The sequence below is a fragment of the Campylobacter sp. BCW_6877 genome, assembly GCF_001762445.1.
Taxonomy (GTDB): Bacteria; Campylobacterota; Campylobacteria; order Campylobacterales; family Campylobacteraceae; genus Campylobacter_D; species Campylobacter_D jejuni.
Map to the genome: position 1 here is coordinate 1 of NZ_MJWW01000037.1, position 42,347 is coordinate 42,347.

Consider the following 42,347-nt stretch of genomic DNA (forward strand, 5'->3'; position numbering starts at 1 on the left):
ACCTTTTTTAGTAGCAAGGATGTTTTCGTTGATAGCACTTGAGATTTGTCCAAATTCATCATTACTTTTTACTTCTATAGTAGAAACATTTTTTGTTTTATGATTGATGAAGTCAAAGAATGAAGTTAAACCTGTTTGGATAGCTGCAAGTGGAGAGAGGTATTTTGATACGATGAAATAAAGGAGGATGACGCTAAATACTACCACAATAATGACAACAATAGCTTGAATAAATGCAGCTTTATGAATAGGTCCGTTTATAATATCAGCACTTTCAGTAATACAAGCTGTATAAGCAAGAACTTTAGTACAAGTTCCAAGTCTTTCTTTTCCATCAAGTTTATAAGTAAAAAAATTATTATCTCCATTAGCCTTATATGCATTTAAAACAGGAGAATGATCAATAGATGGATTTAATAATTCTTTATTGGTTGCAGCAAATATTTTATTTTTTTGATCAAATAAAAAAGTATTTCCAGGAGTTTTTGCAACTAAATTTTGTAAATTCTCTGATGGTATATCAACACCTAGCACTCCTATGATTTTACCATCTTTATAAATAGCTTTAGAATATGTTATTACATATTGTTTTAAATTTGTATCTAAATATGCTGGCGTAACAAAAATATCATTTGTTTTTAAAGCTTCTTTATACCAATCTTTTGTCTTTATATCTAAATCATCACGCAACTCAGGCATTTTTATGTCATTGGATCTTTGACTGAGTAGAACTTTTCCATTTGTTAAACCTAAATAAATATTTAATGCGTTTATGCTATGACGATAGTGTTTTAATATAGGACCGACATTGTTAATAATATTTTCTTCAGTATTTAAAGATTGATAAGGTAAACTTGTGATATCTTTTTCTAAGTTTTTAGTAAAAAATTGGTTTGTAGAACGGAAATTTTCAACTACAGATTGCGTGGCTTGAAGCAAGTCAGTTTGATTTTTAAGAGTGGTTTCATGTAATGAGGTTTTTGTGAAATAAAAACTTACAATACCTAGAACAATTAAGGCAAAAATTGCAATTAAATTTGCAATGAGAGAAAGTTTGATTTTTATACTATTCATTTTTTTCCTTTTTTTGTATTTATTTTTAAATTTAAAATTAAATCTAGTATTATTTTATCAAAAAATATAAAATATTTTTTGACTTTTATCTTGAAAATTTAAAAATTTAATTATATTAATTGAAAATTATATGTATTTTTCTAAAAAGTAGCATTAATATAAAATAATAAAATATTTAGTTAAAAATTGAATTGTATGAAATTTATATTTATAAAGGATTAGAATGGCTTATACGATCATAGAGGTAGAAAGAAAAACAGGAGTTTCTAGTAGAACACTTAGATTTTGGCTAGATAAAGGTTTATTTCCCTTTGTGGAAAAAGATAAAATGGAGTGCGTTATTTTAGTGAAAAAGATTTAGAATGGGTGATTTGGGTGGATTGTTATAGACAAATTGGCATGAGTATCGAGGATCTTAAAAGATATATTTTTTTATGTGCTAAGGGTAAAGATACGGCAAAAGAGAGATTAGAGATTATTTTAAAATTAAAAGAAAAAACACTAAAGGATATGAAAAAATTGGAGAATATTATAAAAAAACTTGATTTTAAAATAGATTATTATGAAAAAATGGTTATGGAAAATAAAGATGAGCTAAATCCTTTAAGTAAAGATTATATTAAACGAAAAAAACGAGTAAAAATTTAAAAATATTTAATTTTATTCTTGACTTACACCAGATGTTAGATTTTATACTTTTAATTAACATGATAGAAAAATGTTTTTAATAGTTAAGAACTATTAGTTTTTAATAAAAAATAAAAAAGGATAAAAATGCAAAAAGAAAATTAAGAAATTTGGAAGTAAGTGTCTTAGGACTTGGTTGTATGGGAATGAGCTTTAGTTATGGAGAAGCTAAAGATGAAAAAGAGATGATAACACTCATTCATGGGGCAAAGGATCTTGGTATTGATTTTTTTAATACAGCCGAAGTTTATGGTCCTTTTATTAATGAAGAATTAGTAGGTAAAGCAATAAAACCTTTTAGAAATGAAGTGGTATTAGCAACAAAATTTGGTGTCAGGATTGAGGGTGCTAAGCAAATTGTCGATAGTACACTTAGTAAAATCAGACAAAGTCTAGAAGGTAGTTTGAAGCGTTTGCAAACTGATTGTATAGATCTTTATTATCAACACAGAGTTGATACAAATGTTCCAGTTGAAGAAGTTGCTAACTTAATGAGCGAGTTTTATAAGGAAGGAAAAATTAAAGCTTGGGGTATGAGTGAAGCAGGGGTGCAAAGTATTAAAAAAGCTCACGCAGTATTTCCGCTTAGTGCGGTTCAAAGTGAGTATTCTTTATGGTGGAGAGAACCAGAAAAAGAACTTTTAAAAGTTTTGGAAGAATTAAATATAGGTTTTGTTCCTTTTTCTCCTTTAGGAAAAGGATTTTTAGCAGGTAAATTTGATGCAAATTCTACTTTTGAAAATAATGACTTTAGATCACAAGTTCCACGTTTTAAAAGCGAGAATTTAAAAGCTAATTTGGATTTAGTTTATGCATTAGAAGATATAGCAAAAGCTAAAAATGCTACTTTAGCACAAATTGCTCTTGCTTGGGTTTTGGTGCAAAAAACATTTATTGTGCCTATTTTTGGAACAACAAATTTACGAAGGTTAGAAGAAAATATTAATGCTGTTAATATTGATTTTACTCAAGAAGAATTAAATCATTTAAAGAGTATTTTAGAAAAAATAATAATCAAAGGGGATCGGTATGCCGGTGAAGCAGCTCTTAGAGTTGGGAAATAAAAAGTTTGGTTTATTTCTTATTGTAATGGTTTTATGTAGTTTTGTTAAAGGAGTGTAAATGCAAGAACTTGAAAGTAAAGGAATTCATGGAAGTTTTAAAGGCGATAGTAAATTTTTTAGCAAAAATGTAAAAGTTTCTATGATGTTTAAATCAAATGAGTGGAGAAATTTTAGTGGAGCTTTGGTTGAATTTGAAGCCAGTGCTAGAAGTGCATGGCATACTCATCCTCAAGGACAAACCTTAATCGTAACAGAGGGTGAAATCATCACAAAAGTTCCAGGTCAAAAAGCCTTTATAGCCAAAAAAGGCGATGTGATAAGCTGTCCTATAGGAGTAAAGCATTTTCATGGTGCAACTAATACAAGTAGTGGAGCACACATAGCACTTACAGGTGAGAAAGAAGGTAAAAATGTAGAATGGCTTGAGCTTGTAAGCGATGAAGAATATGAAAATGCCTTAAAAGAAGCAAGAGAGTAAAGAAATTTGTAAATAAAACGCAAAAATTTTATAAAAACTTTTATGTTTTTGGAGTATTTTAAATGCTCTTTTTTCGCAAATTTTAAAAACCACAAAGGATAAAACCATGCAATTAAGACAAAAAGCAAGAGAAATTTTTGAAAAACTCTTAGGAGGAGCAAAAAAGGATCAACTTTTTGCAAGTGATAAAGAGTATTTTATCAATCACATAAATTTTACTTTTGGCGAGAGTTTTGTAAAAGCAAATTTGGATACACAAAAATATTTTTTAATCACCCTTGCTTCTACTTTAGCAGTAGGTGGAAAAATAGAGTTTAAAGCTTTACTTCAAGGTGCAATCAAGAACGATATAAGTCCTATTGTCATCAAAGAAGTGATTTATCAAGCTACGCCTTATGTGGGTTTTGCTAGAGTATGTGATTTTTTAAGTCTTTGTAATAAAGTATTTAAAAAACTAAATATCGCCTTATCTTTGACTTCACAAGACACTACTACGCAAGAAAATTGCACAATAAAAGGCAGGGAAATACAAAATGCTATTTTTGGTAAAGCCAATATCACTAAAATGATAGAAACTACCCCAGAAGATAAAGCTTTTATAAATGATTTTTTGAGTGCGAATTGTTTTGGAGATTATTATACACGCATGGGACTTGATCTAAAAACTAGGGAGCTTTTAACCCTTGTGTATCTTATCTCACTTGGTGGGCTAGATAATCAAGTAAAAGCCCATATACAAGGTAATCTTAACATGGGACAAAGTAGAAAAGATTTGCTAAATATCATTGCAGCTCTTATTCCTTATATTGGCTATCCAAGGGCTTTAAATGCAATTGCTGTGTTAGATAGCTTGACTTTATAATTTTTTATGTTAAAAATTTATGTTGCATTTTTATTGAATGAAAGGATTAAAAAATGGAATTTAAAACTTTATTAAATATAAAAGAAAAAAGATTACAAGAATGTCAAGAATTGATAAAAAAACTTGAAAAGGAAAGAAGCAATTATAAAATTACAAATTGTAAAAATATAAAAGAAATAAATATAAAATTAGAAAAATTGATAAAAAAAGAAATTTTATTTTTTGAAAATTTAGAATATGAAAAATTTAAAAATAATCCCCAAGAATTTGATGATTTAGAAGATGAAATTTATTTTTATTTTGATTTATATATGATAAATATTTCCAAACCAGAGTTAAAAGAGCTTGAGTTTAATTCTAAAGTTGAATTTAAAAAATATGAGGAACGTTATGAAATAAGAAAAGATAAAAAAGATTTTATTAAACTTTCAAAATCAATTTTGCAAACTTCAAAAGATTTATTTCAAGTTGCAATTTTGGCTGGATTTTCCATAATTATTTTTATACTCATTCTACATTTTTTGCAAACAAAAACCATTCCTTTTTTGGATAGCCAAAAGGCAACTGCTTTGGCGATTACAGGAGTTTTATTTGGAGGAATTTTTAGTTTTTTCTACATGGGAATATTTTCTTTTTCAAGAGAACTATATAAACAATATTTTAAAATACCAAAAAGAATCCTTTTTATAATTTATGTTGCTTCATCCATTATCACTTTTATCACATTACAGAAACCTAATATATTATTATTAATATCTATTGTTATTGTATTTATAGTTGCAAATGGTGCATTATATTTTTTTGGGAGAGAATATAGAATTTCATTAAATAAAATAGAAACTTTTATGCTACAAATCATATTAATATTTATTATGTATGTATCTATGTTCATTGTTAGTATTTTTATCATCATCAAATCTCAAGAAGTTAATTGTATTTATCTGGGTATTGGTCATTTAATTATTTTTATATTTTTTAGTCTTCAATTGTGTTTTAAAGACTTTAAAAGTTTTAAATTTTTTGTTTTGATTAACACTATTATCTTATTTTTATCTATTATGTTTTTAAATGAAAATATTACTTCTTATTTGAAAATAGGCAATTTTAAGGTAGAAGAAATGACACTAAGTAAAAATAAAATTGTAAAAAATAAATTATTAGATAATAATATCAGCTTTATTGAAAATGAAGAAGGTTTAAAAGTAAAAGATTTATATATTCTTTCAGATGCAAAAGATGTATATTATATACAAAGCAAAAAAGAAGAAAATAAGAAACTAAAAAAGTCATTTCTAATAGATAAAAAATATGTTTTAGATAAAGATTTTTGATAAAAAAGGAAAGTTAAAGTGCAAAGTATAAGTTAAAATATTTTACTTTAGTATAAATTGCACTTATTTTTAAATATATCAGTTTAAAAAAACTTAAAGACTATAAAAATGCGAAATAAAAGTAGTTTTTATTAAAGAAGAATAAAATAACTTTACAATTTTCTTAAAATTTTGCAATATTTTTTTACATTTTTTCGATAAGAAAAAAGCTTAAAGTCATTCTTTTTTGCTACAAATTTGGTGTTTTTGTGAAATAAATTTTCAAGCTTTTTTCTTGTTTTTTCAATTTGTTCAAGTGAAGTAGTATTAAAAGAATTTAAGATAATTTTTATTTCTTTTTGCTTTAAAAAATTTAGAATATCAGTATTTTGTTTACCTAGCCAAATTTCAAAACCAAATTTAAGTCCGACTTTAAAACTAAGCATATCAAAAAGTGTTTCACGCATAGAATTTAACAAATAATTTGACATTATAAATTGTTTTCTTAAAAGAGCTTTTTCTAATTTTGTAAAAGTAAAATAAAACTCATTGCATATTTCATCAAAATCTTTTTCTGTTGGTTTCTTAATGCAAAAAACATTCTCATTTTGAGTTTTCTTAAATCTTTGATCTTTATCTATAAGCGCTTTGCTTAAAGGTTCAAATTTATAATAATGTTTCAATGATTTTAAGGGGATAAATTTAAAGTCTATTCTCACTCCATTTTTAAAAATTACCAAAAAACTCACCCAATTTTTAGGCAAATCAGCTTTATAGAATTCAAAGCTTTCAGGCGCTTGATAAAATAAAATTTTTCCAAAATTTTTAATAAATTTAGGTAATTTTGCTTTTTTGATATCTTTGCTTTTGTTTAGGTTTAATAATTTTCTCAAATTTTTAGATTTTAGAAAAAATGAAATATCATAATCTTGATATTTATCCTTTTTAGCTTTCTTATTTACTCTTGAACCTTCAAGTGTTATAAGACGAATTTGTTTATAAATAAAAGCAATATTTTTAATTTTTTCTAAAATTCTTTTTTTGCTTTGCATCTAAAAATTCCTTTTTAAAAAATCTTAAAAGTTTTATATTTATATAATAATGATTTTTATCCATTTTGATATACTTTAAAAATATTAAATTTTCATAAATTTTTAATATTTTATTAAAAATTCTATCCTTGTTTAAGGATAAAAAAATAAAATCTCTAAGAAATCTTCGCTATAAAAATTTGTTTTATTTTATATATTCCATTCATTTAAATCGCCCCTTTATCACACAATTTCTTTATATTTAGAAGTAGCTTTGGTTGTATAAATTCTTTTATATTTTAAAATTTCTAAAGATTTTTAACATTATAAAAAAATACGTTAAAAAATCAAAAAATTTTAACACATCAAGTATTTTTCTAATTTTTAAAAAATTATTTTCTCTCTTGACTTATAGCTACTCTAATGTTTTATAATTATAAAAAATCAAAAAAGGAGCAAAAATGCAATACAAAATTTTAGAAAACAATCGCATTGCAAGTAAAGGTTATGCAATGCTTAGCAAGGATGCGAAATTTACACCCTTTGAATTTAGCCGCCACGCTATTGGTGATAATGATATTTTGATTAAAATCCTATATGCAGGTATTTGTCATAGCGATATTCACACTGCAAGAAGCGAGTGGGGAGAGGCTACTTATCCTTGTGTGCCTGGGCATGAGATAGCAGGAGAAGTGATTGCTGTGGGTAAAAATGTGAGTAAATTTAAAGTAGGAGATTACGCAGGGGTTGGTTGTATGGTAAATTCATGCGGTGAATGCGATGCTTGCAAACGCTCACAAGAGCAGTTTTGCGAAAATGGCAAAACCATCTTTACTTACAATAGTTGTGATGTATTTCACGGCAATGAAAACACTTATGGGGGCTACTCAAACAACATAGTTGTAAGTGAAAAATTTGCCATTTGTGTGCCAAAAAATGCACCGATGGATAAGGTTGCACCTTTGCTTTGTGCGGGCATTACCACTTACTCGCCTTTAAGATTTTCTAAGATAAAAGAAGGTTCAAGCGTTGCTATAGCAGGATTTGGCGGACTTGGTATGATGGCTGTAAAATACGCTGTTAAAATGGGTGCAAAGGTTAGCGTTTTTGCTAGAAATGAAAACAAAAAAGCCGATGCTTTGGCTATGGGTGTAAGCTCATTTTACACAAGCACTGATAAAAACGCCGTAAAAGAACGCTTTGATTTAATCATCTCAACCATTCCAACGCCTTATAATCCTGCAATTTATTTAGATTTGCTTAAATTTGGTGGCGAAATGGCTATAGTTGGCTTACCTCCTGTGGAAGATAAGGTAAATATAGGCATAAACGAGCTTGTGCATAAGGCAGGTAAGAAGGTTTATGGTTCGTTAATTGGCGGTATTGCTGAAACTCAAGAAATGCTTGATTTTTCTTTAAAACATGGAATTTATCCAGAAACCGAGCTTATTACCCCACAAGAAATCGATAAAGCTTATGAAAATCTAACCTCAGGAAAGGCTAAATTTCGCTATGTTATTGATATGACAAAAGAATAATTTAATACTTATTAAAAATCACATCGCTAATGTCAAATCCTCTTTGCTTAGCGATGTCTAAAAGCTCTTTTGTGCTTTTTTCATCTATTATATTTCTTGCTAAAATCCAAAGGTATTTTTTATCAGGGCTACCCACAATGGCAACTTTATACTCGCTATCAATAAAAATGATTTCATAATTTACCTTATTAAAAAGGTTCATAAAGATGTTAAATCTCACTGCTAATTGCCTATTTGAAACGATTTTTGCCTTGCCTTTTATACTTGAAATTTCATTTTCTTTACTGCAAAAATTCTCAATTTCTACATAAGGAACGCCATTTTTATATTTAAGCTCGTATTTTGCCTTTGAATTTAGGCAAGATTTTTGAAAAAAGGCGGGTTTTCTAGCCATTTCAAGCCATTCTCCCATATAATTTTGTAAAGAAAGTTCGCCAATTAATTCAAGCATTTTTTTCCCTTTTGTCTTTCTCGCCCCATTTGCACATAGCTTGTAAAATGGGAATTAAACTTTGTCCGCGTTTGGATAAGCTATATTCTACCTTGGGTGGAATTTGAGCGTATTCTTTTCTGATAATTAAACCATCATTTTCTAGTTCTCTTAAGGTATTGGTTAAAGTTTTAAAAGATATGGAGCTTAAAAAGCGTTTGAGTTCATTATAACGCACGATTTCATAGCGAAATAAGCAGTATAAAATACTCATTTTATATTTTCCATTAATTAATGCTAGAGTATAGTTAAATCCACATTCTTCGAAATTGCACTGAGAATTCTCTTTAGTCATTTAACATTCCTTTAGTATAGTATCTTACTTTATTTTCTGTATTGAAAATGACATCATGTTAAGTTATAATTGTATCATAAAATTTAAAAAAGGATAAAAATGAAAAATATACTCTTGCTTAATGGCGCTAAAGAATTTGGAAATTCAAAAGGACAGCTTAATTTAACATTGCATAATCATGCTTTAGAAATTTTAAAAATACTAGGATATGAAGTAGATCAAACTCACATAGATCAAGGATATGATCCTAAAGAAGAGATACAAAAATTTATAAAAGCTGATGTTGTGATCTATCAAATGCCAACTTGGTGGATGGGCGAGCCTTGGATAGTTAAAAAATATATCGATGAAGTGTTTGGTTTGGGTGCTGGAGTGCTTTTTAAAAATGATGGAAGAACTCATGAAAATCCTAGTAAAAACTACGGAAAAGGTGGTTTAGATCATGGCAAAAAATACATGTTTTCTCTCACTTGGAATGCACCTCTTGAAGCCTTTAATGATAAAAATGAATTTTTTGAAGGAAAGGGTGTAGATATGGTGTATTGGCATTTGCATAAGGCTCATGAATTTATAGGTATGAAAGCTTTACCAACTTTTATGTGTAATGATGTGGTAAAAAATCCTCAAGTGGAAAAATATCTAAACGAGTATGAACTACACTTGAAAAAAATTTTTTAAAAAATTTGACTTAAAAATTTCAAGGTGTAACATTGACTCGAACAAAGTATTTGTATATCTTGCTTGTTTTAGCTATGTTTTTATGGAGCTCATCTTGGTCTACTTCTAAGATTTTATCAGCTTATGCTGATACTTCTGTGATTACTTTTTGGCGTTTTTTCTTTGTTTTGCTAGGTTCTTTGATGGTATTAGGCTTTTTAAGAATTCCTTTAAGGCTTGAAAAATCTATTTTAAAATGGGTGCTGATAGCAGGAATTTTAAATGGGCTTTATACTTTTGTATTTTTTATTGCCATTAAGCATGGTTTAGCTGGAAAAGGCGGTGTTTTGGTTACAACTATGATTCCTATTTTTTCTTATTTGATATTTATGATAGCAATATTATTTCAAAAAGATAAAAAATCAACTCACAAGATCACAAAGAGTGAAATTCTAGGCTTATTTTTAGGTTTATTATCTGGATTTTGTTTGTTAAATTTAGGGAGTTTAGAAGATTTATTTGGTAAATTTAATATTTTATTTTTAACTTGTTCTTTTATTTGGGCTTTGATAGCAGTGTTTAATCATAAAGCCAAAGGAGCTCACCCTTTGGCGATTAACTTTTATATTAATCTCATTTCTGTTTTAATGTTTTCTTGGGTATTGTTTGATGTAAAAAGTTATGAAATTTTTCATTTTGAATTTAAATTTTGGATCAGTATGTTTGTTGTGGCTTTTTTATCAACTATTATAGGTACTAGTATTTATTATTATGGGATTCACATTTTAGGGAGTGTTAAGGCAAATTCTTTTGTTTTAATCACTCCTGCTAGTGCTTTAATTTGTAGTTATTTTATACTAGATGAGGTGCCAAATGCACTTACCTTGTTAGGTTGTGCCTTGGCTATAGGTGCTATATATTTTATCAATATTTATGGCAAAAAAGCTTAGATCATTTTCTATAACCGTGGCTATTTTTGTATAGTCTCCTGTGCTTTGTCCTACTGCCATTAAAATGATAGGAATACCACTTTTTGGTACCTGTATGCTTCCAAAAACTGCAGGATCTGAAATAATATCTGTTGAGTTTTTATGCTCTATACTTTTGCTAGATTCTGTATAAATCACCATTCTATCACACTTTATAACTAGTATTTAAAAAAGCATCTATGCCTTTTTGAGTAAAAACATCTTTATTTGTTCCTAAAATAACGCGTATAATAGGATCTTTTGAGCTTTTAAAAATAGGATTTTCACATTCTCTAGCTTCTAAATTAAAAGGTATAAAAGTATTATGAGTATTTAAAATATCATCTTTTTGCAAAGCTCTTCCTTTAAAAATTCCAATTCTCATTTTAGCATCGCTGGATTTAGAGTTTAAAAAACTTTTTACTTCAAAGCTACCTGCTACGCATAAATACCCACGAAAACCTATTTTTGCTAAACCAAGTTCTAAAATATCGCCTTTATTTGCTTTATATACCTTGCAAGTTTTTATTTTTTGATTATTAAGCTTTGCCTCAAATTCAGCCCCACTTAAAACAAAATAATTCTCATCTAAAAATTTATATTTTCCACCCTTTAAATAAAGCTCAATTCCTGCTTCATCTTGTTTGTTTCCAAGTAAGATATTTGTCATTCTTAAGGCATCTTCATCCATAGCCCCACTTCTTGCTATGCCAAATTTAGCAAATTTTTTTCTACCAAAGTCTTGCAAACTCGAATTTATAAATGCTTCAATGATTTTATACTCATAAATTTCCTTTTGATAGATTTTTTAGCAACTTGCTCTTGGAACTCAAAAAATTCATCTTTTGAAATGGCTTTAAATTTTAAAAACATACCCGCTTTTAAAAGAGTGGAATTTTTTCATCTTCTTTATCAAAAAATTCCAAAGATGTTCTAGCAATGATTTACCAATCCCCTGGACTTGAAATAAGATAAACTCCTGTTTGTTTATTGGCTATACCTACACTTCCAGCTTCTATTTTTGCTCTAGGGCTTGAAAGGCGTGGGGTAAAAAGTTTTTTGTCCAAACCTCCAAGATAAGGAAAACCTGCCAAACCTAGCATAAAAACAAGATAGTAAGGCTTAGTGTGAAGAGATATAAGTTCTTCTTTTTAAATTTGATTGAAATTCTAAATCCAGTCCAAATTCTTCATCATAACAAAGTGGAACTTCTATACAAAGACTTGAGTTTTGCTCCGTAAGTTTAATATCCTTTTTAATTTTTTTCAAAAAATCAAGCAAAGAATTTAAAGAAAGTATACAAGGATTAAAGTATATAAGCAAGCTTGCATAAGTACTTATCAACTCATCAATACCATAAAATTTCACCTTCTTTTAGGGCTTTTTGTATCCTTTGTTTCGTGCTTAAAACATAAGCATTGATTTGAGGTGAAATTTCTTGTTTAATAAAAAGCAAAAGCAAAGCCTTGCTTCCACTAAAATGCACACTAAACATTGTTAAAACCTATATAAAATTTTCCAAAGCACAAATTTGAATTTGTTCTTTTTCTAAATTTTCTTTGATTTTTTTAACAAATTCTAAAGCTTTTACATTATCCCTATGAACGCAAATACTATCCGCTTTTAAATCAATTTCTTTGCCATTTATGCTTGTAACTTTGCCTTCTTTTATCATTTTTACAACGCGTTTATCGCTAAATTTTTATCAATAGCTGCTATATTATAAAGTGTGCCATAAGCTTTAAAATGCTGTATTTTCATACCTTTTGTCTTAGTAAAGCCAAAGCTCCTAGTTGATACAAGGCATGGTTTTTGACTTCTTCAAAGCTTATTTGCATATTGCGTCTTCCAAAACCCAAAAGATCAGGATAAGATGGGTGTGCTCCTATGCAAACACCATTTTGCTTGGCTAAATTTAAGGTCTTATCCATTACACAAGGATCACCCGCATGAAAGCCACAGGCGACATTTGCTGAGCTTACAAATTTTAAAATTTTTTTCATCCATTCCCATTTTATAGGTGTCAAAACTTTCCTCTAAATCACTATTTAAATCTACTTTGAACATTATTTGACCTTGTATATTTAATTATTGATTTTATTGTATCTAAAGAAGAATTTTAAATAAGCTGAAAGTTTTGAAAAATAAATAAAAAAGTTACAATAAGTAAAAATAATATTTTAAGCAGGCTAAAACCTGCTTAATTTTAATCTTTCCTTGTTTTTGCATCAACTACGAATAAAGGTTTATAGAGCAGTTTAAATCCGCTAATAAAACTTAAAGTATCGTCACTTGTAAGCCAATTGATAAATTTTTTAGCTTCAGTATAATTAACATTTTTGCAATGTTTAGGATTTGTTGCTATAACAGAATAAAAATTTTTAAGGCTATCATTACCTTCATTTACAATGACTAAACTTGGATTTCCTTTTTCACTGGCTTCATATTTGATATAAGTGCCACGATCAGTTAAAATCACACCTTTTTTTTCTTCAGCGATTTTAATGCTTGCTAGCATACCTTGTCCACTTTGTTGATACCAGTTTTCTTTTTCAGGCACACCACCAAGATCTTTCCAAAGACTTTTTTCTTTATTATCAGTACCCGATTTATCGCCTCTTGAGATGAAAGTGAGTTTTTCATTTTTGATAAGTTCTAAACTTTCTTTTAAATTTTTGCCTTTAAATTTAGAAGCTATTGATTTATCCGCAATGATGATAAAATCATTATACATCACAGGGGTTCTATCCACGCCAAAACCTTTTTTTATAAATTCTTTTTCTGCTTTTGGAGAGTGTACAAAAAGTACATCAGCATTGCAATCTTCACCCATTTTTAAAGCCGCACCTGTTCCTACTGCAACCCATTTTAAGGTATTGCCGCTTTCTTGTTCATAAAGAGGCTTTAGAGCATCTAAAAGTCCTGTATTGTCAGTGCTTGTTGTGGTTGCCATTTTAAGTTCTGCTGCACTTGCACTTAAAGCTAAAGCAAGGGCTAAAGAAATGATTTTTTTCATTTTTTCTCCTTATAAATTTACATAAAAAAATATTTTAGCATAATTATGCTAAAATTACTTATTTTAAAAAGGATATTTTTGGATTATATTTTTGATGGTTTTAAACAAGCTTTATTTTTACTTTTTAATGCTGATGAAAGTGTAATTTCAGCTATAAAAACTACACTTTTAAGCTCAAGTATTTCTATAGTTTTAGCTTTGCTCATAGGTTTTCCTTTGGGATTTATTTTAGGCTTTTTTGATTTTAAATTTAAACGCTTTATAAAACTTATCATAGATACTAGCCTTTCTTTTCCAACAGTTGCGGTAGGACTTATACTTTATGCACTGATTTCAAGTCGAGGACCTTTGGGAGAATTTGGACTACTTTTTACTATAAAGGCTTTAATTTTAGGGCAGTTTATTTTAGCACTTCCTATAGTGATCGCACTTTTTTCAAATTTGATAGAAAATATGAATAAAAAACATTTTTTACTTATAAAATCTTTTCACCTAAGTCCTTTAAAACTTGTTTTAATGATGATTTATGAATTACGCTTTGCTTTGATTAGCGTCGTTGCACTAGCTTATGGACGCATTGTAGCAGAAGTAGGAGTAGCGATGATAGTGGGTGGAAATATTAAATACGACACTAGAACCATAACCACGGCTATTTCTCTTGAAACCAACAAAGGCGAATTTGCTAGTGGTATAGCTTTGGCTTTGGTTTTAATTCTCATTGCCTTTTGTTTAAATTTCATTACACACAAACTTAAAAGAACATAAAATGATAGAAATTTCTAATCTTTTTTTCAACTATCAAAACAAAGAAGTTTTAAAAATTAAAAATTTAAAACTTGATACAAGTAAAATTAGCATCTTAATGGGAACGAATGGAAGTGGAAAATCTACATTTTTAAGAATATTAAAATTTTTAGAAGGAGATTTTTCAAAAAATATTTCTTATTTTGGAAATTTTAAACTTAATAATAAACAAAAGCGTGAAATTTATTTGCTTTTTCCAGAGCCTATTTTGTTAAATCGTAGCGTAAGGGCAAATTTTTTATTTACTTTAAAAACTTATGGGATTAAAGAAGATATCGAAGAACGTATAAAAGAAAGTTTGATGTTTTTAAATTTAGATGAAAGTCTTTTAAGTAAATATCCTAATGAACTTTCATCAGGACAAAGTCAAAAAATAGCTTTTGCTATAGCTTTAAGCGTAAGAGCGAAGTATTATTTACTTGATGAACCGAGTGCTTTTTTGGATAAAAATACTACGCTTTTATTTAAAAAAGCTATTCTTAAAATGCACGAAAATTTCAATACAGGTTTTTTAATCGCAAGCCATGATAAACATTTTTTAGATTCTTTGGCTCAAAAAAAACTTTATTTACACAGTGGAGAAATTTTAGAATTTGAAAATACTAATGTTTTTGAGCTAGAAAATCAAGGTGTAAAATTTTGTAATTTTATAGATTTTAGTAATTGTAAAAAATATAAAGATTTTAAAAAACCTCCAAGTAAAATTGCGATTGATCCTTATAAAATTTCTTTTTTTAATTCTAAAAATATCCCAAAAAATAATTATGAGTTTATTTTAGAAAAATGTTATATTATAGCACTTAGAAGTAGGAAAAGTGATGTTTTTATAAGGGTAAGTTGTATGGATAAAATTTTAGAATTTGCTTTAGAAAAACAAGAATTTTTAAAATTCGATTTAAAATTATACAAAGAACTCAGTCTTTATTTTTATGAAGATGCAATATGTTTCTTAAATTAACATACATTATAAAATTTAAATAAAATATTACAAATATTCTCATTTTTTATAAAATTTATCTTAATTATTTTTTAAATTTGTATTTAATACAAATAAACTCTTATATAATGTTTAAAAATAATCATAAAGGAGTTTTTATGCTTAATCAAAATAATCAAGAGCTTTTTAAGCCAAGTAAAGAATTTTCTCGTAATGCTCGTATAAAAAATTTATGTGAATACTATGATTTATGCGATGAAGCCAAGGAAGATTTTGAAGGTTTTTGGAAAAGACAAGCACTTGAGAAGATCGAGTGGTTTTCGCCTTTTTCAAGAGTGCTAAATGAGGATAAAGCTCCATTTTATAAATGGTTTGAAGGTGGAACTTTAAATGTAAGCTATCAATGTCTTGATCGTCATATGAAAACAAGACGCAATAAAGCTGCTTTGATTTTTGAAGGTGAAATGGGGGATTATGAAGTTTATACTTATAGAAGATTATTGCATGAAACTTGCAAGGCAGCCAATTTGCTTAAAAAATTCGGAGTAAAAAAAGGCGATAGGGTTGTAATTTATATGCCTATGATTCCAGAAACAGCTATAGTAATGTTAGCTTGTGCAAGGATTGGGGCTATTCATAGTGTGGTATTTGGAGGGTTTTCTCCTGAAGCCTTAAGAGATAGAATTATAGATGCAGGAGCTAAACTTGTAGTAACGGCTGATGGTGCTTTTCGTCGTGGCAAACCTTATATGTTAAAACCTGCAGTAGATAAGGCTTTAAGTGAAGGGTGTGAAAGTGTAGAAAAAGTACTTATAGTTATACGCAATAATGAGCCTATAGAATATGTTAAAGGAAGGGACTATGTTTATAACGAACTTGTGAAAAATGAGTCTTATAAGTGTGAACCCGAAATCATGGATAGCGAGGATTTGTTGTTTTTGCTTTACACTTCAGGATCAACGGGCAAGCCAAAAGGAGTTATGCATGCAAGTGCAGGATATATACTTTGGGCACAAATGACTATGGAATGGGTTTTTGATATTAAAGATTATGATAATTATTGGTGTAGTGCTGATGTGGGTTGGATTACAGGACATACTTATGTAGTTTATGGGCCTTTAGCATGTGGAGCAACGACTATAATGCATGAAGGAACTCCTACTTATCCAAATTCTGGGCGTTGGTGGAGAATGATAGAAGAGTATCAAATAAGCAAATTCTACACTTCGCCAACTGCCATAAGAATGCTTCATGCTGATGCGCCTGATGAGCCAAGAAAATATGATTTAAGTACGCTTGAAGTGCTTGGAACGGTTGGAGAGCCTATAAATCCTAGTGCTTGGAAGTGGTTTTATGATGAAATAGGGGGAGCTAAAAGTCCTATAGTCGATACTTGGTGGCAAACAGAAACAGGTGGACATATGATCACGCCTTTACCAGGCGCTACTCCTTTAAAACCAAGTTGTGCTACCTTGCCTTTGCCAGGAATTTTTGCAGAAGTTATTGATGAAGAAGGCAATAAAAAAGATGAAGGTGAAGATGGATTGCTTTGTATAACCAAACCTTGGCCTTCGATGATTCGTGGAATTTGGGGTAATGATGAACGCTATATAGAAAGTTATTTTTCTCAAGCTAGAAAAGATGGAAAAGCTGTATATTTTAGTGGCGATGGTGCTTTTTATGATAAAAATGGTTATATTACCATCACAGGAAGAACAGATGATGTGGTTAATGTTGCAGGACATCGTATAGGAACGGCTGAAATTGAAAGTGCTATTGCTAAACATCCAAGTGTAGCAGAATCAGCTATAGTGAGTATTTTGGATGCGATTAAGGGCGAGTCACTGTTTGCTTTTGTGGTTTTAAGTCCTGCATCCAGTTGTGATCTTGGCGGAGCTATAGAAACTTTAAAGGAACTTAATGACATTTTAAGAGTAGAGATAGGACCTATAGCTAAAATAGAAAAAATTCTTTATACTCCAGGTTTGCCAAAAACTAGAAGTGGTAAAATAATGAGAAGAATTTTAAGAACTATAGCAAGAGGTGAAGAAATCAAACAAGATATTTCAACACTTGAAGATTCTGGAGTAGTAGAAACCATTGTTAAATTGGCTAAGGCCGAGTTTGAATAACCAAGGTAAAAAGAACTTTGCCTTGTTTTGTTGCATAAAAATTCATAAAAATAAGCTATAATGATAAAAAAATAAAAGGAAATTTTTATGCTTCAAACTTGTATTTTCCCTGCGGCAGGTTATGGGACGAGATTTTTACCTGCAACAAAAACTTTACCTAAAGAGATGTTGCCTATCTTAACTAAACCTTTGATTCATTATGGGGTTGATGAAGCTTTGGAAGCAGGAATGGAAAATATGGGCTTTGTCACAGGGCGTGGAAAAAGAGCTTTAGAAGATTATTTTGATATTTCTTATGAACTTGAGCATCAAATTTCAGGTACAAAAAAAGAATACTTACTTGATGAAATTCGTTCTTTAATCAATCGTTGTACCTTTACTTTTACAAGACAAAATCAAATGAAAGGTTTAGGTGATGCGGTTTTAAAAGGTAAACCTTTAGTTGGCGATGAAGCTTTTGGCGTAATTTTGGCTGATGATTTGTGTGTTAATGAAGAAGGCTTAAATGTTATGGCTCAAATGGTAAAAATTTATGAAAAATATCGCTGCACCATCATAGCTGTGATGGAGGTACCAAAAGAACAAGTTTCAAATTATGGAGTAATTTCTGGAAATTTTGTAGAAGAAAATCTTATTATGGTTAATTCTATGATAGAAAAACCAAGTCCTGATGAAGCTCCAAGTAATCTTGCTATCATAGGAAGATATATTTTAACTCCTGATATTTTTGGAATTTTAGAAAATACTAAAGCAGGAAAAAATGGCGAAATTCAACTTACCGACGCGCTTTTAACTCAAGCAACCAATGGTATGGTTTTAGCTTATAAATTTCAAGGGAAACGCTTTGATTGTGGAAGCGTAGAAGGCTTTGTAGAGGCGACAAATTATTTTTACGAGAAAAGTAAATGTTAAACAATACACTTTTTTTTAAGCAAAGTGAAATTCACACTATAAGTTCTTATGCAAATCGTATTAATGATGAGGTAAAAAGTGGAGATATAGGGTATTATCATCTTATTGACACAAGTTTGAATTTAATCGATAAGAGCTTGAAATTTATTCAAGATAAAGAATATGTAAAAAATGTCGTTTTAGTTGGAATGGGAGGTTCAAGTTGCGGTGTAAAAGCCTTGCGCGATATGCTTTTTAATGAAAAAAGTAACCAAAGAGAGCTTTTTATACTCGATAACACAAGCTCACATTCTTTTAATAAGACTTTAGAAAAAATCAAGCTTGAAGAAAGTTTGTTTTTAATCATCAGTAAAACAGGTAGCACTATAGAAGTCGTATCACTTTTTAAACTTCTTATTGAACATTTTAAACTTGATATGCAAGAATTAAAAAAATACTTTGTTTTTATTACTGATAAGGATTCAAAACTTCATAAAGAAGGTGAAAATTTAGGTATTAAATGCTTTTTTATCCCTGCAAATGTAGGAGGTCGTTTTAGCATACTTTCAGCTGTGGGTATAGTTCCACTTTGTTTTTGTGGCTATAATGCCAAAGCTCTTTTAGAAGGAGCTAAAGCTTGTTTTGAAGATTTTTTTACTCGCAAAAAAGATGAAATTTTACAAAAGGCTTATCATTATTGCACACACAAAAATGCCAATATCAATGTGCTTTTTTCATATAGTGATGCTTTTAAAGGCTTTAACGAATGGTATATCCAGCTTATTGCTGAAAGTTTAGGTAAAAAGCAAGGCTATAAACGCATAGGTTTAACTCCTGTTGCACTCATTGGAGCAAGAGATCAGCATAGTTTTTTACAACTCATCATGGATGGACCTAAAAATAAAACTGTAACTTTTTTAAAAATCAAAGACGCTCAAAAAGTACCTATTATCCCTGATATTCATTTTAAATTTTTAGATTCTTTAAGTAATAAAGTCAATCTTCACGAACTTTTAAACGCCCAATGTGATGCAACTATGCATGCTTTAATCGCCGAAAATTTGAGTGTTGATGTGATAGAACTTGAAAAACTTGACGCTTGGCATGCGGGATATTTGATGTATTATTATGAACTTTTTACTTCAACTTGCGGTGTTATGCTAGGGATTAACACTTATGATCAACCTGGTGTGGAAGTTGGAAAGTTGATCTTAAAAAATATATTAATTTCTTAATCAAAATTCATTAAAAAAAGAGTATAATAATTTTAAGTTAAAATTATAATAAAAATTTTTAATTAATAATAATTATTATTTAAGAATTTTATACTATAATTTTAAAAATCAAAAAAAGGAGTCAATCATGTCAGTTACAAAACAATTATTACAAATGCAAGCAGATGCTCATCATCTATGGGTTAAATTTCATAATTATCACTGGAATGTAAAAGGTTTGCAATTTTTTTCTATACACGAGTACACAGAAAAAGCTTATGAAGAAATGGCAGAACTTTTTGATAGTTGTGCTGAAAGAGTTTTACAACTTGGCGAAAAAGCTATCATTTGCCAAAAAGTTTTAATGGAAAATGCAAAAAGTCCAAAAGTTGCAAAAGATTGCTTTACTCCGCTTGAAGTCATAGAACTGATCAAACAAGATTATGAATATCTTTTAGCAGAATTTAAAAAACTCAATGAAGCAGCAGAAAAAGAAAGTGATACCACAACAGCTGCTTTTGCGCAAGAAAATATCGCAAAATATGAAAAAAGTCTTTGGATGATAGGCGCTACTTTACAAGGTGCTTGCAAAATGTAATTTAAGGGGCTTTATGCCCCAATTATACTAACTAGGTTATAATATCCTTTTTTTAAAGGATAAAATTGAAAGTACTTAATTTTTTTTATGAAAACCATCCTAAATTTGAAGTAAGTTATGAAAGAAAAATTCAAATTTCAAAACTAAATATTATCATAAAAGGCCCACGATTTTGTGGTAAAAAAACGCTTATTTTTAATTTTTTATCTCAATTTAAAGCAAGTGAAATTTTGTTTTTAGATTTATATGATACACGTTTTGAAAAACAAAGTTTAGAAAGACTTTCTGATTTTCTGAATGAAAATTTACAAATTAAAATTCTTTGCCTTTATAATTTGGATTTTATTCCTAATTTAGAAAAAATTAAAATTCCCATCATCTTAAGTACAAATATAAAAGATTTAAATGTAAATGGGTTTGAAGAACTTGAACTTGATTATTTTGATTTTGAAGAATTTATTAGTGTAAGTAAGAAAAATTTACCTATAAATAATTTAGTAGGTCTTTTTTTGCAAAGTGGACGGAGTAAATTTGGAGAAAAAAACATACTTTTAAGACAAAGCTTTACTCTTTTAGAATTAGAAATTTTAAAGTATTTAGCTTTAAATTTGGGTCAGCAAATCAGTATTTCTAAGATATTTATAGAACTCAAAAAAAGATTAAAAACTTCAAAAGATAGTGTTTATCAAGCTATAAAAAAATTAGAAAATACTTATGTGATTTATACTTTAAAACATGATGAAAAAAAACTTCAAAAGATTTATTTTAAAGATTTTGGCCTAAGAAATAATCTTTGTATTTCAAAGGATTTTTCACATTTATTTGAAAATTTAGTTTTAAGCGAGTTGTTTAAATTTAAAGAAGAATTTTTTTATAACAAATACTTTAACTTTTATAGCCAAATATCTAAAATTGCTTATATTTCAAGTCCAACTTTAGATATTGATTTGATCAAGCTACGTGCTAAGAAAATTTTACCAAAGGCTTTAGAACTTGGAATTTTTCATGTGATTTTTATCACTCTTTCAAGCGAGGATAGTTTTTTTGAGCAAGGGATTAAATTTGAAGTCATATCTTTTGATAAATTTTCACTTGGATTTTAGGCGTTGTTTGATTTTGTATCGTATTTTTCAAGGTTGTATCGTTTGATGATTTTTGTAATAAGATTGATATAATATCCCTTGCGTTCAGAATAAGAATCTAAAGTTTTAATAGCCTCTAGCCCTGTTATCTCTTTGTCTTCGCTTTCAAATTTAGCTCTTACATCGCGAAACTTTTCATAAGCAAAATGACGATTTAAATTTAAAACATAAGAGTCAACACTATCTTGCAGACTATCAAAAATTTTAATTTTGTGTTTTTTATCTGGATGTCTTAGATCAGGAATTAAACCTTTCTCACCCCAAGTCCATTCTCCAAAAAGATTGTTTGCTTCTCTTGCGAAGCGACTGGTACCTGTAGCACTTTCAACTAAAGCTTGGGCTATACCCATGGATTTTGGAATTTTTTGAATACGTTTTTTATATTCTGCAAAATCATAAAGATTTTCAATGCGATATTTGTTTTTTATCGTGATAAGTTTTTCAAGATTTATTTGGTTTGAAGTCCTAAAGCCTGTTTTGTAAGCATCTTTAAAAAAGGCTTCGATAAAGGCTCTTTCTTGTTCAATTTTTTTAAAGCTTTGATCAAACATTTCATTCATTTTTATAAAAAAAATTTGTCTTTTTTGATCTATATCAAGTTTGTAATATTCCTCTCCAAATCCACTCTTTAGATCATCAGCAAAAAGTGGGATTAGAAAAAGACTAAGAAAAATTATAATTGGCTTCAAAACAATACTTTACCTTTCCTTCAAAAAACAATTCTTCATTTTTATATGCAAACCCTACCTCTTCACCACTTTTAGGAGTTATTTTAACTTTATTTTGTACTTTTTTATTTAAAAATGCCAGATAAAAACAAGCCCCCATTCCTGTGCCACAAGCTAAGGTTTCATCTTCAACTCCGCGTTCATAAGTACGAACTTTTAAATGATTTTCATCTAAAATTTTTACAAAATTAACATTGGCATTATATTTTTGTCTCATTTTTTGACAAAGCATTGTATCAAATTCATCTAAATTTTGACAAAAATGTACTAGATGTGGAACTCCAGTGTTGCAAAGTTGCCAAGTTTTTCCTAATTCTTCAAAAGTATTTTGTACACTTTTTATTTTGCCTAAAGATACTTCAACTTTATCTTGATTTACCTTTGCTTTTATTACTCCTGCACCGGTTAAAAAACTCATGTTAGGATTTATTTTGTTAATATGATGTGCAAAATGTGCCGCAGCCCTTGAGCCATTGCCACACATAGCAGCCCTTGAGCCATCGTTATTATAAAATTCCCATTCAAAGTCGTATTTTTCATGAGGCAATATCACGATAAAGCCATCCGCACCTATGCCTTCATAACGATTACAAAGTTCTTTAGCTAAAGCACTTCTATCTTCTTTTCTATCAGCATTTGTTATGACAAAATCATTCCCACTTGCACAATATTTATAAAATTTCACATTTTTCCTTTAGAAATTTCTTGTATTACTTTAACACATTCTTGCCTAAAATCGGCATAAGAATTAGTATTTTTAATGATAAAATCTGCTTTTTTAAGTTTTTCTTCAATATCTATTTGAGAATCAAGTCTTGCTTTTGCAGCTTCTAAGCTGAGCTTATCTCTTTGCATGATTCTTTTAAGGCTTAATTCTTTAGGTGTGTAAATTACAATGACTTTGCCTAAATTTTCATAAGCACCGCTTTCAAAAAAAAGAGGAATTTCTACAAAAAAAGCTTTATTTTCCTTATCTAGAATTTGCATTTGTTCTAAAATTTTAGCTCGAATTTTAGGATGAGTGAAATTTTCTAAGATTTTTTTAGCTTCTTTATTGTTAAAAACAATTTCTCCAAGGATTTTTCTATCGATTTTCTTTTCTTTTGTGAGTAAATTTTTTAAACTAAAGGGAGAAAAAATCTTTTCAAGTTCTAAAGCATTTTCATCTAAAATTTTATGAGCGATTTTGTCTGCGCTAATGCTTTTAAAGCCTAAAGAATTCGCTATTTCTATAAAAGTGCTTTTACCGCAAGCAATTGAAGCGGTTACAAAAAAAGCATTTTTCATCTTATGCCTTATTAAAACTTTTTTCGTTAAAATACCTTTTTAGTTCTTAAAGGAAAATAAATGAAAATTTCATATAAAGATGCAGGCGTAAGTATAGATAATGGAAATGCCTTTGTAGAGGCTATAAAACCTTTGGTTAAAGAAACTTTTAATGATAATGTTGTAGGCGGAATTGGTTCTTTTGCTGGTGCTTTTAGAATGCCAAGTGGTTTTAAAAAGCCTGTGATTTTAGGTGCAACAGATGGGGTTGGTACCAAGCTTCGCTTGGCAATTGATGCTAAAAAATATGATACTATAGGGCAAGATTTAGTAGCAATGTGTGTGAATGATTTGATTTGTAATTTTGCTACGCCTTTGTTTTTCCTAGATTATTATGCTACAGCCAAGCTCGAAGTAGAAGTAGCAAAGGCTGTTGTATCAGGCATTGCCAAGGGATGTAAGATGGCAAATTGTGCATTAATTGGCGGAGAAACTGCTGAAATGCCTGGAATGTATGCAAAAGATGATTTTGATCTTGCGGGTTTTGCAGTGGGTATGGCTGAAGAAGATGAGATTGATAGAAGTAAATTTGTTAAAAATGGTGATATTTTATTGGCACTTCCTAGTTCAGGACTTCATTCAAATGGTTATTCTTTAGCTAGAAAAGTACTTTTTGAAAGTTTAAAATTAAAATTTGATGACAAGATAGAGGGTAAAAATTTAATTGATATTTTGTTAGAACCTACAAGGATTTATGTGCGTGATTTTCTTACACTAAAGCCTTATATCAGTGCTCTAGCACATATTACAGGGGGTGGTTTAGTAGAAAATTTACCACGCGTTTTACCTCGTGGTATGGGTGCAACTATACGCAAACATCATCTTAAAACTCCTGAAATTTTTTATACTATAGGACAGGCTGTAGAAGAAAGCGAAATGTATAGAAGCTTTAACATGGGAGCGGGTTTAGTAATGGTTGTAGATCCTTCTAATGTAAGTAAGGTTTTAGAAAATTCAGATGCCTTTATTATCGGCGAAATTTGCATTAATGAAGGTATTGTTTTAGAGTGAAAATAAAGCGTCAATACGCTTTATTTGTGTATTTTAAGTTCTATTTTTGTAGTGTTTTGTTCTTTTGGCAAAGGATTGGTTTGTGCTAGATAAAAGGCTACGAGTACATTTACAAGCATAGCGATAAGTAAAAGAGGAGTGGTTCGTTTTATAATATCCATTGGAGCTACTTTTGCAAATCCAGCTAAAGCTATGATTCCGCCTGCTATTGGTGAAGCTGCACGACCTAAACAAGATGCAATTTCTATAGGTAAAACTAGAGTAATAGGTGCAACGCCTAATTTTGTAGCTATATCAGGAGCTAGTTTTCCAAAAGCATTAAAAGCAGCAATTCCACTTCCCATAATCACTGTGGCAAAATAAACTAAAAAGCTTAAAATAGCTATACTCAAAAGAATTCCAAACCATGCAAAATTTCCTGTTCCAAGATTTGAAACCGCGTTAGCAAGGATATTAACTCCACCAAGTGCTTTAATGCCTTCAGCAAATACTCCAGCAGCGATGATTATGCTTACGACTGAGATAAAAATTTCAGCCATAGCTTTTAAAATCACCATCATATCTTCGCCTAATTTTCTAGCATTTCTGTGTCTTGCAAATTCAACAAGAAAAACTAAAGAAATACTTACAAAATTTGCTGTCACAACATCGAGCTTGATAGTAAAAAAATACGCTGTAAATAAAAATACAACAGGTAACCAAGGAAAGAGTATGTAAAAAGTGGGACATTTAGGATCAATGATTTGCGGAATTTCAACTTCATCATTTAAAACACCTTTTTCTTTATCTCTTTTATCAATCCAAGCAAAATAAAAAGGAATCAAGATGGCAATAACTACAACATAGGCAATCACACTATAAATTTGGTAATTTAAAAAAAGCCCTACGACATTATCGCTTTGTCCTACCATATCTGCCATATTGATTGAATTTCCATCTTTTGGACCATAATCAAGTGCAATTAAAGAAAGCACACATACAGCTATAATAGGACGGATTTTAAGTGAGATTAAAACAGGATAAATACATGCTAGCAAAAGTAAAAGCAATCCAGCATAGCTAAAAATGACGATTTTTAAGCTATTCCAACAACAAAAGTTCCACTTAAATCAAGTATTTATTTTTGATTTTCCTAAGGGTTTATTTGCTAAAAAAGCAAGTTTTGCCGAAGCATTGATATGTTTCATATAAGCAGCAAAACCTGCCACACTCATGATAATAAGCTCTACTCTAGAAAGCTGGCTTTTAAAAGTCGCTGTGATAAAAGCATAGCTATCAAGTAAAACATTTAAAAAGCTTGCATGTTCTCTGCTTGGGGCTTTTGGTATAGGTGTTCCTGTGATGTAAAAAGCAAAAATAAGCAAGATAATACCTGAAAGAAAAAATACAAAAATGGGATTGTATTTTTTGAGTATATAATAAGCAACGACAATTACCGCTAAAAGTGTAGAACATATCATAAAAATTGGCATGATTTCTCCTGAATTTACAGCTTATGAATTTAATTTTAGCTAAATTTTTAAATAAAAAATATTTTTTATTTAAAAATTACTTATTTTTTGTATTGCAAAATTAACATATGTATAGTTTGGTTACTGAAAAATTTATATTTACATAAAAAATGATTTTTGTATTATAATTATAAATAAATCATAAATGTCACAAAGGATTTAGTGTGGCAAGAATTTTGGCATTCGATATAGGAATAAGCTCTATTGGCTGGGCATTTAGCGAAAATGATGAGTTAAAAGATTGCGGAGTTAGGATTTTTACAAAGGCTGAAAATCCTAAAACAGGAGAATCCCTAGCCTTACCAAGACGCCTTGCAAGAAGTGCTAGAAAACGCCTTGCTAGACGCAAAGCAAGGCTAAATCACTTAAAACATTTAATTGCAAATGAATTTAAGTTAAATTACGAAGATTATCAAAGCTTTGATGAAAGTTTAGCTAAGGCTTATAAAGGCTCTTTAATTAGCCCTTATGAGTTAAGATTTAGAGCTTTAAACGAGCTTTTAAGTAAGCAAGATTTTGCAAGAGTGATTTTACATATTGCAAAAAGGCGTGGCTATGATGATATTAAAAATAATGGTGATGAAGAAAAAGGCGAGATTTTAAAAGCTATCAAGCAAAATGAAGAAAAATTAGTAAGTTATCAAAGTGTAGGCGAGTATCTTTATAAAGAGTATTTTCAAAAATTCAAAGAAAATTCCAAAGAATTTATAAATGTTAGAAATAAAAAAGAAAGTTATGAACGCTGCATAGCGCAAAGTTTTTTAAAAGACGAATTAAAGCTTATTTTTCAAAAACAAAGAAAATTTGGCTTTTCTTTCTCAAAGAAATTTGAAGAAGAAGTGCTTAGTGTAGCATTTTATAAAAGGGCTTTAAAAGATTTTTCTCATTTGGTGGGAAATTGTAGTTTTTTTACTGATGAAAAAAGAGCGCCAAAAAATTCGCCCTTAGCTTTTATGTTTGTAGCGCTTACAAGAATTATCAATCTTTTAAACAATCTTAAAAATACTGAAGGAATTTTATATACAAAAGATGATTTAAACACGCTTTTAAATGAAGTTTTAAAAAACGGCACTCTAACTTATAAACAAACAAAAAAGCTTTTGGGCTTAAGTAATGATTATGAGTTTAAAGGAGAAAAAGGAACTTATTTTATTGAGTTTCAAAAATACAAAGAATTTGTAAAAGCCCTAGGTGAGCATAATTTAAGCCAAGATGATTTAAATGAAATAGCAAAAGATATTACCCTTATAAAAGATGAGATTAAACTTAAAAAGGCTTTAGCAAAATATGATTTAAATCAAAATCAAATTGATAGCTTAAGCAAATTGGAATTTAAAGACCATTGAAATATAAGTTTTAAAGCCTTAAAACTTATCACTCCTTTAATGCTTGAAGGTAAAAAATACGATGAAGCTTGCAATGAGCTTAATTTAAAAGTAGCAATTAATGAAGATAAAAAAGACTTTTTACCCGCATTTAATGAAACTTATTACAAAGATGAAGTAACTAATCCTGTGGTTTTAAGGGCGATTAAAGAATATAGAAAGGTCTTAAATGCCTTGCTTAAAAAATACGGTAAAGTGCATAAAATAAACATTGAATTAGCAAGAGAAGTAGGTAAAAATCACAGTCAAAGAGCTAAAATAGAAAAAGAGCAAAACGAAAACTACAAGGCCAAAAAAGACGCCGAACTTGAATGTGAGAAACTAGGCTTAAAAATAAATAGTAAAAATATTTTAAAATTAAGATTATTTAAAGAACAAAAAGAATTTTGTGTTTATAGTGGGGAAAAGATTAAAATTAGTGATTTACAAGATGAAAAAATGCTTGAAATTGACCATATTTACCCTTATTCTAGAAGTTTTGATGATTCTTATATGAATAAAGTTTTAGTTTTTACCAAGCAAAATCAAGAAAAACTTAATAAAACCCCCTTTGAAACCTTTGGCAATGATAGAGTAAAATGGCAGAAAATTGAAGTTTTAGCAAAAAATTTACCTACTAAAAAGCAAAAAAGAATTTTAGATAAAAACTACAAAGACAAAGAGCAAAAAGACTTTAAAGATAGAAATCTAAACGATACTCGCTACATCGCAAGGCTTGTTTTAAACTATACTAAAGATTATTTAGATTTTTTACCTTTAAGTGATGATGAAAATACAAAATTAAACGACACACAAAAAGGCTCAAAAGTGCATGTAGAAGCAAAAAGCGGTATGCTAACATCCACTTTAAGACACACTTGGGGCTTTAGCACTAAGGATAGAAATAACCATCTTCATCATGCCATCGATGCAGCAATTATTGCTTATGCAAACAACTCTATCGTAAAGGCTTTTTCAGATTTTAAAAAAGAGCAAGAAAGCAACACTGCAGAACTTTATGCAAAAAAAATTAGTGAATTAGATTATAAAAACAAAAGGAAGTTTTTTGAGCCTTTTAGTGGTTTTAGGCAAAAGCTTTTAGATAAAATTGATGAAATTTTTGTCTCAAAACCTGAGAGAAAAAAGCCAAGTGGAGCTTTACATGAAGAAACATTTAGAAAAGAAGAAGAATTCTATCAATCATACGGCGGAAAAGAAGGAGTTTTAAAAGCCCTAGAGTTTGGTAAAATCCGCAAAGTAAATGGTAAAATCGTTAGCAATGGTGATATGTTTAGAGTGGATATTTTTAAACACAAAAAGACAAATAAATTTTATGCTGTGCCAATTTATACCATGGATTTTGCTTTAAAAGTATTACCAAATAAAGCCGTGGTGCAAGGTAAAGATAAAAAGTCAGGTCTTATAAAAGATTGGATTTTAATGGATGAAAATTATGAGTTTTGCTTTTCTTTATACAAAGATAGTTTGATTTTAATTCAAACTAAAGATATGCAAGAGCCAGAACTTGTTTATTATGAAAGGCTAGATAGCTCAAATGCTAGCCTAACTGTTTCAAAACACGATAATAAATTTGAAACGCTAAGCAAAAATCAAAAAATATTGTTTAAAAATGCAAATGAAAAAGAAGTAATCGCAAAAAGCATAGGAATTCAAAATCTAAAAGTATTTGAAAAATACATAGTTTCAGTACTTGGAGAAGTGACAAAGGCTGAGTTTAGACAAAGAGAAGATTTTAAAAAATGAGTTACGATGAAGCTTTTAAAACACTGCTTATTAGCTCTAATGCCAAGCTAAATTTAGAGCTAAATCATCTTGTGATTAAGCAAGATGAAAATGTAGCAAAATTGTTTTTAAAAGATATAAACATCATCGTTTTAGAAAGCTTGCAAGCAAGCCTGAGTTCCGCACTTTTTAACGCTTTTGCAAAGCATAAAATCATCTTGCTAACCTGTGATGAAACTCATAGTATAAATGGTGTTTTTACTCCTTTTTTAGGGCATTTTCAAAGTGCAAAAATCGCAAAAGAGCAAATGAATGTAAGTGCTCAAAAAAAGGCTATTTTATGGCAAAAAATCATTAAAAACAAAATCCTAAATCAAGCCTTTGTTTTGAAAAAACACAATAAAATAGAGCAAAGCAATGAGCTTATAAATTTGGCTAAAAAAGTAACCTTAAATGATAGTAAAAATATTGAAGCTGTTGCGGCGGTGTTGTATTTTAAAACTTTGTTTGGTGCTTCTTTTTCAAGAGATGAGCTTTGCTTTGAAAATTCTGCTTTAAATTATGGCTATGCAATCATTAGGGCTTGTATTATTAGAGCAGTTTGTATCAGTGGACTTTTGCCTTGGCTTGGCATAAAGCACAATAATATTTATAATTCTTTTGCGCTTTGTGATGATTTGATAGAAGTGTTTAGGGCTAGTGTTGATGATTGTGTTTTAGAACTTGTGGGTGAAAGTGAGTTTTTAAACAAAGATGACAAAAGAGCGTTGATTGGTCATTTACAAAGCAAAATCAATTTTGATGGGCAAAATTATCCTTTAAATAGAGCGATAAATCATTATGTGGCAAATTTTAAAAATGCTTTATTGTATGAAGATGAACTAAAGATAGTGAAATTTGATGATTGAAGATAAATTTATGCGTGTGCTTTTGATGTTTGATGTGCCAACTAAAAGTAAAAAAGAGCAAAAACTAGCAAGTAAATTTAGAAACAATCTTATAAAATTAGGTTATTTTATGCTGCAATTTAGCGTTTATATGCGTATTTGCAAGGGTTTAAGTTCCGCAAAAAGTTCTATTGAAAATGTAAAAAAGATTTTGCCACCTTATGGAAATGTAAGGGCTTTAATCATCACTGAAAAGCAGTTTGATAAAATGGAGCTTTTGCTTGGTGGCATAGTTTTTAACGAAAAAGTTAATAACGAAACTAATTTAACGCTTTTTGATATAGATAGTCATGGAGAATTTAAATACAAAAATTCAAATAATGAAGAAATTCAAATAAACAAAAAACAAGAAAAATATCACCAGCAAAATTTATTTGAATTTTAAAAGCGGTTTTAGAGGATTGTAACCCCGCAGAGTCCCGCAAACTCTTTATTTTAGTCCCTTTTTAAATTTCTTATGAGATTATAGCATAATTTTTGCTATTTTTATTAAAAAACCCTGAAATTTTCATTATCTGGTAAATATCTATTTTACCATAAAGAAATTTAAAAAGGGACTAAAACTCGTTCTTATGATGAGTTTATAAAAAATTTATTTTACCATAAAGAAATTTAAAAAGGGACTAAAACAAAAGCTATCTTTTCAAACATAGTTGTAAAATTTTACCATAAAGAAATTTAAAAAGGGACTAAAAACCCTAGTGGATTGAAACTCCGCTAGGGCTAATTACTCCACTAAAAGGAGGTTGCAAATTTGAAATTTATTGAAATTTATGGTTGATTAAAATCGAAATAAAATTATTTAAATAATTTTAAGGCATAAAGATAATATCCACTAAACTTTCATTTTCTAACATTTCACATTCTTTTGGCACCACCATAAGGGCAGCTTTATTGTTAAGATTGTTTATAATCGCACTAGAGCCTTCTTTTTTACCTTCAAGATTAGCTAAAATGCGTCCATTTTCAAACTTTATGTTACAAGCGACAAATTCCAAATAAGGTGTTTTTTTCTTGTAGCTTCCTTGTAAGAAGGCTTTGCAAATATAGTCTTTAGGCTGAAGTAACCAAGAGTTTAAAATCTCTCTTGCGTAAAGATTAAACATTACCATAGCCGAGTAAGGAAAACCTGGTAAGGCGATAATGAATTTTTCATTAGCCTTGGCTATTTTGATATGTCTACCTGGTTTTATGTCGGCTTTATCGATGATGATTTCGTATTCTTTGACAGCTTTTTTCAAAAAGTCAAAATCCCCCATAGAAACTCCGCCAGTTGTAACTAAAATATCACAACTTTGCAAAGCACTTTCAAGGGTAGAAAAAGTGGCTTTTTCATCATCTTTTAAAAGAGGAAAAACCCTTGTATCACAATTTAAATTTTTAGCTAAATTAGCTATGGCGATATGATTTGAAGAGCGGATTTGAGCGGGATTTTCTAAGGCTTCTCCTAGATCTTTGATCTCACTTCCACTACTTAAAACTCCTACAATAGGCTTTATAAACACACTAATGTGAAAAAATCCAAGTTCAGCCAAAAGAGCTATTTCGCTATAATTTAACCTTGTGCCTTTTTTGAGTAAAATTTCATCTTTTTTATAGTTTTCTCCTACCGCACGCACGGCAAAAGTTTGGGGAACTTTTTTTTCTATAAAAAGAGTATCATTTTCTACGCGTACATTTTCAACAGGGACTAAAGTATCGCTTCCTTCGCTCATGAGTGAGCCTGTAAAGGTTTTTACACAAGTGCCATTTTGCACGCTAAATTGTGGCATAGTGCCCGCAGGTGTGAGGCCTAAAATTTTTAAAGTTTTATTTTGATCTTCAAATTTGATCGCATAACCATCCATAGCCGAAGTTGGAAATTCAGGCTGATTTTTAGGGGCTTTTATGTCTTGAGCTAAAATGCGTCCTAAACACTCTGTAAGAGCTATTTTTTCAATCTTTTCATAGGTTTTGATATGAGAATGTAAAATTTTTAAACTTTCTTCATAAGACATTAACATTTTTTATCCTTTTAAAAGTCCTGCACCGCAAAGTTTGGTTGATCTTTCTTTGGCATAAATTCTTTCTTTGTTTATCACATCATACTTCCAAATGGGTGCACTTGCTTTAAAATCTTCAACAAATTCATTAAGAAGTTTAAGTCCTAATTTTCTTTGTTTGCTTAAAATTCCTGCAAAATAAGAGCTTTCATGAACCGCCACATCGCCTATAGAGTGAGCAAAAAGCAAGCTAATACCATCAAAATCTACTCTTTTTTGCCACTCATTAAACCATTTTTTTAAAAGCGGTTCATAAATATCAAAACTAAGTGCCTCAATGCCTTCTTCTTCACGCACAATACCACAAAAAGTCAGTAAAGCACCGCAGTTTTTATCCTTGGCAAATTCATACCATTGTCTATAAATTTTAGGAATATCTAAAGAACCTTGATAAAGTGTAAAATGTTTCATTTAACCCCCACAAACTGGCGGTAAAAGTGCTATTTTATCACCATCTTTTAACTTAGTGTTTTCATCAAAAATGATTTCATCGTTTAAAGATACGGCACAAAGTTCTAGCCATTCTTTTAAACTCTCATCTTTTTGCAAAATTTCTTTTAATTCTTTTAAATTTTTTACCTCAAGTTCTAAATTTTCTTTATTTATGGGGCCTAAAAATTCCACTTTTACCATTTTATTCCTTTACTTCTAAATTTCCCATCATTCCTAAATCTTCATGTTCTAAAATATGACAATGATACATTCTAAGCCCTTTAAAATCTTGTTTCATTCTAAGTCTTAATTCTTCATTAGGACGCACATTTATAGTATCTCTTAAGGCTCTAAATTCGGCTTTTTGAACTTTGCCATTGAGTTTTGATGAGATGAGTTCAAATTGCGTGCCATGTATATGGAAAGGATGATCCATATGAGATTTGTTTATCACTATCCAGTCTTCAACTACTCCAAGTTTGGAGCTTAAATCAATGCGTTTTAAATCATAGCTTTTGCCATTGATTAAAAACATAGATGCAAGAGCGATTTTTAATTCGCTTTCACTTTTTCCCATCATACCATGCATTTGCATATGATCTTCACTCATGATTATTTCTTTAAATTCCTTAGGTTCTTCTGAAGGTTTGAAAATTTTTAATTTTTTTGGAAGTTTTACATTTTCTTTTTTTAGGTTAATATTGGCTAGAAATAGGGTATTAGGTTCTTCTTTTACCATCATTTTATCCCTATCATAATAAGCACTTTCTAGCTTAAATTCCCCATCTTTTGGAGCGTCGATTAAAACTTCTACACGAGAAGCAGGACTTAAGAAAAGTTCTTCTTTATAAATAGCTTTTTCTATAAGTCCACCATCAGTACCAACAAGTATAAACTTAGCTCCTTGTATGCGTAAATTTAAATATCTTGCCGCAGTAGCATTATAAATGCGTATGCGTTCGTTTGTGGCGAGTTTGATTTTAGGTTTAAATTGTCCATTGATGAGTACAAATTCTCCTTCTCTACCATTTAGCCAATCATTTAGGTTATTGTTTGGAATTTGAGCGTTTTCATCAAGACGCAAATCGCTAATCATCAAATCTTTTTCTTTTAAATGACTTAAAGCATCTTTTTTTGCTTTGATCACAAAAGCCCCTGCTAAACCCATAAAAACTTGTTTAGAAGCCGTATAATGAGGATGTGGATGATACCAGTAAGTTCCTGCGCTATCTTGAGGAATTTCAAAACGATATATTCTTTCTTCTCCTGCTAAGATAGGATCATGTGGGCTTCCATCTTGATCAGGTGGCACAGGAACGCCATGCCAATGTATAGTTGTAGCTTCTTTGAGTTTATTTTTGACTAAAATTTCAAGTTTATCTCCTTCAAAAACTTCTATTTTTGGAGCAGGCACGAGGCCATTGTAAGTATAAAATAAGGTTTTTTTACCTTTGATAAGCTCTATATGATTTTCTTTGATTTCTAGGGTAGCACGAAAAATATTTTTTTCTTTACTTTCATTTTTGAGTAAAGGCAAGGCTTTTAAAATTTCTCCTTGGGGGAATTGTTTTGGATCTAAAAGCTTTAAATTTTTTGGAGCAAAGTTTATAAAAGAAGTATCTAAGTCATGATTTATAGAATGATTTTTATGCATGGAGTGCATATCGTGCATAGGATTTGCATAGGCTACACCCATACTTGCTAGAGTAAGTGCATTAAATTTTAAAAAATTTCTTCTATTCATTAGTTTTTCCTTTTGCTTGATTTTTTGTATTATAGTCATTATTTTTTTAACTTTAGTAAATATTTATTTTGAAAATTTGGTTTAATTTTGTTATGATTTTAGCAATTTAATCAAGGAAAAATAATGTTTTATGAAAAAATTCAAACTCCAGCTTATATTTTAGAAGAAGATAAATTAAGAAAAAATTGTGAGCTTTTAGCAAGCGTTGGTGAAAAAAGTGGTGCTAAAGTGCTTTTAGCTTTAAAAGGTTTTGCTTTTTCAGGAGCGATGAAAATTGTTGGAGAATACCTAAAAGGTTGTACTTGTAGCGGACTTTGGGAAGCAAAATTTGCTAAAGAATATATGGATAAAGAAATTCATACTTATTCACCTGCTTTTAAAGAAGATGAAATAGGTGAAATAGCCAGTTTATCTCATCATATAGTGTTTAACTCTTTAGCCCAATTTCATAAATTTCAAGCTAAAACACAAAAAAATTCCTTAGGCCTTCGTTGTAATGTTGAATTTTCTCTAGCCCCAAAAGAACTTTACAATCCTTGTGGAAGATACTCAAGACTTGGAATTCGTGCTAAAGATTTTGAAAATGTGGATTTAAATGCTATAGAAGGACTTCATTTTCACGCACTTTGTGAAGAAAGTGCTGATGCTTTAGAAGCAGTTTTAAAGGCTTTTGAAGAGAAATTTGGCAAATGGATAGGGCAAATGAAATGGGTGAATTTTGGAGGAGGACATCACATCACTAAAAAAGGCTATGATGTTGAAAAGCTTATTGCTTTGTGTAAAAATTTCAGTGATAAATATGGCGTGCAAGTTTATCTTGAACCAGGCGAAGCGGTGGGTTGGCAAACAGGAAATTTGGTGGCTAGTGTAGTAGATATCATAGAAAATGAAAAACAAATTGCCATTTTAGATACTTCAAGCGAAGCACATATGCCAGATACTATCATCATGCCTTATACAAGTGAAGTTTTAAATGCTAGAATTTTAGCCACAAGAGAAAATGAAAAAATTTCAGACTTAAAAGAGAACGAATTTTCCTATTTGCTTACTGGAAATACTTGTTTAGCGGGTGATGTAATGGGAGAATACGCCTTTGATAAAAAGCTTAAAATCGGCGATAAAATTGTTTTTTTAGATCAAATTCATTACACCATTGTGAAAAACACAACTTTTAATGGTATAAGACTTCCAAATCTCATGCTTTTAAATGCAAAAAATGAACTTCAAATGATAAGAGAATTTTCTTATAAGGATTATTCTTTAAGAAATTAGTATTATTTATAATTTGCATAAAATGTTAATTTTATTTGGAAGAGAATCAAAGATATAAATTTTATGCAAAGTATTTTATTTTTTCAAATATAAAATCAACTCAAATATCTAATTTTCAATATTTTGGTATGATTTTTTAATATTTTAAATCCTTGTGGAATTTTATTGAAATTCAGTGATTTTTAAATCAAATAGTATTAAGATAAATCGATTTAAAAATCGGCTTTAAAATGAATATTAGGTATATTTTGCATAATATTCATTCAAGCAAAATTTAAAGCTATTTTTGAAAATTTTGAATGCATGGGGGCTTTAATGGATTTGGAAAAATTAAGATTAGCTAGAAGTCTTTATTATCAATGTCTAGGAGAGCTTTTTGTTTTTTCATTTTCTGAAGAAAGATTGTCAAAATTACAAGAGTATTTAAAGACAATGCAAGAATGTTTATTTGATGAAAATTTAAAATCAAATTTTGATATCTTGCTTAAGCATTTAGATGATGAAAATTCTATACAAGCATTTTTTAAAGAATATGATTTGCTTTTTTTAAGTCTTAAAAATAGCATTCCAACGACTTTTTCTTACATGGAAGAAGGTTTTGAAAATTCAAATCCTTTACTTTGCGTGCGTCAAATTTTAGTCAAAAGTAAAATAAGACGCAATGAAAAATTTTTTAAAGAAAGTGAAGATAGTGTTGGATTTTGTTTATTGTTAATGAGTGAATTTTTAAGGCAAAATGAAGATGATTTAGCCAAAGAGCTTTTTGAAAAAGTGATCAATAAAAGCATTGATGAGTTTTTAGGCGATGTTTTCATGAATAAAAATGCGAATTTATATAAGGAAATTGCAAGTATTGCATCGGCTTTTATGGAATTTGAAAGACTTTGCTTTGAAGTGGAAAAACCTGCAAAAATAAATTCTAAAAAAGTGCAAAACGATCTATCGCGTTCAGAATTTTTAAGAAGAGAAGCAAATAAACAAAGGAGGACTCGTGAAAAATCGCAGGGAATTTCTTAAAAAATCCGCTTTTGCCTTAGGGGCTGCTGGAGTGCTTGGTAGCACGACTTTAGCTCTAGCTAAAGATAAAGAAAGAAAAGATTTGGTTAAAGGTAAAAGTAAGAAAAAAGAAGTGCTTTTTCAAAGAAGTGCTAATTGGGAAAATTATTATATAAAGGCTGAGTAATGTCAAGTGTAGGTGAAAATATCAAGCTTACGCGTCGTTCTTTTCTTAAAATGGCAGCACTTTCAAGCTTAGCAACACCGTTGCTTGCTAGAAGTGAAACTTTAAGAGAAGCGAGTGCTGATGAGCTTAAAGAAGCTTATGAAGGTAGTAAAAAAGTAAAAACGGTTTGTACAGCCTGTTCTGTAGGCTGTGGGATTATTGCAGAAGTGCAAAATGGTGTTTGGGTGCGTCAAGAAATCGCTCAAGATCATCCTGTGAGTTCAGGTGGACATTGCTGCAAGGGATCTGATATGATCGATATGGTGCGTTCACATGTGCGTTTAAAATATCCTATGAAAAAAGAAAATGGAGAATGGAAACGCATAAGTTATGAACAAGCTTTAAGTGAGATCGGAGAAAAACTAGCTGCTTATCGTAAAGAAAATCCTGAAAGTGTTATGTTTTTAGGTTCTGCAAAAATGAGCAATGAACAAGCTTATTATGTGCGTAAATTTGCAGCGTTCTTTGGAACAAACAATGTAGATCATCAAGCTAGAATTTGACACAGCGCAACAGTCGCCGGTGTGGCGAATACATTTGGTTATGGCGCTATGACAAACCATCTTGGAGACATTCAAAGAAGTAAATGTATCATTATCATTGGGGCAAATCCAGCGGTAAATCATCCTGTGGGTTTTAGACATTTCTTAAAAGCAAAAGAAAAAGGTGCAAAGCTTATCGTTGTAGATCCTAGATTTACAAAAAGTGCGGCAAAAGCGGATATTTATGCAAGAATTCGTCCAGGAACTGACATTGCTTTCATGTATGGAATGCTAAAAATCATCTTTGATGAAGGCTTAGAAGATACAAAATATCTTGATGAAAGAGTTTTTGGAATTGATAAAATTCGTGAAGAAGCAGCAAAATGGACAGCTGAAGAAGTAGAAAATGTTACGGGAATTTCTAAAGAACTTTTGGTGCAAATCACTCACGAAGTAGCTAAAAACAAACCAACTACGCTTATTTGGGCTATGGGTTTAACTCAACATACTGTAGGAACTTCAAATACACGTTTAGCACCTATTGTGCAAATGGTACTTGGAAATATAGGTAAATTTGGTGGCGGAGTTAATATCTTACGCGGACACGATAATGTTCAAGGTGCTTCGGATATGGCTTGTTTGAGTGAAAATTTACCTGGTTATTATCCTTTAAATGAAGCGACTTGGAGATACTATGCCAAAATTTGGGGTGTGGATTATGAATGGCTTTTAGGAAATTTTGTAAGTAAAGATTGGATGCATAAAACCGGACTTTCACTTGCTAGATGGTGGGCAGCAGCTTTAAATGGAAAAGATGGAAATGATGCTATCGATAATGCAGGAACGCCTTTAAAAGCTTTAGTAGTTATGGGAAATGGTATCACTTCAACCGCACAACAAGTAAAAGTTAAAGAAGGTTTGGAAGCTTTAGAGCTTTTAGTTTTGGCTGATCCTTTTGTAAATGAAGCAGGGATTATCGCAGAAAGAAAAGATGGGATTTATCTTTTACCTGCAGCAACACAGTTTGAAACAAGCGGAAGTGTAACAGCTACAAATCGTAGTGGACAATGGAGATTTAAGGTTGTAGATCCACTTTATGAAAGCATGGAAGATCAAGAAATTTTATTTGAGCTTTCTAAAAAATTAGGTTTTTATGAAGACTTTACCAAGACTTTACGCGATGAAAAAGGTGAGATCGTTTGGCCTGAAAATGCAACAAGAGAAATTGCAAAAGCAGTTAGAAGTATAGGGCTTAATGGTTGGAGTCCTGAAAGGCTTAAAAAACATACTTTATACTGGGATAAATTTGATGAGGTAACTTTAGAAGGAAAAGACGAAGTTGCTGGCGAGTATTACGGGCTTCCTTGGCCTTGTTGGAGTGATAAGCATCCAGGTTCTCCTGTGCTTTATAATACCGACATTGAAGTAGCAAAAGGTGGTATGGGCTTTAGAAACAATTTTGGACTTGAGTATGAAGGAGAGAGTTTACTTGCTAAAAATGCGCCTTTAAATTCGCCTATTGATACAGGTTATCCACAAATTACTAAAGATAATATAGAAAAAGTTTTAGGCATTACTTTAAGTGCTCAAGAAAAAGAAAAAATGGGATCAACTTGGTCTTATGATGATAGCAATATCATAGCAACTAAATGTATAGAAAAAGGCATAGTTCCTTATGGAAATGCTAAAGCTAGAGCTGTAGTTTGGACTTTTAAAGATAAAATTCCACTCCACCGTGAGCCTTTACATTCTCCAAGAAACGATTTGGTGCAAAAATATCCAAGTTTTGAAGATCAAAAAGCACTTTATCGCGTGGATACTAAATTTGTTTCTGTACAACAAGCTAAGGATTATTCTAAAGAATTCCCGCTTAATCTTGTTACCGCAAGACTTGTGAATTTAAATGGTGCAGGTATGGAAAATAGAGCGTCTATGTATCTAACGCGTTTAACACCTGAAATGTTTTGTGAGATCAATCCTGAATTAGCAAAAGAGCAAGACATTAAAGCAGGAGATATGATTTGGGTACATTCTCCAGAAGGCACTAAAATTCATGTAAGAGTGAAGGTTAATCCAGGTGTAGCAAAAGATATGATTTTCTTGCCTTTCCATTTTACAGGAGTTATGCAAGGCGTGGATTTAACGCACAATTTCCCAGAAGGAACTAAGCCTTATGCAAGCGGAGAAAGTGCTAATACGGTAACAAATTATGGTTATGATATCATGTGTCAGATTCCAGAGACTAAAGGTGGGCTTTGTAGAATCAGTAAGGATGGAAAATGAGTAAGGTAAATTTTGCAAATTTAGAAAAAGAACGCTTGAAATTCTTTTGTGATAATGAGCGTTGTATTGATTGTAATGGTTGTGCGGTAGCTTGTGATGAAGCACATGAGCTTCCTATTCATATTCGCCGCCGCCGTGTGATTACTTTAAATGAAGGAATTCAAGGAAAAGAAGTTTCAACTTCTATTTCTTGTATGCATTGTGATGATGCTCCTTGTTCTATCGTTTGTCCTGTGGATTGTTTTTACATCCGTGCTGATGGTATTGTTTTGCACGATAAAGAAATTTGCATAGGTTGTGGATATTGTCTTTATGCTTGTCCTTTTGGTGCACCACAATTTCCAAAAGATAGTGTTTTTGGAAATAAAGGCATTATGGATAAATGTACTATGTGTGCAGGTGGCCCTGAAGCAACGAATTCAGAAAAAGAAAGAGAACTTTATGGTCAAAATCGTATCGCAGAAGGAAAAGTTCCTGTATGTGCTGCGATGTGTTCGACAAAAGCACTTTTAGTAGGTGAAAGTTCTAAAATAGAAGAGATTTATCATAATAGACTTATGAATAGAAATTATGGCATTCCAAATCCTTCAGAAAGTTTGGAGTGGAAGATTGCTTACACAGGAAAGGAACGCTTATGAGAAAAGTATTTGTAACGCTTTTGTTAAGCGTGGTAAGTTTATTTGCTTATGGTAGCGAGAGAATGGGACAAGATACTCAAATTTGGGATTTTCATCGTATTACAAATATCCCAAATTATGATACTTTTGGCAAACTTTGGACAACTTTGCAAGGTGAATATATAGCTACTATAGCTTTAATCGCTGTTATTGCGGTATTATCTGCATTTGCTTTGCATTATATGGTTATAGGACCTAAGCAATTTTCACACGATGGAAAGAAAATTTATGCTTTTACATTATTTGAAAGACTTTTTCATTTTATCGCGGCAATTTCTTGGGTGATTTTAGTGCCAACTGGTTTTGTGATGATGTTTGGGGCGACTTTTGGAGGCGGACTTTTTGTAAGGGTTTGTAAAAATTTACATGCTTTTGCAACGGTTTTATTTATCATCTCTATAATCCCTATGTTTTTATGGTGGATTAAAAGAATGCTTCCTGCAAGTTATGATATCAGATGGATGATGATAGTAGGTGGTTATTTAAGCAAAGTAAAACGTCCTGTACCTGCAGGTAAGTTTAATTTTGGTCAAAAATCTTGGTATTATATAGCTGTATTTGGTGGATTTTTGATGATAATTACAGGTGGATTTATGTATTTTCTTGATTTTAATTCCACGGCAATTCAAGGTCTTTTTGGTTTAACTCAAATTGAACTTTTAAGAATTTCAGCTATAGTGCATAATTTCTTGGGTATAGTGTGTGCAGTGTTTTTTGGCGTGCATATTTATATGGCAGTATTTGCAATCAAAGGCAGTATCCATTCTATGATTAGTGGTTATAAAGAAGAAGAAGAGGTTTATATTTTACATTCTTATTGGTATAAAGAATTAAGCAATAAAAAGCAAATTGAACCTAGTTTTTCTTATGATCCTAATGTGAAAATTTAATTTTTTATCAATCTCTCTTAGTTTAAGAGAGATTTTTAAATTTAAATATTTATAAAATTCTTATACTTAAATTCGATATTTTATATTAAGGACTTTTTTTCATTAATAAAATAAGTTTAATTAAATTAGATTTTTATTTTGGGGTGAGATTTGATCTAGGCTAAACTCTCTACCAAAGCCTAGTAAGAATTTGTGTTTAAAGATTGACTAAGTAAGGTTTTAACATATTTTATTGTTTGATTAAATTAGCTATAAGAATAAGAACAATTAAAGCAATTATAAATATTGTTCTTTAATCATTCTAATCTCCATAAACACTAGGTTTTTTAAACTTTAGCATTTTTTATCTTTTTTTATTAAGGAATATTATTAATTTTTAAGATGTTTTTAAATTTAGTCAAAGTAAAAGTGATTAAAAATATTTTAAAATAAATTTATTTCTAATTTAATTTCTTAAAAACATTTACATTTTAATCTACACTGCGTAGTAAAAAAGCGTGTTTGTTATATCTCTTTTAATCCTATGCACGGCAGAGATTGCCGTACTATATAGGTTAAAACTTTTAAATTCTTGTGTTTTAACAAGAATTTCGTTGTAAAGAATTCTCAAAAAGTTTAAGATTAAAATTTATACTTAAGTCCTACTTGACCACTTAAGTAAGTTTCATTTTTATTATCTACTTTACCTGCTAGTATTTGTTTAGCACCAAAGCCAAGATTCATACTGAGTTGATTTGTAAAATCTATATTACCCCCTACGATAATTTGCCCATATGTTTTTTTCTTGTTGTTAGCTTCTACACTAGTAAAGAAAGCATTATTTACAGCTAGGTTAGCTGTGTAATCATCACCACTATTGATAACAAATTGTTCTATTTTTGGAGTTACAAAAATATAAGAGTTTTCATTCATATATTTTCTAAATTCAGCACCCACTTCAACACTTACAGAATTGTTTTTCATAGAATCAATATCTTTAGCAATAGCACCATTTTCTGTATGAGATGGAGTATAACTAAAATAATAATTTATCCCTGCAAAAGGTTTGATAAATAAAGTATTATCACTAAAGTCAAACACACGACCTGCATTAGCACTAAGTCCTAAGAATTTGCTTGTATAATCTGAGTTATATGCACCATCTGTTTGAATATTGTCTTGTTTAGTTGGAGAAACTTGAGCATAAGCTTTAAGATTAAGTTCCCATTGTGGAGCTACATTGATAGTAGAATACATACCTAATTGGAAGTTATCACTTTTTTGTTCTAAATTATTGTCTTTGATTTTAGCATTTGCATAAGTAAAATAAGCACCCCATAAAACATTATCATTAGCTTGTTTATCTACCCCTACGGTAGCACCATACATTGCACCACTATCTCCATCGATAATGTTAGCACCACCAAAAGCATTAGCCCAAATACTATTGGTATATTCATTTACATAGCTTGGTCTCATATCACTATCTAAAGCAGCAAATTTAAG

34 protein-coding genes and 8 pseudogenes are annotated in these 42,347 nt (G+C 30.1%); 25 read left to right on the forward strand and 17 right to left on the reverse strand.

The features are described from left to right. A partial coding sequence (locus AJ936_RS05135) for a cache domain-containing protein (RefSeq protein ID WP_186820500.1) occupies positions 1–1,074 on the reverse strand: 1,074 nt, incomplete at its 3' end. A gap of 223 nt (positions 1,075–1,297) precedes the next feature. On the opposite strand from AJ936_RS05135, the pseudogene AJ936_RS05140 reads away from it, so the two are divergent. The 5 genes and pseudogenes from AJ936_RS05140 (at position 1,298) to AJ936_RS05160 (ending at position 5,496) form a co-directional block, all read left to right on the forward strand. Next, positions 1,298–1,722: pseudogene (locus AJ936_RS05140) on the forward strand (MerR family transcriptional regulator). Positions 1,723–1,871: 149 nt separating this feature from the next. After that, the gene (locus AJ936_RS05145) at positions 1,872–2,825 is read left to right on the forward strand and encodes an aldo/keto reductase (protein WP_250606953.1); all 954 of its coding nucleotides are present in this window, start codon (positions 1,872–1,874) and stop codon (positions 2,823–2,825) included. A gap of 58 nt (positions 2,826–2,883) precedes the next feature. Next, the gene (locus AJ936_RS05150; protein WP_070247970.1) at positions 2,884–3,303 is read left to right on the forward strand and encodes a cupin domain-containing protein; all 420 of its coding nucleotides are present in this window, start codon (positions 2,884–2,886) and stop codon (positions 3,301–3,303) included. A 106-nt stretch (positions 3,304–3,409) separates the two neighbouring features. Then, positions 3,410–4,165 (forward strand): carboxymuconolactone decarboxylase family protein, encoded by a 756-nt coding sequence (locus tag AJ936_RS05155; RefSeq protein ID WP_070274148.1) that lies wholly within the window; start codon positions 3,410–3,412, stop codon positions 4,163–4,165. A gap of 311 nt (positions 4,166–4,476) precedes the next feature. Continuing rightward, the gene (locus AJ936_RS05160) at positions 4,477–5,496 is read left to right on the forward strand and encodes a hypothetical protein (protein ID WP_250606955.1); all 1,020 of its coding nucleotides are present in this window, start codon (positions 4,477–4,479) and stop codon (positions 5,494–5,496) included. 152 nt (positions 5,497–5,648) lie between these two features. Here AJ936_RS05160 and AJ936_RS05165 read toward each other — a convergent pair whose 3' ends face one another. Continuing rightward, a complete protein-coding gene (locus tag AJ936_RS05165) occupies positions 5,649–6,527 on the reverse strand; it encodes an aminoglycoside 6-adenylyltransferase (RefSeq protein ID WP_070274150.1) in 879 nt (292 codons plus the stop codon). A gap of 440 nt (positions 6,528–6,967) precedes the next feature. Here AJ936_RS05165 and AJ936_RS05170 point away from each other — a divergent pair, with 440 nt between their 5' ends. Beyond that, entirely contained in the window at positions 6,968–8,044 is a 1,077-nt protein-coding gene (locus tag AJ936_RS05170; RefSeq protein WP_044780392.1) for an NAD(P)-dependent alcohol dehydrogenase, read from the forward strand. A 1-nt stretch (position 8,045) separates the two neighbouring features. On the opposite strand, the gene AJ936_RS05175 is transcribed toward AJ936_RS05170, so the two are convergent. Further along, positions 8,046–8,495 (reverse strand): lipocalin family protein, encoded by a 450-nt coding sequence (locus AJ936_RS05175; protein WP_044794443.1) that lies wholly within the window; start codon positions 8,493–8,495, stop codon positions 8,046–8,048. Then, positions 8,483–8,829: pseudogene (rrpA, locus tag AJ936_RS05180) on the reverse strand (MarR family transcription factor RrpA). The gene AJ936_RS05175 and the pseudogene rrpA overlap by 13 nt, the downstream one beginning before the upstream one ends. A gap of 99 nt (positions 8,830–8,928) precedes the next feature. Between rrpA and AJ936_RS05185 the strand changes: the two are divergent. Both AJ936_RS05185 and AJ936_RS05190 read left to right on the forward strand, forming a co-directional pair. Next, positions 8,929–9,507, forward strand: a complete 579-nt coding sequence (locus AJ936_RS05185; RefSeq protein WP_070210376.1) for an NAD(P)H-dependent oxidoreductase — start codon at positions 8,929–8,931, stop codon at positions 9,505–9,507. 32 nt (positions 9,508–9,539) lie between these two features. Continuing rightward, a complete protein-coding gene (locus AJ936_RS05190; protein WP_070274151.1) occupies positions 9,540–10,436 on the forward strand; it encodes a DMT family transporter in 897 nt (298 codons plus the stop codon). Here the strand turns inward: AJ936_RS05190 and AJ936_RS05195 are convergent. From AJ936_RS05195 to tupA, 4 genes and pseudogenes are all read right to left on the reverse strand, one after another. Next, positions 10,422–11,244: pseudogene (locus AJ936_RS05195) on the reverse strand (biotin-dependent carboxyltransferase family protein); the annotation flags it as partial. The gene AJ936_RS05190 and the pseudogene AJ936_RS05195 sit on opposite strands and share 15 nt — an antisense overlap. Beyond that, positions 11,230–11,949, reverse strand: a pseudogene (locus AJ936_RS10350) (5-oxoprolinase subunit B family protein); the annotation flags it as partial. The pseudogenes AJ936_RS05195 and AJ936_RS10350, both read right to left, overlap by 15 nt. Before the next feature lie 9 nt (positions 11,950–11,958). After that, positions 11,959–12,521: pseudogene (locus tag AJ936_RS05205) on the reverse strand (5-oxoprolinase subunit PxpA). A gap of 139 nt (positions 12,522–12,660) precedes the next feature. Next, the gene (gene tupA, locus AJ936_RS05210; protein ID WP_002862184.1) at positions 12,661–13,470 is read right to left on the reverse strand and encodes a tungstate ABC transporter substrate-binding protein TupA; all 810 of its coding nucleotides are present in this window, start codon (positions 13,468–13,470) and stop codon (positions 12,661–12,663) included. Positions 13,471–13,548: 78 nt separating this feature from the next. Between tupA and tupB the strand changes: the two genes are divergently transcribed. The 7 genes from tupB (at position 13,549) to AJ936_RS05245 (ending at position 21,149) form a co-directional block, all read left to right on the forward strand. Continuing rightward, the gene (tupB, locus tag AJ936_RS05215; protein WP_002871132.1) at positions 13,549–14,235 is read left to right on the forward strand and encodes a tungstate ABC transporter permease TupB; all 687 of its coding nucleotides are present in this window, start codon (positions 13,549–13,551) and stop codon (positions 14,233–14,235) included. A gap of 1 nt (position 14,236) precedes the next feature. Further along, the gene (gene tupC, locus AJ936_RS05220; RefSeq protein ID WP_044778913.1) at positions 14,237–15,232 is read left to right on the forward strand and encodes a tungstate ABC transporter ATP-binding protein TupC; all 996 of its coding nucleotides are present in this window, start codon (positions 14,237–14,239) and stop codon (positions 15,230–15,232) included. 137 nt (positions 15,233–15,369) lie between these two features. Next, positions 15,370–17,343, forward strand: a complete 1,974-nt coding sequence (acs, locus tag AJ936_RS05225; RefSeq protein WP_070210374.1) for an acetate--CoA ligase — start codon at positions 15,370–15,372, stop codon at positions 17,341–17,343. 87 nt (positions 17,344–17,430) lie between these two features. Further along, positions 17,431–18,255 (forward strand): UTP--glucose-1-phosphate uridylyltransferase GalU, encoded by an 825-nt coding sequence (galU, locus tag AJ936_RS05230; protein WP_002871129.1) that lies wholly within the window; start codon positions 17,431–17,433, stop codon positions 18,253–18,255. Beyond that, positions 18,249–19,469: a glucose-6-phosphate isomerase gene (locus tag AJ936_RS05235; RefSeq protein ID WP_070274152.1), complete on the forward strand. Its 1,221-nt coding sequence runs from the start codon at positions 18,249–18,251 to the stop codon at positions 19,467–19,469. Before galU ends, AJ936_RS05235 begins: the two co-directional genes overlap by 7 nt. Positions 19,470–19,596: 127 nt before the next feature. Continuing rightward, positions 19,597–20,046 (forward strand): DNA starvation/stationary phase protection protein, encoded by a 450-nt coding sequence (locus AJ936_RS05240; RefSeq protein WP_052858423.1) that lies wholly within the window; start codon positions 19,597–19,599, stop codon positions 20,044–20,046. Between the two features lie 65 nt (positions 20,047–20,111). Continuing rightward, positions 20,112–21,149, forward strand: a complete 1,038-nt coding sequence (locus AJ936_RS05245; protein WP_070210372.1) for a DUF4143 domain-containing protein — start codon at positions 20,112–20,114, stop codon at positions 21,147–21,149. Here AJ936_RS05245 and AJ936_RS05250 read toward each other — a convergent pair. From AJ936_RS05250 to coaE, 3 genes are read right to left on the reverse strand one after another with little or no spacing between them, the layout of a single operon-like run. After that, positions 21,146–21,877 carry a glucosaminidase domain-containing protein gene (locus tag AJ936_RS05250; protein WP_002862176.1) on the reverse strand — a complete coding sequence of 244 codons (732 nt, stop codon included), beginning with the start codon at positions 21,875–21,877 and terminating at the stop codon, positions 21,146–21,148. The two genes, AJ936_RS05245 and AJ936_RS05250, sit on opposite strands and share 4 nt — an antisense overlap. Further along, the gene (dapF, locus tag AJ936_RS05255; RefSeq protein WP_002855997.1) at positions 21,852–22,601 is read right to left on the reverse strand and encodes a diaminopimelate epimerase; all 750 of its coding nucleotides are present in this window, start codon (positions 22,599–22,601) and stop codon (positions 21,852–21,854) included. The genes AJ936_RS05250 and dapF overlap by 26 nt, the downstream gene beginning before the upstream one ends. After that, complete coding sequence (coaE, locus tag AJ936_RS05260; RefSeq protein ID WP_002826882.1) at positions 22,598–23,203, reverse strand: dephospho-CoA kinase; 606 nt, start codon at positions 23,201–23,203, stop codon at positions 22,598–22,600. Before coaE ends, dapF begins: the two co-directional genes overlap by 4 nt. 60 nt (positions 23,204–23,263) lie before the next feature. Between coaE and purM the strand changes: the two genes are divergently transcribed. Beyond that, positions 23,264–24,253, forward strand: a complete 990-nt coding sequence (gene purM / locus AJ936_RS05265; RefSeq protein WP_002881121.1) for a phosphoribosylformylglycinamidine cyclo-ligase — start codon at positions 23,264–23,266, stop codon at positions 24,251–24,253. A 20-nt stretch (positions 24,254–24,273) separates the two neighbouring features. Here purM and dcuC read toward each other — a convergent pair. Beyond that, positions 24,274–25,725: pseudogene (gene dcuC, locus AJ936_RS05270) on the reverse strand (C4-dicarboxylate transporter DcuC). 203 nt (positions 25,726–25,928) lie between these two features. Between dcuC and cas9 the strand changes: the two are divergent. From cas9 to cas2, 3 genes and pseudogenes are all read left to right on the forward strand, one after another. Continuing rightward, a pseudogene (cas9, locus tag AJ936_RS05275) lies at positions 25,929–28,892 on the forward strand (type II CRISPR RNA-guided endonuclease Cas9). After that, positions 28,889–29,779: a type II CRISPR-associated endonuclease Cas1 gene (gene cas1 / locus AJ936_RS05280; protein WP_044780406.1), complete on the forward strand. Its 891-nt coding sequence runs from the start codon at positions 28,889–28,891 to the stop codon at positions 29,777–29,779. The pseudogene cas9 and the gene cas1 overlap by 4 nt, the downstream one beginning before the upstream one ends. After that, a complete protein-coding gene (gene cas2, locus AJ936_RS05285; protein ID WP_002797817.1) occupies positions 29,772–30,203 on the forward strand; it encodes a CRISPR-associated endonuclease Cas2 in 432 nt (143 codons plus the stop codon). Before cas1 ends, cas2 begins: the two co-directional genes overlap by 8 nt. A gap of 427 nt (positions 30,204–30,630) precedes the next feature. On the opposite strand, the gene AJ936_RS05290 is transcribed toward cas2, so the two are convergent. From AJ936_RS05290 to cueO, 4 genes are read right to left on the reverse strand one after another with little or no spacing between them, the layout of a single operon-like run. Beyond that, positions 30,631–31,821 (reverse strand): molybdopterin molybdotransferase MoeA, encoded by a 1,191-nt coding sequence (locus AJ936_RS05290; protein WP_002881768.1) that lies wholly within the window; start codon positions 31,819–31,821, stop codon positions 30,631–30,633. A gap of 3 nt (positions 31,822–31,824) precedes the next feature. After that, positions 31,825–32,271 (reverse strand): molybdenum cofactor biosynthesis protein MoaE, encoded by a 447-nt coding sequence (locus AJ936_RS05295; RefSeq protein WP_002862166.1) that lies wholly within the window; start codon positions 32,269–32,271, stop codon positions 31,825–31,827. Next, positions 32,272–32,493: a MoaD/ThiS family protein gene (locus tag AJ936_RS05300; protein ID WP_002779488.1), complete on the reverse strand. Its 222-nt coding sequence runs from the start codon at positions 32,491–32,493 to the stop codon at positions 32,272–32,274. 1 nt (position 32,494) lies between these two features. Next, positions 32,495–34,036: a multicopper oxidase CueO gene (gene cueO / locus AJ936_RS05305; RefSeq protein ID WP_044778904.1), complete on the reverse strand. Its 1,542-nt coding sequence runs from the start codon at positions 34,034–34,036 to the stop codon at positions 32,495–32,497. A gap of 123 nt (positions 34,037–34,159) precedes the next feature. On the opposite strand from cueO, the gene nspC reads away from it, so the two are divergent. From nspC to AJ936_RS05340, 6 genes are all read left to right on the forward strand, one after another. Continuing rightward, positions 34,160–35,308 carry a carboxynorspermidine decarboxylase gene (nspC, locus tag AJ936_RS05310; RefSeq protein WP_002867225.1) on the forward strand — a complete coding sequence of 383 codons (1,149 nt, stop codon included), beginning with the start codon at positions 34,160–34,162 and terminating at the stop codon, positions 35,306–35,308. A 303-nt stretch (positions 35,309–35,611) separates the two neighbouring features. Next, complete coding sequence (locus AJ936_RS05315) at positions 35,612–36,325, forward strand: molecular chaperone (protein WP_002862163.1); 714 nt, start codon at positions 35,612–35,614, stop codon at positions 36,323–36,325. After that, complete coding sequence (locus AJ936_RS05320; RefSeq protein WP_002862162.1) at positions 36,300–36,491, forward strand: twin-arginine translocation signal domain-containing protein; 192 nt, start codon at positions 36,300–36,302, stop codon at positions 36,489–36,491. The genes AJ936_RS05315 and AJ936_RS05320 overlap by 26 nt, the downstream gene beginning before the upstream one ends. Continuing rightward, on the forward strand, positions 36,491–39,295 hold the full coding sequence (locus AJ936_RS05330; protein ID WP_079860826.1) for a formate dehydrogenase subunit alpha: 2,805 nt from the start codon (positions 36,491–36,493) through the stop codon (positions 39,293–39,295). Before AJ936_RS05320 ends, AJ936_RS05330 begins: the two co-directional genes overlap by 1 nt. Further along, positions 39,292–39,933, forward strand: coding sequence for a formate dehydrogenase FDH3 subunit beta (gene fdh3B / locus AJ936_RS05335; protein ID WP_002851264.1), 642 nt, complete (start codon positions 39,292–39,294; stop codon positions 39,931–39,933). Before AJ936_RS05330 ends, fdh3B begins: the two co-directional genes overlap by 4 nt. Beyond that, positions 39,930–40,862, forward strand: coding sequence for a formate dehydrogenase subunit gamma (locus AJ936_RS05340; protein WP_002867229.1), 933 nt, complete (start codon positions 39,930–39,932; stop codon positions 40,860–40,862). Before fdh3B ends, AJ936_RS05340 begins: the two co-directional genes overlap by 4 nt. A gap of 621 nt (positions 40,863–41,483) precedes the next feature. Here AJ936_RS05340 and capC read toward each other — a convergent pair. Further along, a pseudogene (gene capC, locus AJ936_RS05345) lies at positions 41,484–42,347 on the reverse strand (autotransporter adhesin CapC); the annotation flags it as partial.

Coding starts and splice junctions, on each gene's coding strand:
- galU (WP_002871129.1), top strand. CDS start 17,431: ATGCTTCAAACTTGTATTTTCCCTGCGGCAGGTTATGGGACGAGATTT.
- AJ936_RS05290 (WP_002881768.1), bottom strand. CDS start 31,821: ATGTTAATGTCTTATGAAGAAAGTTTAAAAATTTTACATTCTCATATC.
- AJ936_RS05160 (WP_250606955.1), top strand. CDS start 4,477: ATGATAAATATTTCCAAACCAGAGTTAAAAGAGCTTGAGTTTAATTCT.
- tupA (WP_002862184.1), bottom strand. CDS start 13,470: ATGAAAAAAATCATTTCTTTAGCCCTTGCTTTAGCTTTAAGTGCAAGT.
- AJ936_RS05235 (WP_070274152.1), top strand. CDS start 18,249: ATGTTAAACAATACACTTTTTTTTAAGCAAAGTGAAATTCACACTATA.
- fdh3B (WP_002851264.1), top strand. CDS start 39,292: ATGAGTAAGGTAAATTTTGCAAATTTAGAAAAAGAACGCTTGAAATTC.
- purM (WP_002881121.1), top strand. CDS start 23,264: ATGAAAATTTCATATAAAGATGCAGGCGTAAGTATAGATAATGGAAAT.
- AJ936_RS05185 (WP_070210376.1), top strand. CDS start 8,929: ATGAAAAATATACTCTTGCTTAATGGCGCTAAAGAATTTGGAAATTCA.
- cas2 (WP_002797817.1), top strand. CDS start 29,772: ATGATTGAAGATAAATTTATGCGTGTGCTTTTGATGTTTGATGTGCCA.
- AJ936_RS05315 (WP_002862163.1), top strand. CDS start 35,612: ATGGGGGCTTTAATGGATTTGGAAAAATTAAGATTAGCTAGAAGTCTT.
- cas1 (WP_044780406.1), top strand. CDS start 28,889: ATGAGTTACGATGAAGCTTTTAAAACACTGCTTATTAGCTCTAATGCC.
- AJ936_RS05170 (WP_044780392.1), top strand. CDS start 6,968: ATGCAATACAAAATTTTAGAAAACAATCGCATTGCAAGTAAAGGTTAT.
- AJ936_RS05300 (WP_002779488.1), bottom strand. CDS start 32,493: ATGGTAAAAGTGGAATTTTTAGGCCCCATAAATAAAGAAAATTTAGAA.
- tupC (WP_044778913.1), top strand. CDS start 14,237: ATGATAGAAATTTCTAATCTTTTTTTCAACTATCAAAACAAAGAAGTT.
- AJ936_RS05165 (WP_070274150.1), bottom strand. CDS start 6,527: ATGCAAAGCAAAAAAAGAATTTTAGAAAAAATTAAAAATATTGCTTTT.
- nspC (WP_002867225.1), top strand. CDS start 34,160: ATGTTTTATGAAAAAATTCAAACTCCAGCTTATATTTTAGAAGAAGAT.
- AJ936_RS05150 (WP_070247970.1), top strand. CDS start 2,884: ATGCAAGAACTTGAAAGTAAAGGAATTCATGGAAGTTTTAAAGGCGAT.
- AJ936_RS05340 (WP_002867229.1), top strand. CDS start 39,930: ATGAGAAAAGTATTTGTAACGCTTTTGTTAAGCGTGGTAAGTTTATTT.
- AJ936_RS05175 (WP_044794443.1), bottom strand. CDS start 8,495: ATGCTTGAATTAATTGGCGAACTTTCTTTACAAAATTATATGGGAGAA.
- AJ936_RS05295 (WP_002862166.1), bottom strand. CDS start 32,271: ATGAAACATTTTACACTTTATCAAGGTTCTTTAGATATTCCTAAAATT.
- coaE (WP_002826882.1), bottom strand. CDS start 23,203: ATGAAAAATGCTTTTTTTGTAACCGCTTCAATTGCTTGCGGTAAAAGC.
- AJ936_RS05155 (WP_070274148.1), top strand. CDS start 3,410: ATGCAATTAAGACAAAAAGCAAGAGAAATTTTTGAAAAACTCTTAGGA.
- cueO (WP_044778904.1), bottom strand. CDS start 34,036: ATGAATAGAAGAAATTTTTTAAAATTTAATGCACTTACTCTAGCAAGT.
- AJ936_RS05240 (WP_052858423.1), top strand. CDS start 19,597: ATGTCAGTTACAAAACAATTATTACAAATGCAAGCAGATGCTCATCAT.
- acs (WP_070210374.1), top strand. CDS start 15,370: ATGCTTAATCAAAATAATCAAGAGCTTTTTAAGCCAAGTAAAGAATTT.